Source organism: Skermanella mucosa (assembly GCF_016765655.2).
Classification (GTDB): Bacteria; Pseudomonadota; Alphaproteobacteria; order Azospirillales; family Azospirillaceae; genus Skermanella; species Skermanella mucosa.
Map to the genome: position 1 here is coordinate 228,990 of NZ_CP086108.1, position 48,511 is coordinate 277,500.

Sequence of the window (48,511 nt, forward strand, 5' to 3'; positions counted from 1 at the left end):
TTCCGCCGCTCCAGGTACCGGTAGGTGCCGGTGGCCGGGTCGCGGATGAAGACGTCGTGGGTGCGCAGCCACTCCGCGCCGTCGCCGGCGGGTCGGATGAAGTCGTCGCGCACGAAGCCGGACTCGCCGAGATAGCCCAGCATGGCGGTCGGCGTCTTCACCAGCAGCTCGCCGATCTCCAGCCCGTCGCGGTGCTCGGGTTCGTGCAGCGTGACCTCGATCCCTTCCATCGGCCGGCCGGCCGTGTTCCACAGGGTGCGGTCGTCGCCCAGCAGGTTGGTGAAAACCCGGGGGCCGGCTTCGGACAGGCCGTAGGTCAGGTAGATCTTGCCGTCGTAGACCCGGCGCAGCGCCTCCAGGTCGGCCGGCATCACCCGGTCGCCGCCGATGGTCAGCTTCCTGAGGGACTCCGGGAAGCGCTTCCCGACCGCCAGCAGCTTGCGGAGCTGGAACGGCGTGGTCGCGAACAGGCTGACCTGCTCCTCGTCGCAGACCTTGAACCAGTTGGCCGCCGAGAACGGCTGCTCGGACAGGATGATGTCCTTGTGCGACTGCATCGTCGCGATCACCCCGGCGACCAGGCCGTAGGAGAAATAGGCCGGCAGCGCCAGCAGCATGCGCCCGCCCGGCTCGAACTCGATCGACTCCGCATGGAGCCGCGCGTTCAGGAAGGCGCTCTCGGCGCGGTGGACCACCGCCTTCGGCACGCCGGTCGAGCCGGAGGACAGGATGATCAGGCAGCCCGCCAGCTCCGGCCGGGGACCGAGATAACGGCGGTCGAACAGCAGCGCCGTGTCGTCGCCGAACGGATGCTCGGCCTGCTCCATCTCGGAGAAGTGCCGCGTCCGCGCCGCCGGCGCCACGACCGCGCCGGGCTTCACCAGCTCGCGCACCGCGTTGTAGCTGGCGGTGGGCAGCAGGTTGGAGGTCGGCACCGGCACCGCGCCGATCCGCAGCAGGGCCAGCAGGTGGCGGAGGAAGACCAGGTTGGTGCCGCAGGACAGCATGACCGGCGTCCCTTCGGAAACGCCGAGGGCCAGCCACTTCTCGGCGTCCAGGTCCGCCTGGGCGACCAGGTCGGACAGGCGGTGGATCGTGAACGGCGAGCGGGTCCGGTCCACCACGACGCTGTCGCTGGTCCGGGCCCACCGGAACCAGTCCTCGACCGATGGCGCGGATCGTTCCGGCGCCGTCCTCTCCAGCAGATCTTCAAGCATAGTCAAACACTCCGTCATGCCTGTGTCAGGTCGACGCGCCGGACCGCGGCGGCGTCGGGAAAATCGAACCGCGCCGGGCGCGGGGACGCGCCGTCCTCCAGCGCCGATGCCAGGGCGAAGGGAAGCGCCAGCTCCGGAAGCCGGGCCAGCAGCAGCGCGGCGGCGGAGCCCGGCAGCGGGAGCGGCGCCGGCTCGCTCTCCAGGGCGGCGCCGAGGCGGAGCGCCGGGCGTCCCGCCATCGGCCGGGCGGTCACCGCCAGGAAGGCGCCTGCCCCACCCTTGCCGCTTTCCTCGACCGCGACGGCGCCGATGATCATGGCGTCGGCGTCTCCCCGCATCATGTCGAAGGCGGCGATCCCCAGGGCGTCGCCCAGGTTGGCCGATCTCCCCGCCAGGGCCAGGGAGGGGCCGTTGACGCCGGCAGCCATCGCGGCGACGCCGGCGCAGACATTGTAGCCGGAGCCGGAGAACTGCACCGGCGAGCGGCTGCCGCGGCGGACCTTGCCCGAGAAGCTGTTGAGGATCTGGTAGTTGCCGATCCGGCTCGCGATCACGATGCCGATCCGCAGGTTGGAAACGCCGTCCAGGCAGGGCCGCAGCCGGGCGCAGGCCGCGGCGGACAGGGCGGTCGCCGGATCGATCTCCAGTACCTTCCCCTTCAGCGCGGGCGGGCGCAGGACCGACCGGTCCAGGGCTCCGCCCGCCGCCATGGCGGCCAGCCCGTCCGGGCCGAACCCGTGCAGCGTTCCGGTCAGGGCTCCCGCCACTCCGAGGGTCGCGATCATGCCGCCTCCTCCGCCTTTTCCGGGGTGCCTGCCCGCTGCTCGATGGCCGAGGTGGTGAAATGCCCGGACGCCACCACGGCGCCGTCGGGATCGACCAGCTCGCACCGGACGGAACCGAACTGCCCCCGGCCGCCGACCGTGGCGACCAGCCGATACCGGCGCCCCTCCGGGACCGGCGCCAGGCCGAGGTCGGAGATCTGGGCCGGGACCGTGCGCCGGCCGTCGAACAGGACGGCCGAGCTGGCGCGGCAGGCGTGCTGGGCCATGGCCTCGACCACCAGGTACGGCGCGATGCCGGGGCCGGCGAAGCCGGGATCGTGCAGGACGGCGTAGCTCTCCGGCCGGAACGGCGCGGTGAACACGCCGTCCTCCGCCCGCTGCTCGCCGCACAGGTCCAGGAAGCGCGTCATGCCGCACCCGCCCGGGCGTCGGCCTCGCTCCAGGAGCCCATGATGTTGTAGCCGGCATCGACCCACACGACCGACCCGGTGGTCGAGCGCGACATGTCGCTCAGCAGGAACAGGGCCGAATTGCCGATGTCCTCCAGCGAGACGTTGTAGGGCAGCGGCGACTGGCTGGCCCGCTTCTCCAGCATCTCGCGGAAGTTGGGCAATCCCAGCGCGGCCAGGGTGCGCACCGGTCCGGCCGAGATCACGTTGACCCGGATGCCGTCGGCGCCCAGGTCGGCGGCCAGGTAGCGGGCGGCCGATTCCAGCGCGGCCTTGGCGACGCCCATCAGGTTGTAGCCGACGCAGACCCGCTCCGACCCCAGGTAGGACAGCGACAGCACGCTGGCGCCCGGCTTGAAGTGTGGCCGGGCGTGGCGGCACAGCGAGACCAGCGAATAGGCGCTGACGTCCATGGTCAGCTCGAAGGCGGCCCGGCTGGTGTTGATGAAACCGTTGGCCAGCTCGTCGCCGGGGGCGAAGGCCACGGCGTGGACGATGAAGTCGATCCCGCCATGGCGCTCGGCGAAGGCGTCGCAGGCGGCCTTGACCTGGCCGTCGTCGCGCACGTCGCACGGCGCCAGGAACTCGACGCCCAGGCGCGGCGCCAGTCCCCTCAGCTGCTTCTCGATCTGGGCGTTCGCATAGGTGAGGCCGATCGTGGCCCCCTGGTTCCGCAAGGTCTGAGCGATGCCCCAGGCGATCGACCGCTGGTTCGCGACCCCGACGATCAGCCCGGCCTTGCCGGCCATCATTCCAGTCATTTTCTCGTTCTTTCCTGTATCAAGCCCGTATCTTGAATTCCGTCCCGGATGGTTTGCCTCAGCAGACGATGTGCGCGCCGCCGCCGACCGGCAGGGTGACGCCGATCAGCAGCGGGCGCCGCGCGGCCAGCATCAGAACGGCGTCCGCGACCTCCGCGGCCGTGGTCAGCCGGCGCAGCGGGATGCGCGACAGCAGGTCGCGGCGCGCCGGCCCGTCCAGGAACCCGGCGGTCAGCTCGGTCTCCACGAAGCCCGGCGCCACGGTGTTGACCGCGATGTTCGAGCGGGCGCATTCCACCGCCAGCGACTGGCCGAAGCGCTCGACCGCGGCCTTGGAGGCGCCGTACATCGCGTTGCCCGGACGGACGTTGCCGCTGGCCAGCGAGGATATGTTGACGATGTCGCCGTAGCGGACGCGCCGCATCTGCGGCAGCACCGCCCGGCAGAAATGCACGGTGGCGCACAGGTTGTTGTCGATCACCGAGCTGACCTCGTCGGCGCCGACGCGGTCCACCAGGTTGTCCCGCGTGATGCCGGCATTGTTGACCAGCAGCGACACCGGCCCCTCCGCCTGGACCGAGCCGACGAAGGCCGAGACGGCGGAGGCGTCGGTGCCGTCTACGCCGGAGCCCCGGCAGCGGCCCGGCAGTTCCTCCTCCAGGGAGCGGGCCTCCGCCTCGCTGGTCCGGAAGGTGAAGCGCACGTCGTAGCCGGCCTCGACCAGCGACTTGACGAGCACCCGCCCGATGCCGCGGCTGCCGCCGGTCACGATCGCGAGCCGCGCCGGCATGCTCTCGGGGTTGACGGCCTGCGCGGTCATGGCGCCACCTGCGCCAGCAGGATCGAGCCGTTGCCGAGCGGCGTGCCCTCGCCATCGCCGACGGTGTAGCGGACCTCCGCCGGCGCGCCGGCGGGAACGCCGTCCGGCGCGATGGTCGCCGTGATCGTCAGGATCCGGCCGGGCAGGCTGGGCCGGCGGAAGCTGGCGCGCTTGACGCCCGCCACCCGCCAGGCCGCGGGGCCGCCCTCCATCATCGCCCGGCCGGTCGCGAACACGCTGTTCAGCACCATCGATCCGGGATAAATCGGCATGCCGGGGAAATGCTCGGTGAAGATCGGGTCGCTGAACGACAGGTACTTCTGCGCGACGCATTTCCGGCCCGGCTCGCGCTCGACCACCCGGTCGATCGGCCAGTCGCGCGGAACGACGCCCGGCGCGGTGTCGGCCAGGGGAATGTCAGGATTTGACATAGGCGGTGATCACGGCCTCCAGGCCGCTCCTTTCGAGCTTCGGGAGATCGCCGACCGCCTCCGCCAGCCGGCGCATGTCGAAGCTGTGCCGGGTGCCCATGAAGCGGTTGTTGTCGGCGTTCACCTTGTTGAAGACCTGGTTGAAGCTTTTCTCGCCCGGTCCGTAGGCGATGCGCATGCGTCCGCCGGTGACCTCCTCGAAGGTCCGGAAATGCTCGGCCACGGTCATCAGGCCGGTATCGCAGATGTGGAAGACCTCGCGGTCCCCGGGTGCCGCGCGGCGGCGGAGCCTGGCGCACAGGTCGCCCATGTGGTCGATATGGATCACCGGGAAGGTGCGTTCCGGATCAATGTCCACGTGGAACACCGGCTCGCGGCCGAGGAACCGCTTGAACGCCTGGAGATAGGAGTAATAGCCGTAGCGGGTGTCGTTGACCCAGCCGGTGACGCTGTGCCCGATCACCGAGCCGAGCCGCAGCACGGTCAGCGGGATCCCCGTCTCGGAGGAGACGTGCCACAGCATGTATTCCGCCATGGTCTTCGACACGGTGTAGGGATTGATCGCCTCGAAATCCTCCAGCGGCCGTTCCGGGACCAGGCAGCCCGCGGAATCGCGGTCGCCCGGGCCGGCGACGCCGGTGGTCGAGACGAAATAGAAGCGTCCGATCCGGCCCGTCGCGCGCATCAGCCGCGTCGTGCCGACCGCGTTGAAGGCGAAGGCCTCCGCGATCCGCAGCGGGTCGTAGCTCATGTGGGCCGCGACATGCCACAGCTCGTCGGCCTCGACGCCGGCGAGGATCTCCGAGGCGGCCTCGGCCCGCGTCAAGTCGATCGCGACCGGCTCGATCGCCTCGACAAGGCGGGGGGAGCCGTTGAAGCCGGCCAGCGCTTTGGAAACCGCCTGGCGGACCCGGCTGCCGTCGGGATCGTCGTGGGCCAGCGACAGGATGCGGAGCGGCTCGTCGCCCAGCAGGAAGGAGGAGACCAGCGCGCTTCCGACGAAGCCGCTCGCCCCGGTGACGGCGATGGTCTTGCGCGGGACGGGGCGGGTCATGACGGCGACGCCTCCGGCCGGCGGAACAGCAGCGCCACGTTGGCTCCGCCGAACCCGTAGGTGACGCTCAGGGCCGCCCGGCCGGGCGGCAGCGGCGCCCGGTCGCCCGGCAGCACGACGGCGGCGCGGCGCCAGTCCTCGTGGACGGCGGCGAGGCCGGAGGTCGGCGGCGCCTCGCCGCGTTCCAGAGCCAGGATCGCGATGCCCGCCTCGATCGCGCCGGTGGCGCCCAGCGTGTGGCCGAACGCCGCCTTGGTGGAGGAGATCGCCGGCCGGTGCTTCCCGAACATCCCGGCATAGACCTGCGCCTCCATGGCGTCGTTCACCGGGGTGCCGGAACCATGGGCGTTGACATAGGCGATGTCGGCGGCCGTACCGCCGTCCTGGGCCAGGGCGTTGTCGATCGCCCGCATGGCCCCCGCGCCGGTCAGGTCGGGCGAGGTCAGGGTATTGGTGTCGGTGGTCGAGGCGCGGCCGGTCAGGACCGAGCGCACGCGGGCGCCGCGGCGCGCCGCGTCGGCCGGCGCCTCCAGCACCAGCAGGGCGGCGCCCTCGCCCAGGGCGGTGCCGTCGCCGTCCGCCGAGAACGGCGTGCAGCGGGGCGGCGACAGCGTGCCGAGCGCGGAATGGCCGACCATCTTGTAGATGTCCAGCACGTCGACCCCGCCGCACAGCACGACGTCGAAACCGGCGAAATCGATCAGGTCGGCGCCGGTCGCGATGGCGTCGCTGCCGGACGAGCAGGCCGACGACACGCTGATCACCGGAAGGTCCAGCCCCAGCCCGCCGAGCAGCGGCCTTATATAGTGGTCCAGCTCGACCGGGCCGTTCTCGGTCTGGAAGATGTTGCCGAAGCTCGATCCGACGACCAGGGCCGCCCGGCGGCCCGCCAGGTCGCCGATCGCCAGGTCGGCGTCGGCCAGGGCCGCGCGCAGGGCGCCCTCCAGCAGCGCCGCCATGCGGGCGCCGCCGTCGGACGGCAGCCCGTCCTTGATCTCGCCGCCGGAGCCGTTCAGGCACTGGGCGGTATCGAACGCCTCGATCGGGGCCACGCCGGATTCCCCGGCCATCAGCCGCGACCAGACCGCGTCCTGGTCCCTGCCGAGGCAGGTGACCAGGCCGGCGCCGGTGACGACGGGTTGGCAGGTCATGCCGCCCTCCCCCGCGCCAGCGCCGCGCGCACCTCGTCCGGAACAGGCGTCAGGGCGCCGGTGGCCGACAGGACGAAGGCGATGGTCAGCCGCCCGCGCGACAGGACGCGACCGTTGGCCTGCACGGCGCAGCCCAGGATCATGCTGGACCGGTCGAACTCCACCGACCGGATCGACGCCTCGATCGGGTCGCCCAGCCGGGCCGACGAGACGTAGGCCATCTGGGCGCGGCCGACCCGGATCTCGACGGTGCCGTCGCAGAAGCGGCCCGGCCCCAGGCCGGCCTTCTCGAACAGCTCCATCAGGGCGGCGCTCACCCAGCGCAGGTAGTTCGAGAAATGGACGACGTTGAAGCCGTCCACCTCGGCCGGGCACACCCGGTGGCTGTAGAGCACGTCCGCTACCGCCAGACGGACCCGTGCCGGAGGGGCTGCCTCCGCGATGATTTCCGAGCCGGTCATGGTGGTCAGCCCAGCTTGGACAGGACCAGGGCGACGACGGTGTCGAGGCTGCGGAAATTCTCCGGGACGAATTCGTCCTGGCTGATGCTGACGCCGTACTTGTCCTCCAGGTGGGCCATCAGCTCGGTGAAGCCCAGGCTGTCGACGCCGATCTCGCTGGCCAGCCCCATGTCGGTCCGGATGGTATCGACGGGCATGTCCACGAACAGCTGGTCCACCAGGAACTGCTTCAGCTCCTGCTTCATGACGTCCTGGTCGAGAGCTTCCTTGGTGAGCGACATCGGAGACACCTTTCAAAATGGTCCGGGCCGGTCTTGATGCCGGGCCGGGGGAAGGAATTCAGGGCGAGCGGGAGCGTCGCCCTCCGCGGAGGGCCTTGGAAACAGGCCGGTGTTGTTTCGCTTGGACGGGATCGGCGGCCAGCCGGCGGGAGCCGGTCAGGAGGCGCCGTTCAGGGGATTGCGGTCAGGAAACGGCCGCCAGGGCCGCCTCGGCGACCTTCATGTCGTCGCTGTAGTGGCCGCCGCTGACGCCGATGGCTCCGATGACGGCGTCCCCGGCCTTGATCGGATAGCCGCCGCCGAAGACGACCAGGCCGTCGATGTGCGGGGCGCCCAGGGCCAGCGGCGCGTCGTCTTTGATGAAATCGTGCCAGACATGGGTCGGGATGCCGAAGCCGGCGGCGGTCTTGGCCTTGTTGACGGCGACCTGGATCGCGAGCAGCGGCGCGCCGTCCATGCGGACGAAGGCCTTCTGCACGCCGCTCTCGTCGGCGATGCTGATCGCCATGGGAATGCCCAGCTCGACTGCCTTGGCCTCCGCCGCCGCGATCATCCGCCCGGCCATCGCCGTGCCGATGCTCTTCTTGGTCAGGATGTCGGAACTCATTCGCCAATGTCTCCTTCGGTACAGGGCCCGGTATGCGGAAGGCATCCGGCCGGGAAAAACTCTATCGAACGTCGTACTACGTTCGGCCGATGAGAAAGTTTCTATACTTATCTTAGGAATGAGTCAAACTAGAAAGAGAGCTAAATTTTAGAGAGTTTTATTGCAGTTGCAGGTGGGTGGGCTGGTATCCTAAAAACAAGAAAAAGTTACAGATAATACACCCGTATGGATATTTCTGGGCTGCGACTCGCTGAAACTCCAAGGAAAATGTCGAAACCGACATAATGGCCGCCCCCGGTCCCGGCCGTCGCGGGCAAGCCGCCGGAACAACCGCAAGCTCATCAGATCCGATCGATATCTATCGAAGATAATCCGGTGCCTCCTGAAAAGGCGATTCTGTCGCAGACCGTTCGCTCACCAGATTGTGCGCAACCGCCGCACTTGCCCACTGCGGGAATAATTTGCGATTCATTCGATTTATATGCGATAGAGCCTATCCCGAACGGCCGAGCCGGGAGAGGCCGGCGCGCAGCACCCCGGCCGAGGGACCGGACCCGCAGAAGAGGTGATCGATGGGACAGACTTTGACGGAGAAGATCCTCGCGCGCGGCGCGGGCCGCGCGTCGGTGCGGCCGGGGGAGACGATATGGGTGCAGGCCGACCTGTTCATGACCCATGACGTGTTCGGACCCGAGGTCTTCCGGATCTTCGAGCGCGAGTTCGGCGCCGACGCGGCCGCCTGGGACCGCGACAAGGTCGTCGTCATCCCCGACCACTACATCTTCACGGAAGACCCGCTGGCGCGCCGCAACATCGACGTGCTGGCCGGCTTCGTCGAGAAGCACGGCATCACCCACTTCTTCAAGCCGGGCACCCCGGACTACAAGGGCGTCTGCCACGTCACCCTGGCGTCGGAGGGCTTCAACCGGCCCGGCGGCATCCTGTTCGGCACGGACTCGCACACCTGCACCGCCGGCGCCTTCGGCATGTTCGCGACCGGCATCGGCAACACCGACGGCGCCTTCGTGCTGGGCACCGGCCGGCAGTGGCTGAAGGTGCCGGAGACCATGCGGTTCGACTTCGACGGCTCGCTGCCGCCCTACCTGATGGCCAAGGACCTGATCCTGCGGATCATCGGCGACATCGGCTGCGACGGCGCCGCCTACCGCGCGATGGAGTTCGGCGGCGACGGCATCGCCTCGCTCTCCATGGAGGAGCGGATGACGCTCTGCAACATGGTGATCGAGGCCGGCGGCAAGAACGGCATCGTCGCCGCCGATTCCGTGACCGAGGCCTATATGCGCGGGCGCGGCAAGGCCGTGGGCGAGTTCCTGGAGCCCGATCCCGACGCCGACTATCACAGCCGCCGCCGCTACGTCAGCGCCGACCTCGCCCCCGGCGTCGCCAAGCCCCACAGCCCGGACAATTACGAGGAGGCGCGCAACCTCGGCGACGTCGCGCTCGACCGCTGCTACATCGGCTCCTGCACCGGCGGCAAGATCGAGGATTTCACCGCAGCCGCCCGCATCCTGGCGGGACGCAAGGTCGCGATCGACACCTTCGTGGTGCCAGCCACGACCGACGTCGAGCGCGCGCTGGCGACCGAGGCGGTGGACGGAAGGCCGCTGCTCGACATCTTCGCCGAGGCCGGCTGCCGGGTCGGCCCGCCGTCCTGCGGCGCCTGCCTCGGCGGACCGCTCGACACCTTCGGCCGGGCGCTTGACACGCAGAAGGTGCTCTCCACCACCAACCGCAATTTCCCCGGCCGCATGGGCGCGCGCAGCGCCGAGGTCTTCCTGGCCAGCCCGCTGACGGTCGCCGCCAGCGCCGTGACCGGCCGCATCACCGACCCGCGCGAATTCCTGAAGCACTGAAGAACCGGGAGGATTCCACAATGGGCATGACGCTCACCGAGAAGATCATCGCGCGGCACGCCGGGCTGGACCATGTCAAGCCGGGGCAGATCGTCTCGGCCAAGGTCGACCTGTGCATGGCCAACGACGCGACCATGCGGCTCAACGTCGACATCTTCGAGAACAAGGTCAAGGCGACCCGGGTGTTCGACCCCGACCGGGTGATCCTGATCATGGACCACCAGGTGCCGGCCGACTCGCCCCAGACCGCCGAGGTCCACGACCTGTCCCGCCGGTTCGCCGAGCGCTACGGCCTGACATATTTCTACGAGACCGAGGGCATCTGCCACCAGGTCATGGTCGAGAAGCATGTCGAGCCCGGCATGCTGGTGGTCGGCGCCGACAGCCACACCAATTCCTACGGCGTGATCGGCGCGGTCTCCTGCGGGATGGGCTCGACCGACGTGGTCGCCGTGATGGTCCGGGGCGAGACCTGGCTCCAGGTGCCCCACTCGGTCAAGGTCGAGCTGACCGGCAGCCTCGGCGCCGGGGTCTACAGCAAGGACGTGATCCTCAACTTGGTCAAGCGGACGACGGTCAGCGGCCTGACCTACAAGGCGGTGGAGTTCACCGGCCCAGGCCTGGACGGCATCGCCGTGCCGCAGCGCTTCACGCTGTGCAACATGACGACCGAGACCGGCGCCAAGTCCAGCATGATCGCCCCGGACGCCGCGACCTACGACTATATCCGCGCGGTTCGCGGCTCCGCACCCGAGCCGGACCCGACCCTGTTCTCCGACCCGGACGCCGTTTACGAGCAGACCTACCGGATCGACCTCGGCTCCCTGACGCCCCAGGTGGCCCGCCCCCACTCGGTCGACAATGTCGTCGATGTCGGCGAGACCGCCGGAGTCGCGATCGACCAGGCGTTCCTCGGCGCCTGCACCAACGCCCGGATCGAGGACCTGCGGGAGGCGGCCAAGGTCATGGACGGACGCAAGGTCGCCAAGGGCGTCCGCTTCATGGTCACGCCGGCGTCGCGCTCGGTCTATCTCCAGGGCATGCGCGAAGGGCTGCTGGACACCTTCATGAGCGCCGGCGCGATCGTCAACCATCCCGGCTGCTCGGCCTGCTGGGGCGCCTGCCAGGGCGTGCTGGCGGCCGGCCAGACCATGATCTCCAGCGGAAACCGCAACTTCAAGGGCCGGGCCGGCAGCGCCGACAGCAACATCTACCTGTCCAGCCCCGCCACCGTCGCCGCCTCCGCCATCGCCGGCAAGATCACCGATCCCAGGGAATTCCTCCGATGACCGACAAGACCATTGCGGACCCCATCGCCGGCCGGAGCTGGAAGCTCGGCCACGACATCGACACCGACCAGATCATCCCGTCCCAGTACCTGGTGCTGGGATCGCTGGCCCAGATGGCGACCCACTGCCTGGAGACCCAGCGCGGCGACTTCGCCAAGGAATGCCGTCCGGGCGACATCGTCGTCGCCGGGCGCAACTTCGGCTGCGGCTCCAGCCGCGAGCAGGCGCCCATCGTCCTGAAGACGCTGGGGGTCGGCGCGATCGTGGCGCTGGGCTACGCCCGCATCTTCGCCCGCAACGCGATCAACAACGCGCTGCCGGTGATCGTGCTTCCGGAAGCGGAGCAGATTGCCGACGGCAGCCGGCTGCGGCTCGACCTCGCGGAGGGCGTGCTGGAGGACCTGGACGCCGGCAGGACCTACCGCTTCGAGCCCCTCGCCGGCCTGCCCGGCAGGATCCTGGAGGCCGGCGGCCTGATCAACTACCTGCGCGCGGAGCAGACGGCATGAAGACCCGCATCGAAGGGCTGGCCTACGTGCTCGGTGACGACATCGACACCGACCAGATCATCCCCGCCCACCACCTTGTCTATTCCCTGTCCGACCCGGAGGAGCGCAAGCAGTACGGCCGCTTCGCCCTGTCGGGCGTTCCCGACCACCAGTGCGACGGCCCGTTCGTTCCGGAAGGCTGGCGGAGCCCCTACACGATCATCGTCGCGGGCGACAATTTCGGTAGCGGGTCGAGCCGCGAGCACGCCCCGGCCTGCCTGGAGATCGCCGGTGTCGAGGCGGTGATCGCCAACAGCTACGCCCGCATCTTCTACCGCAACGTCGTCGCCGGCGCCCGGTTCAGCCCGTTGGAGACGGAGGAGGCGCTGAACAAGGCGACCAGGACCGGTGACCGCCTGGCGATCGACCTGGAGAAGCTCGAGGTGGAGAACCTGACCCGCGGCACCCGCCATGCCCTGCTGCCCCTGGGCGAGGTCCAAGGCATCCTGGAAGCCGGCGGCCTCTTCGCCTTCGCCCGCCGGCACGGCCTGATCGCCACGGCGGCGGGCTGAAATTCAATCATCAACCAGGCAGGGCCTTCCCGGTAGAGTGCTAAGCCTTTGTTCGTTATGTCCGGACTTGATCCACGGCTGTCCGGCAGGGTGATTGCCTATCCTGCCAAAGGGTTAATCACAGGCAGTAATACTTCGTTTTCGTCATGGCCGGACTTGATCCGGCCATCGTTCGCGGGAAGCATCGAAGCCTCCGTGCCTTGAGATCCGCGGGTCAAGCCCGCGGATGACGAACCGAAGGAGAAAACGGTCGCCAGGAATGTTCTCAATGGTTGACCGGCAAGTACCGTGCCGGACGAAGCATGGCACGGAATCGAGACAGGCCGTGAAGCCCCCCATCCGTGTCCAGACGGTAGGACGACTTCACGGCATCCGCCGGCGTCAGCGCCCGTAGAGCGCCGTCACCGACGCCTTCGCGATCGTGTTGGCGTTCACGAAGAAACCCACCATCGCGCCCGACGCCTGGCTGTCGAGCGGCAGGCTGTCCACCTTCAGGGCGTGGACCGAGAAGACGTAGCGGTGCGGCTTGTCGCCCGCCGGCGGGCACGCGCCGCCGAAGCCCGGTCCGCCGAAATCGGTGCGCCCCTCGACGGCGCCCGTCGGCAGCAGGCGCTTGGCGGAGTCGCCGGCCCCGGCCGGCAGGCTCGTCACCGACGGCGGCAGGTTGAACACGACCCAGTGCCACCAGCCGCTCCCGGTCGGCGCGTCGGGGTCGTAGACGGTCACGGCGAAGCTGCGGGTGTCGGCGGGCGCTCCCGTCCACGACAGCGCCGGCGAGACGTTGCCCCCGGTGCAGCCGAACCCGTTCAGCACCTGGGCGGCGGCGAGGGTCTTGCCCTCCGCCACGTCGGGGCTGGACAGGCGGAACTCTTCCGCGGCGAGGGCGGGACCGGCCAGCAAGGCGCCGGCGAGAGCCAGCGGCAGCAATGCGGCTTTCATGCGCTTTATCTCCCATATGGATGGATGGCCGGAAAGCTACCCCGATCCGCCCCCGGCTTTCGCGCCGCTGCCGCTCACAGCCTGTCCCGCTTCGCTCACCCTTCCCGGCCCCGTACTTCGGACGGCGGCATGCCGAACCGTTCCCGGAACCGGCTGGAGAACCGGGACGGCGAATCATACCCGCAGGCGAGGGCCACGTCGGCGATGCCGGCCCGCGTGGTCTGAAGAAGCCCCAGCCCGTGGGACAGCCTGCTTTCCGCCAGGATCTCGCGGAAGCAGGTACCCTCCGCCGCCAGCCGCCGCCGCAGGGTGGCCTCCGAGATCCCCAGCAGCCGCGCCGCTTCCGCCGCCGACCAGGGGAACTGCGGACGGGCCGAGATCATCAGCCGCACCTTCTGGATCGGTCCCTCGGCATCGGCCGGCGACCAGCCGACGCCCCGCTCGGCCAGGGCCAGCAGCACTTCCGCAAGCCGGTGCCGGGCAAGGTCTTCCGACAGGGCCGGCGACGCCAGGCCGGCGACGGCGTGGATGAACGACTCGGCGAGCGCCGGATCGTCCGGCAGCACCGCATGGCCCGGCGGGGGCCGGCGCCCCGCCAGGCGCGGCGGCGCCGGCACGGCCAGCGTCTCCCGGTCGAAGACCAGGGCGACGGCGCGGTAGAGGCCGGTCCCGGGATCGGGCAGGTTGGCGATGTTGGGTCTCTCCCCCGCCCGCAGGGCCACGAACCAACCGGCCGGGGCGACGGCGGTCCCGCCCTCCCCGTCATCCCTGATGTGCTTGACGCCGTCGATCACCGCCACCAGGCAGTGCTTGAGCACCGGCACGGCCCGGAGCCGCTGGGGCAGCGTGGCCGAGACGACCGCGACCGACCCGACCTCCGTCCGGCCGACGCCGCCCTCCCGCCCGTCGAGCAGGGACGGCAGCCGGCGCAACGGCGTTTCCGCGCGCTGGAACTGTTCGGCGAAAGCTGGTCCGGTGGCTGCTGTCATGGTCGGCGACGACCATACACCTTGTCGAAGGCCGGCGGCACCCAAGACACGTGAATGCACCCCGAGGGCACCGGCAGGGCCGCCGAACGCCTGGAACGCCTCGTGACGGAAAGGTTCGGGCGCGAACCGTACCCGGAGGAGAATGCCGTCCGAAACCCCGGCCGGGTCAGAAGGTCGCGGCGGCCGTCCGACCCTTGCCGATGGTTGCGAAAGTATGCTGTTGTTCGCGCGACACCCCTCGACCGGCGCCCGCGACCATGCAAGCCTCCGACTCCCTGTACCACCGCCTGTTCTCCGACCCGGTGATGATCGAGCAGCTCGTGCGCGGCTTCCTGCCCGCCGGGATCGCCGCCCTGCTGGACTTCACCCGGCTGGAACGGGTCAACGCCAAGTTCCACGCCGCCTGGGGCGACCGGCGCGAGGGCGACGTGATCTGGCGCGTGCCGACCCTGGCGGGAGAGATGGTCCACATCTACCTGCTGCTGGAGTTCCAGGCGACCCCGGAGCGGTTCATGCCGGTGCGGGTGCAGGTCTATTCCGGCCTGCTCTGGCAGCAGATCATCGACGGGCGCGCCCTGGCGCCGGGCGGCCGGCTGCCGCCGCTGCTGCCGATCGTGCTCTATGCCGGCGAGGCCCGCTGGAACAGCCCCGCCGCCACGACCGACCTCGTGGCCCTGCCGGAGGACTCGCCGCTCTGGCCTTGGCAGCCGCAGGTCCGCTATCATCTGATCGACGAGAAGCGGCTGCGCGCCGAGGACCTCGCCCGGCACGACAGCCTGGTGGCGCTGCTGTTCCGGATCGAGATCTGCGACCGGCCGGAGGACCTGCCCGGCTTGGTCGCCCAGGCGGTGGCCTGGTTCAAGGACCATCCGGGCCACGCGACGCTGCGGCTGGCGTTCGGCGATCTGGTGGCGCACGCGGTCGCGGGTCTGGTCGGCGGCTCACAGGCCACGATGGTGCCGATGGATATCGAGGAGGTTCAGGGCATGCTGGCGGAACGCATCAAGAAGTGGGAAGAGGAACTCATCGCCAAGGGCAAGGCCGAAGGCATCGCCGAGGGCGAGGCCAAAGGCATTGCCCAGGGCGAGGTCAGGGGCGAGGCCAAGGGCAGGGCCGCCCTGCTCAAGCGCCAGTTCACCCGACGCTTCGGTGTCCTGCCGGCGGATGTGGAACGGTTGATCGATACCGCGACGCCGGATCAACACGACGCCTACATGGACCGCCTGATGGACGCCCGCGCACCGGAAGACGCTTTCCCCGACCTCCTCCGCCCCGGAGCCGGCGTTCAACATTAGGTCGGCCTTCGCCCGTCAGGGCGAACGCCGACACCCTGCACCGGCGCTCCGCCACGCTTTCGGCGTGAGCCGGCGCCCGAGGCCGGCATGCGACGACTGCCACCCATCGGCGCCGCACCCGCCTCACCACCAGGGCGCTTGAAAAATTTCCGATCATAGGATAAAAAGCCGTTATCGATCCTATGCAATCGAAGGCGCACCCCGATGACCGCAGCGGCCTCCCCGTCCCCCTCCATGTCCCGCCTCACGCCGCGTCAGGAGGAGTTCTGCCAGGCCATGTCCATCGCCGGCGTCGGCGGGGCGGAGGCGGCGCGGCGTGCCGGTTACTCGCCCAACGGCGCGAAGCAGCGCGGCGCCTTCCTGATGCGCCAGCCGGAAATCCGCCTGCGCATCGACGCCATCCGGGCATCGCGCTGCAAGCTGCACCAGTCCCGGCTCGACGAGGCGGAAGGCCAGATCGCGGCCATCATCGACATGGCGCTGGAATCCAAACGCCCGGCCCTGGCGCTCCGCGCCGTCGAACTGCGCCTCAGGCTGTGCGGCGTGATCCAGGACAAGCGTATCGCCCACCACTATCACGGCTGCCTCGACGGCGCCGCCCACCCCGACGCCGATCTCGAAAGCCTCGCCGCCGACCCGCAGGAGGAGTTGGACTTCCTGCGCACCTTCCCCGCCGCGGTTCCAGCCGCCGGGCCGGCCGCCGCTCCCGCCGGGGCGGATGACGCCGGAATGACCAAGGATGACCTCGACTTTGGCCATCCTAAATGGGACTTTGATCAGGCCCTGATCCAGAAGAAGGGTTCCTCGGCGATGAAGTCGAGGGCGTCATCAAGGGGCATGATGGCGCCGAAGGGACCGGCGGGTCCCCAGGCGTCGCGTCGCCACCAGAGGACCTCGACCTCGTCGTCCTCGCCGGTCGGGCACAGGCGGGCGACCGGCGCGCCGGTGCGGGTGCTGACCAGCGAGTAGCCGTGACCGGCGCGCCGGGCGCGGACGCCACCTTGCGGCCAGGGGTGGGCGTGGATGCGCTGGAGCACGGGGTCGGTCTTGGCGGCCATGGCGATCTCCGCGGGGCGGGACTGTTGGGTCCAACACTCCAACCGCCCGGAGGGGACCATGGACCGCCCTGACCCGCCGCTGCCCGAGGCGTTCTGCCGCTGGCTCGCCCCGGCGCTCGCTGTGTTCTCGCCGACCTGCCGGCCCCAGGCCGCCGCGCTGGCGGTCGGCGCCCTGCTGGCGCTTGGCCCGCGCACCGTGGCCGGCGCGCTACGCGCGCTCGGCCTGGCCGGACGGGCCGATTTCGCCACCTTCCACCGGGTGCTCAGCCGCGACGTGTGGTCCGGGCTGGCGCTGGCCCGGCGGCTCACCCGGGCGCTGGTGCGCGTGTTCGCCCCGCTCGGCCCGGTGGTGGTCGGGCTCGACCACACCCTGGAGCGCCGGCGCGGTCCCCGGGTCCGGCCGGCGGCACACTACTACGACCCGGTGCGCTCCTCGCGCGGGCGCAAGGTCACCAGCCGCGGCCTGCGCTGGGTCTCGGCCATGCTGCTGGCCGAGGTGCCGTTCGCCCGCAAGGTCTGGGCGCTGCCGATGCTCAGCGCGCTGGCGCCGAGCCAAGCCTTCTGCCAGGCCGAGGGCCGGCGATACCGGCCGGTCACGGCGTGGGCGCTCAGCCTGCTGCGCCTGGTGCGGCGCTGGCTGCCGGGGCGCGCCATGGTCGCGGTGATGGACGGCGAGTTCGCCTCGGTCGGCCTGCTGCGCGAGTTGGGCCGCGCAATGACCGTGGTGACCCGGCTCCGCCTGGACGCCCGGCTGTTCGACTTCCCGGCCCCGCGCCCGCCCGGCCGGGGCGGTCGGCCCGCCACCAAGGGCAAGGCCCAAACCAAGCTGGCCAAGCGGCGGCACGACGCGGGCGAGCCCTGGCAGCGCTTCGCCCTGCTGGTCCGCACCGGGCGTCGCCACGCGCGGGAGGCGGAGTTCATCTCCGGCACCGCGCTGTGGCACCACCCGGGGGAGCCGCCGGTCGCGGTCCGCTGGATCCTGGTGCGCTATCCCGGGTCCAAGCGCGACCCCGACGCGTTGGCGTGCACCGACTTGACGGCCGACCCGCTGGTCATCCTCGGCTGGTTCTCCAGGCGCTGGCTGATGGAACTCACCTATGAAGAGGCGCGCGCCCACCTCGGCGTCGAGACCCAGCGCCAGCACGCCGACAAGGCGGTGTTCCGCACCACCCCGGTGCTGTTCGGCCTGTACTCGCTGGTCGCGCTCCATGTCCAGGCCTTCGCCGGCCAACTCGACCTGACCCCGCGCCGGGCGGCCTGGTACCCCAAGACCGCCCCGACCTTCGCCGACGCCCTGGCTGCCGTACGCATCGCCCTGTGGACCGACCTGAATTTCGTCACAGCCCTGGATCCCGGCGAAACCGTCCAAATTCCTCGCACCGTCTACGTCAGGCTCGTCCAGGCCGCCGCTTATGCCCCCTGACCTATCAAAACCAATCCGAAGCCGCTCGTAGTCCCATTTAGGATGGCCAAAGTCGAGATGACCTTTCCGACGAACCGGCGCCGGCCGAAGCCGCTCCCACGCCACCCGCTCCCCGGAAACCCGTGGCCCGCCATCCCGTCCCGGATGACCCCATGATGACCGCCAGTGACCTTCCCGCGGTTTCGCACAGGATGACCTTCCCGCCGACCCGGGCCGCCGCCGGCCCCGCAAGCCCCTGAGTCCGGAGACACCGATGACCCTGGACACTCCGGAACCGCCCCCCGACCCCGACCGCCTGCGCCATCCCCGGCACGAGCTCTTCGCCCTGCATCACGCGCGCGGCGCCGGTCTGGCCGCGGCGGTCCGGCTCGCGGGATATTCGCCCCAAGGCGCCCGCCAGCGCGGCTGCATCCTGATGACCTGCGCCACCATCCGCCGCCGGGTCGAGGAGCACCGCGCCCGATACATGGCGGAGCGCGCCCGCCATGTCGCCCGCGCCCTGGACCGCCTGGACCGCATCGCCGAAATCGCGCTGGAGTCCGGCCGCCCGGCCACCGCCCTCCAGGCGACCCGCCTCCAGCTCAAGCTGGCCGGCGTGGTCCGCGACCGCGACATCATGCTCTACCGGCCGTCGCCCGACGACGACCTCGCCCCCGTCATCTTCGACCCGCGCGAGGACGAGGACCCGCCCTTCCCCGCCGAGGTCAATCCGTCCGGCCGGGCCACCCGCCCCGACGGCCCCGAACACCTCTATGCCGAAGAGATCTGGGCCGGCTTCCAGCCGCCGCCCGCCACCAAGCCCGCCGTACCGCCCGCCACCACGCCCGCCGCGCCGGAAGACCAGGCCGACGCGCCGCCCGCCGCCCCGTCCCGGCCACCGCTGCTGCATTGACCGTCCCGGCCGCCGGTTAATCATATTTTAGAGGTAATGTTCCATTATCCCCTGCCGCCCGCCGGCAGCGTCAGGAAGCAGGGAAGATTCCGGAACAGCCGATGGCCACCAAGAAAAGCCGGCCCGTCAAGATCGACACGATCGCGTCGGGCAAGCTGCGGCATCCGATCCAGGCCGGCAACCTGCTCAATTCGGCGCCGAACGTGATCATGCACGGGCCGGTCTACCTGATGGTGGTCTCGGCCTTCGCGATGCTGGTCTATTCCCTGTTCGCCTCCAAGGACATACTGGTGATGGCACCGCTGACGCTCCAGCGCCAGGCGGTGTCGATCCAGGCGGTCGGCGGCGGCCTGATCGAGGCGCTGGAGGTCGGCCCGAATTCCCCCCTGTCCGCCGGGCGACCCGATCGTCACGATCCAGGAGAAGATCCGCGCCGCCTCCACCCCCGAGCAGGAGGCGATCCAGCGCCAGATCGACGACCTCCAGATCCAGGAGCGGGAATCGCTGAAGGAGTACGAGTTCCGCTCCAACCAGCTGGAGCTGGACCGGCGCAACCTGTCGCAGCGCCGCTCGACCGAGCAGGCGGCGATCGACAACCGCATCCGCCAGATCGAGATCCAGGTCCAGACCGCCCAGCGCACCCGCGCCGGGATCGAGGAGGACCTGAGCAACGCGCGCCACGACCTTTCCGGCAAGCAGGAGCTGTTCGCCAACCGCGACATCCCTCAGATCGATCTCCAGCGCGCCCAGAACCGGGTCAGCGACCTCCAACGCGCCGCCAACAACGCGGAGGCCGAGATCCAGAACGTCCGCCTCGCGCTGGAGACCGCCCGGGGCGAGCGCCGCCAGATCGCCGAGACCTATTCCCAGGAACGGCTCGACAACGAGATCCAGAACGTCCGGCAGGCCCGCGAGCGGGACCAGAAGCTGATCGCCGAGAAGGTGCTGGAACTGAACAACCGGCTGCTCCAGTCGCGCACGCTGGTCCCCGGCGTCCGCTACGAGGGCGACAAGGCCTATTACGCCAGCCTGGAGGACGGGATCGTCACCGCGGTCCATGTCCAGCGCGGCGTGATCGTCAATGCCGGCACGCCGATGATCACCATGGTCCGCAACACGGCCCCGCTGGAAGCCCAGGTGTTCGTCCAGAACCGCGACATCGGCAAGATACGGCGCGGCCAGAAGGTGCAGGTCAAGTATTTCGCCTATCCCTACCAGGAATACGGCATCCAGGACGGCGTGATCGCCGACATCGGGACCCGCCCCGGCGCCGAGCCGGAGAACCGGTCCCGCTACCTCGTCACCGTGGCGCTGGAGCGCGAGACGATCGCCGCCCGCGCCGGCACGCCCAAGGCGCTGGAGATCGGCCTGGAAGGCGTGGCCGAGATCAAGACCGGCGAGAAGCGCTTCATCGAGCTGTTCTTCGCCCCCGCCTCCCGCTTCTTCCAGGGGCAGGAGGAGGAATGAACTCGTCTCCCCCCGCCACCCCGGGACACTGACCCAAGGCACCGAGACCCAAGGCACCGACCCAAGGCACCGACCCAAGGCACCGAAATGGACACGATCGAGACCGTCAGGAACACCGCAGCACTCGAAGCGATCCGCTCCGTGCTCCAGACCCATGTCCTGTTCAACGTGCTGCCGGGCGCCGAGAAGCGCGCGATCGAGCTGCTGCTGGAGGTGCGCCAGATCCCGGCCGGCAAGCGCCTGTTCACCCAGGGCGCCAATGCCGACGGCATGTACGTGATCCACGACGGCACCGCGCGCCTGAAGGAGAATACCGGCACCAAGCTGGTCAGCGTCGGCCTGATCGAGCCGGGCGCCACCATCGGCCAGACCTCCCTGCTGGAGGAGACCAAATGGCCGCACCACGTGATCGCCGAGACGCCGCTGACGCTGGTCTGCCTGCGCGCCGACCGCGCCCGGCTGCTGATCGCCGAGAGCCGGGTGGTGGACGAGCATTTCCGCCGCTATGTCGGCCTGGTGGAGGTCGGCGAGCGGCTCCGCGCCATGCTCGGCAACGCGACCTATTCGGCGGAGGAATTCTCCGACCTGCTGTCCAAGATGGGCGTCAAGCTGATCCGGGCGGACAGCGCGGTCTTCACCCAGGGCGACCACGACCCGCGCCTCTATTTCATCGAGAGCGGCGCCGTCGAGCTGATCCGCGCCCCGATCTCCGGCGACCCGATCTCCCTGTCGCGCTGCGGCCGGGGCACCCTGATCGGCGAGACCGGCGCGCTGCCCCGCCGCTCGCCCAAGGGGGCCGCCAGCGGCATCCAGACCTATACCGCCCGGGCGCTGACCGACGTGACCGTGCTGGTGATCTACCAGCAGACGGTCGAGCGCATCCTGTCGCTCAACCCCGAGCTTCGCCAGCGCCTCTCCGAGCGCGCCCGCGACATCGAGCAGATCGAGGCCGACGAGATCGCGGCGCGCAAGCGGGCGGAGGGCGTGGACCTCCGCATCAAGCTGGCCGAGGGCATGTCGGAGGACGAGTTCCGCGCCTCCGTCAAGGCGAAGGAGGCGACCAAGCTGGCGGTGATCCGCCAGAACACCCAGGCCGACAGCGCCGCCGCCTGCCTCGCCATGGTGATGGGCCATTACGGCCGCAAGTTCACCCTCGGTCAGATGCAGGAGGTCACCGGCCTCAACACGCCGGAGACCAACCCCGACGAGATCATCCGCGGCGCCGAGACGCTGGGCTTCCGCGCCAAGGGCTACTCGCTGACCTATGCCGACCTGAAGGGGCTGAAGCTGCCCGCCATCATCGGCTGGCAGGGCTACCACTGGATCGTGCTGGTCAAGGCCGGAGACCGGGAGGTGGAGGTCGCCGACCCCGCCAAGGGCCTGGCCAGGATCAAGCGGGACGAGTTCATCGCGTCCTGGACGGCGGCCGACGTGGCCGGCGTGCTCGACCGGCGGCCCGACGCCGGCGTGCTGATCGCGCTGGAGCCGACGGTCAAGTTCGAGAAGGAGGAGGAGGCCAAGTCCTCCGTCCGCCACTTCATCAACTACATCATGCCGTACAAGAAATATTACGGCGAGGCGATCCTGGCGGCGGTCGTGATCAACATCCTGGGCCTCGCCTCGCCGCTGTTCGTCCAGACCATCGTGGACAACGTCGTGGTCCACCACGATGTCGGCCTGCTCAACATGATGCTGGGCGGCATGGTGCTGGTGGCGGTGCTGACCACGGCCATGTCGGTGGTCCAGAGCCTGCTGCTGGCCCACACCACCTCCCGGCTCGACATGCGGCTGATGTCGGAGTTCTACCGGCACGTGCTCAGCCTGCCGATGGACTTCTTCCTGACCAAGAACAAGGGCGAGATCCTGGCCCGCTTCGGCGAGAACCAGAAGATCCGCGCGATCCTGACCGGCTCGACCATCACGGTGCTGATGAACACGCTGATGATCGTGCTCTATTTCCTGATGATGTTCGCCTACTCGGTGCCGCTCAGCGTGATCGTGGTGATCTTCATCCCGATCTATATCGGCATCGTCGTGTACTTCACGCCCAAGATCAAGGCGATCGCCCAGGAGATCTTCATCACCAACTCGCAGTCCCAGTCCTACCTGATCGAGAGCCTGAACGGCATCGAGGCGCTGAAGGCGACCAGCAACGAATACTTCGCCCGCGCCCGGTGGGAGAACGCCTTCGTCGAGAACGTCAACCGGAGCTTCCGCCAGCAGAAGCTCAGCCTGATGTCCAACAGCCTGTTCAAGCTCGCCACGCTGGCGTCGAGCATCGCCGTGCTGTGGATCGGCGCCACCCAGGTGATGAGCGGGGAAATGAGTATCGGCGAGCTGATGGGCTTCAACATGCTGATGGGCCTGGTCACCGGCCCGGTCACCCAGATGGTCAACCTGTGGAACGAGCTTCAGGAGGTCCGCATCGCGATCGACCGCGTCGGCGACGTGCTGAACGTGAAGTCGGAGCACGTGACCGTCTCCGCCCCGGACAAGATCCAGACCCAGGTCCGCAACCTGGAGGGCGAGATCAAGTTCGAGCAGGTCAATTTCAGCTACAACACCAACGACCAGAAGCGGTCGGTCATGCACGGCTTCGACCTGACCATCCATCCGGGCGAGCACGTCGCCTTCGTCGGCCCGTCGGGCTGCGGCAAGAGCACGATCGCCAAGATGGTGCTGGGCTTCTACAAGCCGGCCTCCGGCGACCTGATGATCGACGGCAAGGACATCCGGACCATGGACCTCAACTCGCTGCGCCGGAACATCGGCGTGGTGCTCCAGGACACCTTCATCTTCGGCGGCACCGTGGCCGAGAACATCGCGCTCGGCGACCCGGAGCCGGACATGCAGGCGGTGCAGGAGGCGGCGAAGCTGGCGGGGTCCGAGGACTTCATCATCAACTTCCCCCTGGGCTACCAGACCCGGATCGGCGAGAAGGGCATGGGCCTGTCGGGCGGCCAGCGCCAGCGCATCGGCATCGCCCGCGCCCTCTACCGCCGGCCCAAGATCATGATCTTCGACGAGGCGACCAGCGCGCTCGACAACGAGTCCGAGGCCCGCATCACCCAGGAGCTGAAAGGCGTCCTGGTCAACCGCACCTCGATCACCATCGCCCACCGCCTGACCACCGTGATGGACAGCGACCGCATCTGCTTCATCAAGGACGGCAAGGTCCAGGAACAAGGTTCCCACACCCAGCTCACCGATCCCGAATTCCTCAAGGAGAACGGCTACACCGGCCTCTACTACCAGCTCGCCCGGACCCAGTTCGACCTGCCCCCGCTGGAGCTGAAATGAGCCGTATTGTCGGGCCGGTCCGCCGGGGATAAGAATGCCGCTTCACCGTTCGGCAGTACGGAGAGACGGGCGTGTCCAGGCGGACTCCGGCGACGATGGCTCTGGAAAAGGCGAAGAAGCCGTTCGAGCTCCTGCAGTACGACTACGACCCCGAAGCCCCGTCGATCGGCCTCCAGGCCGCCCAGGCGCTCGGGCTGCCGCCCTCGGCGGTGTTCAAGACCCTGATGGTGATGGCGCAGGACGAGCCCTGCATCGGCATCATCCCGTCGGACCAGGAGCTCAGCCTCAAGGCGATCGCCGCCGCGGCGGGCCGCAAGTCCGCCGCCATGATGCGCCCCACGGACGCCGAGCGGATCAGCGGCTACCATGTCGGCGGCATCAGCCCGCTGGGCCAGAAGAAGCGCCTGCGCTGCTTCCTCGACGCCTCGGCGATGGGCCTGCCCTTCCTGGTCGTCAACGGCGGCCAGCGCGGCCTTCAGATCAAGCTCGCCCCCGCCGATCTGGTCGCCGCCACCTCGGCGGTGGTCGCCGCCCTCGCGGCGGGCGGCCAAGGCGCAGTTTCGGATTGAATTCCTAAGCTCGATCCGGTACACGTATCCCCGGCATCAAGCATGGATTCCGCGTCCCTCACGTAGTCCCTCAAGTAGGTCGGCCTTCGCCCGAAGGGCGAACGCCGACAGCAGACTCCAACGTCCCCGTATGGTGTCGGCCCTAATCACGACAATTCACGACATCTGCGGCCCCGGCAGGGGGATGGCGGCGTCGCGCTCGAAGAAGTCGGGGAAGCGTTCGGCCAGTTCGGGCAGCGAGGTCAGGATCTCGCGCAGGTGCAGCCGCATCGCCGCTTCCGCCCGGTCGGCGTCACGGGCGGCGATCCAGTCCACCACGGCCTCGTGCTGCGCGATCAGCCGGTCCACCGGGGTCGCGTGGGGCACGCTGAGATAGCGGACGCGGTCCATCTGGGCCTTCGTCTCCTCGACCACCCGCCAGGCATAGTCGCAGCCGACGCCCATCGCGATGCCGCGGTGGAACGCCTCGTCCAGGTCCATGAAGCGGACCGGGTCGAGGGAATCGGCGGCGTCGCGCTGGGCGTCCAGGATGGAACGCAACGCGGCGATCCCGTCGGCCGGCATCTCGGCGCAGGCCCGGCGGACCACGGCCAGTTCGACGGCTTCCCGTACGAACCGGGCATCGAACACCTGCTTCATGGAGATCTTGACGATGAAGGTTCCCCGCTGCGGCCGGATGGTCACCAGCCCGGCCTCGCTCAGCTTGATGAAGGCCTCGCGCACCGGCTGCCGGCTGACGCCCAGCCGCGTCGCGATCTCCTGCTCCGACAGGGCTTGGCCCGGCTGGAAAGCCATGGTCACGATCGCGTTCCGCACCTCGCGGAACACCCGCCGGGCGACCGGCTCCGCCGAACTCGCCTCGATCCTCTCCAGCATCGCCGCCCCTCCCCGTTCCCGTAGCGCCAGTATCGCCGCCGCCGGGCCGCTTCCTCAATACAAGAAGCTTGCGGCGGATAAACTTGCATACTACCATACCAGTCAAGAACGAAAGAACGGCATTTCCCGGGGGAGGACTTCATGACCCGCCGTCTCGATGGTCGGACGCTGGAAACTCTGGGCGCGGAGGTCGAGCGGCCCCGCCATCCCCGAACCTCACTGCAAACCGGCATCGTCCATATGGGCCTGGGAGCCTTCCACCGCGCCCACCAGGCCGTCTATACCGAGGACGCGCTGAACCGCCGGCCGGGTCCCTGGGGGATCTGCGGCGTGTCCCTGCGCAGTCCGGACACCCGCGACGCCCTGGCTCCCCAGGACAATCTTTATACGGTGGCCGTCCGCGACGCCTCCGGCCAGCGGCTCCGCGTGGTCGGTTCGCTGACCGAGACGCTGGTGGCGCCCGAAAACCCCGCGGCGGTGCTCGACCGCCTGACCCGCCCGGAAGTCCGCATCGTCACGATCACCGTGACCGAGAAGGGCTATTGCCACGACCCGGCGACCGGCGCCTTGAACGAGCGGCACCCCGACATCGTCCACGACCTGGGCAATCCCGACCGGCCGCGCACCCTGGCGGGCTTCCTGGTGGAGGCGCTGGACCGCCGCCGGCGGGCCGGAACCGATCCGTTCACCGTGCTGTCGTGCGACAACCTGCCCGGCAACGGCCACGTGGCCGCCGGCATCCTGCGCCGCTTCGCCGAACTGCGCGATCCCGAGCTGGGCCGCTGGGTGGCCGACCGGGTCGCCTGCCCCAGCAGCATGGTCGACCGCATCGTTCCGGCCACCACCGACGAGGACCGCGCCGGCGTGTCCGCCGCCCTGGGCGCGGAGGATGCCTGGCCGGTCATGGCTGAGCCGTTCAGCCAGTGGGTGATCGAGGACGATTTCCCGACCGGCCGCCCGGCCTGGGAGCTGGAAGGCGCCGAACTGGTCGCCGACGTGCGCCCGTACGAGTTCATGAAGCTCCGTCTGCTCAACGGCAGCCATTCCTGCATCGCCTACCTGGGCTATCTGGCCGGTCACGCCACCGTGTCGGACGCCATGGGAGACCCGCATTTCGCCCGCTTCGTCCGCGAGTTGATGGACGAGGAGGTCACGCCGACCCTCGACGTGCCGCCCGGCGCCGACCTGTCCCGCTACAAGGCGGCCCTGCTGGAACGATTCGCCAACCCGGCCCTCAAGCACCGGACATGGCAGATCGCGATGGACGGCTCGCAGAAGCTGCCCCAGCGGCTGCTCGGCACGATCCGCGCCCGGCTCGCCGCCGGCCAGCCGTTCGACCGGCTGGCGCTCGGCGTCGCCGCCTGGATGCGCTATGTCGGCGGCCGGGACGAGGCCGGGCAGCCGATCGACGTGCGCGACCCGCTGGCCGACCGCCTGGCCGCCACGCCCGCCCCTGCCCTGTTCGGCGTGCGCGAGGTGTTCGGCGACGACCTCGCCGGCAACCCCGCCTTCACCACCGCCGTGACGCGCGCCTACGACCGCTTGGTGGCGGTCGGCGCCCGCGAAGCGATCCAGACAATCCGCTGAATTCCGGGAGAGAACAGACAATGGAACAGACCTGGCGCTGGTTCGGACCGGAGGACGCCATCCGCCTGCCGCATGTCCGGCAGGCCGGCGCCTCCGGGATCGTGACCGCCCTTCACCACATCCCCTACGGCGTCGTCTGGACGGTCGAGGAGATCGAGAAGCGCAAGGCCATGATCGCGGAGGATGCGTCCCTGGGCCTGCGCTGGAGCGTGGTGGAAAGCCTGCCCGTGTCGGAGCCGATCAAGCTGGGCGAAGGCGACCTGGAGCCGCTGTTCGACAATTACCGCCAGTCGCTCCGCAACCTGGCGGCCTGCGGCATCACCACCGTCTGCTACAACTTCATGCCGGTGCTGGACTGGACGCGCACCCAGCTCGCGCATCCCCTGCCCGGGGGCGGACGGGCGCTGCGCTTCAATGCGCACGAGTACGCGGCCTTCGACTGCTTCATCCTGGAGCGGCCGGGCGCCGAGGACGAGCACGCCCCCGACGTGATGGCCCGGGCGCGGGAGTGGTTCGACCGGGCGTCGGAGGACGACAAGCGCCGGCTCCTGGCCAACATCATGGCCGGCCTGCCCGGCGCCTTCGACCGCTACGACGCGCCGGGGCTGCGGCGCATGCTCGACCGCTACAAGGGCATGACCCGCGACGGCCTGCGCGAGACCCTGGCGCGCTTCCTGCGGGAGGTGATCCCGACCGCGGAGGAAGTCGGCATCCGCATGTGCATCCATCCCGACGACCCGCCGCGCCCGCTGCTCGGGCTGCCGCGTGTCGTGGGCAGCGCCGACGACCTCGCCTTCATCGTCGGCGCCGTTCCGTCCGACGCCAACGGCATCACCTTCTGCACCGGCTCGCTCGGCGCCGGGGTGGACAACGACGTGCCGGCCCTGGCCAAGCAGTTCGCCGGGCACATAAAGTTCGCCCACCTGCGCAACGTCGCCAAGGAACCTGACGGGTCGTTCATGGAAGCCGACCATCTCGGCGGCGACGTGGACATGGTGTCGGTCGTGACCACGCTGCTGGAGGAGCAGAAGCGCCGCCTCGATGCCGGCCGGGCCGACTGGCGCATTCCGTTCCGCCCGGACCATGGGCACGAGCTCCTTGACGACATCGGCAAGCCGACCCACCCGGGCTATCCCATGATCGGGCGGCTGCGCGGCCTCGCCGAGATCCGCGGCATCATGACGGCGGTCTCGGCCCTGCGCCAGCTCCCGGTCTGAAGGCGTACTCCCTCGTCGCGCGCTTGACAGGGCAGGCGGATGGCCGGATCATGCGGGTCAATTGGTCAGACCAAATGACCTGACAAGTTCCCGGCCAGCCGGGGCCTCGGGGGAGGGTTCGCCGCATGCCGATCGAGACGATAGAACCGCGCCGGCTCTACCGGCAGGTCGCCGACCACCTGAAGGAACTGATCGACCGGGGCGAGTACAAGGTCGGCGAACGGCTGCCGACAGAGCGCGAACTGTCGGACAAGCTCGGCATCTCGCGGCCGACCGTCCGGGAAGCCCTGATCGCCCTCGAAGTCGAAAAGCGCGTCCGCATCCGGGTCGGCTCGGGCATCTACGTGACCGAGCCGCCCGAGGCGCCGTCCCACCTGCCACCGCTGACCGTCCCCGTGGAGGGTCCGTTCGAGCTGCTGCGCGCCCGCGCCTTCATCGAGGGCGCCATCGCGGCGGAAGCCGCGACCCACGCCGGCAGTTCCGACATCGAGACGATGGACCGCCTGCTGGCGGCGATGGAACGGGCCGGCGGCTCGGACAACGCGGAGATCATCGCGCTGGACCGCCAGTTCCACCAGGCGATCGCGGCCACGGTCGGCAACGCGGTGATCCTGCGCTTCGTCGGGGACCTGTTCGACCAGCGCATCAACCCGTATTTCCAGCGCCTGTCGCGCTATTTCGAAACACCCGATACCTGGCGGGCCGCGATCGACGAGCACCGCGCGATCCGCGACGCCATCGTCGCGCGCGACCCGCACCAGGCCCGCGAGGCGATGCGGCACCATCTCCAGCAGTCGCAAAGCCGCTTCTCCGCGAGCTTCGAGGAGGAGGAGATCCCGTCCGGCGCCTAGCAGCCGGCACGGCGTACAGAGTTCAGCACCCCAGGGGAGGAAAAGAGAAGATGTTGAAGACATACGCCGCCGCTTTCACGGCGGTCATGGCGCTCGCCGTCACGGCGCCGGCCCAAGCCCAGACCAACCTGAAATGGGGCCACGCCTACGAGACGTCCGAGCCGTTCCACACGGAATCGGTCTGGGCGGCGCAGGAGATCGAGAAGCGCACCGACGGGCGCTACAAGATCACCGTGTTCCCGGCCTCGCAGCTCGGCAAGGAAACCGACCTCAACCAGGGCCTGACCCTGGGCAGCGTCGACATGATCGTTTCCGGCTCCAGCTTCGCGGCGCGGGCCTATCCGCCGATCGGCGTCACCTACTACCCCTATGTCTTCCGGGATCCGGAGCACCTGATCGCCTATACCAAGAGCGACGTGTTCAAGGACCTGGCGGCAGGCTACGAGAAGGCTTCCGGCCACCACATCCTGGCCGTGACCTACTACGGCACCCGCCACACCACCGCCAACAAGCCGATCAAGACCTGCGAGGACATGCGCGGCCTTAAGATCCGCGTGCCCGACGTGCCGGCATACTTGGCGATGCCGCGCGCCTGCGGCGCCAACACGGCGCCGATCGCCTTCGCCGAGGTCTACCTGGCGCTCCAGAACGGCACCGTGGACGCCCAGGAGAACCCGCTGACGACCATCGAGGCGAAGAAGTTCTTCGAGGTTCAGAAGCACATCATCCTGACCGGCCACATCACCGACCACGTCAACACGACGATCGCCGGCCGGCGCTGGGCCAAGCTGTCGGACGAGGACAAGAAGATCTTCACCGAGGTCACCCAGGAAGCGGCGGCGCGGGCCACCAAGATCGTGCAGGACCGCGAGGCTGAACTGGTCCAGACCTTCAAGGACCGCGGCCTGACCGTGGAGGAGGTGGACAAGGCCGCCTTCGAAAAGGTCGTGCGCGCCAATGTCCCGCTGGAGGACTTCAAGTACCGCCAGGAAGACTACGACCGCATCCAGGCCGTCAAGTAAGGCATCCCGGCACCGGCGCCGGCGGGGACCCGTTCCCCGGCGGCGCCGGTGCCACCCTTGAATCCCGAGAGGTCGAGTTCCGAAAGGTCATCAGGACGTGTCGCAGCATCCTCCATCCAACGTCGCCGCCACCGCCGACGAGATCGCCCACGCCTTCGAGGAGGAGGTGGAGGTGGTCGACCTGTCCAGCTACTCGGTCGAGGACTGGATCACCCAGGTCATGTTCTGGGCCATGGCGGTAGCGGTCTTCATCCAGTTCTTCACCCGCTACGTCCTCAACGACAGCCTCGCCTGGACCGAGGAGGTCGCGATCAACTTCCTGGTCGGCGTCGTCTTCTTCGGGTCGATCATGTGCGTGCGGCAGTCGCGGCACATCCAGGTGGACGTCCTTTACCATTACATCCCGTCGGGGCTGGCGCGCGTGCTGTCGCTGTTCGTGGACATCGTCCGGATCGCCTTCTTCGGCTACGGGGCCTATCTGGTCTGGAAATACTCCTCCCTGATCAGCGAGGAGCGCATGACCATGATCGACCTGCCGAAATCCATCGTCTTCTACACCGTCATGGCCGGCTTCGCCCTGATGTGCCTGCGCGCCGTCCAGGTGATGATCGAGAACCTGCGCCGCGGATATTCGGTGCTGGAACGTCCCGACGCCTTCATGCCGCCGACGGGGGATTGAGGCCATGACCCTGCTGATCGTCTCCTTTCTCGTCCTCATGATCGTGGGCATCCCCGTCGCCGTCTCCATGGCGGTGGCGTCCCTGCTCTACCTGGTGGTCTACGACGTGGCGCCCGACGTGATCGTGGCCCAGCGCATGATCGCCGGCGTCGAGAGCTTCCCGCTGCTCGCGGTCCCCTTCTTCATCCTGGCCGGCAACCTGATGAACATCGCCGGCGTGACCGGCCGGATCTACAGCTTCGCGGTGGCATTGGTCGGCTGGATGAAGGGCGGCCTGGCCCAGGTCAACATCATCGGCTCGGTGATCTTCTCCGGCATGTCGGGCACCGCGCTGGCCGATGCCGCCGGCATCGGCACCATCGAGATCAAGGCCATGAAGGACCATGGCTATCCGGTGGAGGCCGCGGTCGGCGTCACGGCGGCCTCGGCGACGCTCGGGCCGATCTTCCCGCCGTCCCTGCCCTTCGTGATCTACGGCATGATGGCGAACGTGTCGATCGGCGCGCTGTTCCTGGCGGGGATCGTCCCGGGCGTGGTCATGACGCTGCTGATGATGGTCACCGTGGCGCTGATCGCGCACAAGCGCGGCTGGGGATCCGACACCGGGTTCGAGTGGAACCGGCTGGCGGAGGCCGGGCTCGAGGTTATCATCGTCCTGACCTTCCCGATGGTGGTCTACGGCCTGATCTGGGCCGGGCTGTCAGTCAACGTGGCCCTGATAATCTCCTTCGCGGTCCTGATCGCGCTGGACTGGTATTTCGACTGGTCGGCCGTGATGGCGCTGATGACCCCGATCATCCTGATCGGCGGCATGACCATGGGCTGGTTCACCCCGACCGAGGCGGCGGTCGCTGCGGTGATCTGGTCGCTGTTCCTCGGCTTGGTGCGCTACCGGACCATGACCTTCCGCACCCTGGCGAAGGCCGGCTTCGACACGATCGAGACGACGGCGTCGGTCCTGTTCATCGTGACGGCCGCCTCCATCTTCGCCTGGTTGCTGACCGTGGGCGAGGCGGCCCAGGGCCTGTCCGACCTGATCCTGAGCATCACCGACAACAAGTGGGTCTTCCTGATCCTGGTCAACATCCTGGTGCTGATCGTCGGCTGCTTTCTGGACACCATCGCCGCGATCACCATCCTGGTACCGATCCTGCTGCCGATCGTCCTGAAGTTCGAGATCGACCCGGTCCATTTCGGCGTGATCATGACGCTGAACCTGATGATCGGGCTGCTCCACCCGCCGCTGGGCATGGTGCTGTTCGTGCTGTCCCGCGTCGCCAAGCTGTCGGTCGAGCGGACCACCATGGCCATCCTGCCCTGGCTGGTGCCGCTGTTCATAGCGCTCCTGATGATCACCTTCATGCCGTTCATCACCCTGTGGCTTCCCCAGACGATGGGATTGATCCGATGACCGCATCCGCCTTCGCCGCAACCCTGTACGGCCCCGAGGACCTGAGGATGGTCGAGCGTCCGCTCGACCGCCTGGACCCCGGGATGGTCCGCGTCCGCTTCGGCGCGGGCGGGATCTGCGGTTCCGACATGCATTATTACCGCCACGCGCGGACCGGCGACTTCGTCGTGACCTCCCCCCTGGTGCTGGGGCACGAGGTCGCGGGCGAGATCGTCGAGGTCGGCGCGGGCGTGGCCGGGCTGGCCGTGGGCGACCATGTCGCGGTCAACCCGTCGCGCTGGTGCGGCACCTGCGTCCGCTGCCGGGAAGGCCGCGAGAACCTGTGCGAGAACATCTACTTCATGGGCTCCGCGTCCAAGACGCCGCACATGCAGGGCGGCTTCGCCAGCCTGTTCGACGCGACGGCCGCCCAGTGCGTCAAGGTCCCGAAGGAGCTGCCCTTCGCCGCTGCGGCCCTGGCGGAGCCGCTGGCCGTCTGCCTGCACGCGGTCGCCCGCGCGGGGGAGATGGACGGCCGCCGGGCGATCCTGTTCGGTGCCGGACCGATCGGCCTGCTGACCATGCTGTGCGCCAAGCTGGCGGGCGCCTCGGAAGTGGCGGTAGTCGATGTCGCCGCGGCCCCCCTCGCCTTCGCCGAGCGGCTCGGCGCCGACCATGTGGTCGATGTCTCCGGCGGCGACGAGGGCCTGCGCGACCTGTCGGCGCGGCGTTCCTTCGATGTCGCCTTCGAGGTGTCGGGAACCCCTGCGGGCCTAGCCTCCGCGATCGCCAGCGTGCGGCGGGGCGGCACGGTGGTCCAGATCGGCAACCTCGCCGGCGGCATGCTGCCGGTCCCGGCGAATGCCGTCATGTCGAAGGAGCTGGACTTGAAGGGGTCGTTCCGGTTCGGCGCCGAATACGTGCGGGCGGTCTCGCTGATCGTTTCGGGCGGCGTGGACGTGATGAAGCTGGTGACGGCGGAGCGGCCGCTGGCCGATGCGCCCGAAGCCTTTCTCCTGGCGCTCGACCGCTCCCGGAGCGTCAAGGTCGTGCTGACCGCCTCCTGACGAACAGGAGGGCCGGGGCGGCTGGCGCGAGGTGCCGCCGTCCCGGCCGTGGCCTCAGGCCGCCAGGACGCCCTTGCTCTTGGCGGTGTGGGTCGCGATCAGGTCCATCAGCGGCGGCGACAGGCAGTCATAGGGCTCCAGCTTCAGTTCGCGGAGCCGGCCGCGGACACCCGCCATCTGTTCCGGCTTGGCACCGGCCTCGATGATGGAGGAGACGAAGGCCGCGAACTCCGGCGCGCTCCAGCCCTTCTGGTCGGACAGCTCCGTATGGATGAAGTCCAGGCCGTAGAAGGGATGGGCCGTGTTCTCGATCCTTCCATACATGTGGACGCCGCATTCCTTGCAGGCATGGCGCTGGATCGCGGCCGAGGAATCCACGACCTGAAGCTTGTCGGCGTTCGCCGTGACCTTCAGGTTGTCGCGCGGCACCACGGCCACCATGGAGAACAGGGCGCCGGCCGGCTTCCAGCACTTGGTGCAGCCGCAGACATGGTTGTGCGCCGAATTGCCCTTGATCTGGATCTCGACGGGGTTGCGCGCGCATTTGCAATGCAGCGTTCCACCGGCGAAATTGGGGGAACCGGCGACCACGCCGTTGTCGACGGAGGGGTGGATCTTCACCGAGCTGTAGCTGACGGTGTTAGTGGGAGCGCTGTTGCTTGCGGTGGTATTATTGTTGCTTTTTCGCCAAAACATATGTTTCCTCCCGTTCGTCTAGCCCGCAGTGTTTTCGGCCAGCGTTCATTTGCAGGGGAATCTCACCACTTCGGTGCATCCCGATAGTCCCGGAAGGCCGTCTACAACCTTCCGAACTTCATCTTGTCATAATCTATTGTCTCCCGCCATGAGCCGGATGCATTAGTCCAAATTACAGAGACATAGCGCACAGTATTGATTCAGGTCACCGTCAAGCGCTCCGGCTCCTCACAGGACGGCCAGCAGGAGGAGGGGCATCGCCAGGAACGCCAGGACGGTCGACCCCAGCACCATGGCCGCGACCTCCTCCGGCGAGTTGTTGTAGCGCACCGCCCAGAGATAGTTGAATACCGCCACCGGCATGGAGCTTTGCAGGACGACCACCCCCCGCGTCATGCCTTCGAGTTCCATCGCCCAGGACACGCCGAAGCCGGCCGCGGCGCCCAGCAGGATGCGCAACGCGGAGAGCAGCAGGGCGCGGGCGGTTCCGCCGAACCTCAGCCGGGCCAGCGCCACGCCCAGCGAGAACAGCATCAGCGGCACCGCGCAGTCGCCCAGCAGGCCGGTGGTGTTGGCGATCCATTTCGGGACCGCCGTCTCCGTCAGCTGCAGCGTCAACGCCAGGGCCACGCTGTAGAGCACCGGCGTCGTGGCCAACTGCTTCAGGTTGATCCGTCCGGAGGCCAGGGCCGGGCCGAGGGTGAACTGGCCGACCGCCATGGCGGCGAAGAACATTACGGCCAGGCTCAGCCCCTGCTCCCCGAACGCGAACAGGCAGATCGGCAGGCCCAGGTTGCCGCAGTTGGGGAAGCTGAGCGCCGGGACATAGACGCGCCAGGGGATGCGGGCCGCCAGCAGCATCGGCAGGGCGACCAGCCCGGGCAGGAGGATGCAGGCGACCGCCGCGACGGTCATGGTCCAGACCTGCTCCCCGCCCAGCGGCAGCCGGGTCAACGCCGAGAAGACCAGGCAAGGCGTCGAGACATTGATGGCGAAGGTCGTGATGAACGCGCTGTCGTAGGGCAGCTTGGCACGGGCCCACCCGAACCCGAGCGCCGCGACCACCAGCACGGGTGCTATGACGGCGACCATACCGGACAGGAGGGCTTGCAGGTCCATGATGCTCGAAGATTCTTTCGTGAAAGTCAGGTGCCGCCCGCCGTCACCAGCGCCGGTAGACGCCGTGGAACAGATCGCCCAGCGACCGCCTCATCTTGATGGTAAGGGCGAACTGCCGGCGATGCCACGGCCGGTCCGAGTCCAGGTGGCACCATTGGCACCAGGCCGCGAGGTTGGAGGGATGGTTGTTTTCCGGATTGCAGTCCCTGTGGCAGCAGGACAGGACGACCCGGCTCAGCTTGGACCCGGCGATCTCGACGATGTCCGGCCAGGGGCACTGGTGGCCGTTCCGGTCGCGCCAGGTATCGCCCACGGCGCAGTCCATCCAGCGGCCGTCGGGCAAGACCCGGATCCGTGCCAAGTGGCGCCGGCCGCACTTCTCGCAACGCCCGCCGGCGCGCTTGAAACGAACGGCCAGGGACAACTGGCGCCAGTCGATGGGATAGTAGAAGCGGTCTTCGGGGCGGATCGGCATGATTTCCGATGGACACGGTGGACCGATGTCATCGCCTCCGCCACGGCTGTTGTCAATCAGCCTATGCGACCAAGCTGTGCGGCGCGGTGCAGGCTGCAGCACCGGTCGCCAAGACGAACGGCTTACCGAGCATCAAAAGCGTGTCCGCAAGCGGAATCGCCCATATCCGGGCGTTCGAAGCCATGCGCCCCTTGTCGGAAGCGCGATCAAGCGGCGACCGCGGATGCGGCGCTGGCGCATGCTTGCGGCTTTCCTTATCGTTCCCGCCTGGAACTGCAACGATGTTGCCGGTGAAAGCGATGCGGATCGGAGTCGATGTCGGCGGTACGAAGATCGAGGCAGTCGCCCTCGATGCCGACGACGTTGCCGTGGTGCGCCTGCGGGTGCCGACGCCTCGCGGTGACTATCCCGCCACGGTCGAAGCGGTCGTCGGGATCGTCCGCGCGGTCGAGCGGGAGGCCGGGCGGCGGGGCAGCGTCGGGGTCGGCATGCCGGGATCAATCAGCCCAGCCACCGGCAGGATCAAAGGCAGCAACTCCGTCTGGATGACCGGCCAGCCGTTCCGCGACGACCTGGAGGCGGCGCTCGGCCGGCCGGTCCGCTGCGCCAACGACGCCAACTGCCTCGCGGCGTCGGAGTCCTTCGACGGTGCCGCGGCCGGGGCGGGTGTCGTGTTCGCCGCCGTGCTGGGGACCGGGTGCGGCGGCGGGTTCGCGTTCGGCGGCCAGGTCCACGAGGGCGGCAACAGGGCGGCCGGCGAGTGGGGGCATCTGGAACTGCCCCAGCGGCGGGGCGCCGAGCTGGGCCGGAAGCCGTGTTTCTGCGGGCGGACCGGCTGCATCGAGACCTTCCTGGCGGGGCCGGAGTTCGAGGCCGACTACCGCGACGCCTCGGGCGTCTTCCGGCCGGCCGCCGAGATCGCCGCGCGTGCCGATGCGGGCGACGGGATCGCCGACGCCGTACTGCGGACCTACGAGGACCGGCTGGCCCGGGCGCTGGGGCAGGTCGTCACCCTGATGGATCCCGACGTGATCGTGCTGGGCGGCGGCATCTCCAACATCGCCCGCCTCTACCGGACGGTGCCGGCCCTGCTCGCCCGGCACACCTTCGGCGGCGAGTGCCGGACGCCGGTGCTCCGGGCGGCGCACGGTGATTCAAGCGGCGTCCGGGGCGCCGCCCGGCTGTGGCCGGGTTAGCGCGACACCTCGCGGACAAGGCCGGGCAATTCCTCCATGCGGTCGAACACCAGCGCGGCGCCCGCCTGCTTCAGCCGCCAGGCATGACGCACGCGCCGGGCGGGGTCGCAGGAAATGTGGCTGCCGCCGGTGAAGCCCAGCACCTTCATCCCGGCCGCCTGACCCGCGCGCACGCCATGGATGCTGTCCTCGACCACGATGCAGCCTGCAGGCGCCGCCCCCAGCCGCTTGGCGGCAAGCAGGAACAGGTCGGGCGCCGGCTTGCCGTGGACGACCATGGTGGCGCTGAAGATCGCGGGTTCGAACAGCGGCAGCAGGCCGGTCAGGCGCAGCGAGTGTCGGATCCGCTCCGGGATGCTGCTGGAGGCGACGCAGAAGGGCCGGTCCAGGCGGGCCGCCGCCTCGGCGACGCCGGGGATCGCCGTCAGTTCAAGGTCGAAGGCCGCCAGGATTTCCCGGCGGAGGTCGTCCAGGGCCTCGGGCGCCAGCGGGCGGCCGAGGCTTTCCTCCACGGCCGCCACCATGGAGGCGGTGCTGGCGCCGAGAAAACGGTCGAACACGCCGTCCTCGTCGATCCGGTAGCCGAACCGGTTCAGCGCCGCCGCCGTGCAGCGGATGCTGATCGGTTCGCTGTCCACCAGCACGCCGTCGCAGTCGAAGATGACCAGGCCTCCTCCCATGGAGCACGTCATGGGATCGGGGCGTCGGACCGGATCAGGTCCGACTTCCGCAGGTCGCGCCAGAATTCCGGCGGGATCGCCTCGGTCATCAGGGCGACGTTGCGCTCCGCCTCCGCCCGGGACTTCGAGCCGGGGATGACCGTCGTCACCGCAGGGTGGAACAGCGGGAACTGGAGGGCCGCCGCAGGCAGGCTGACGCCATGGCGCCGGCAGACCTCCTCGATCGCAGCGACCCGCCGCTTCACCTCCGGCGGGGCCGGAAGGTAGTTGTAGCGGGCATTCTCGGTCGCCCCGGTCGCCAGAATGCCGGAGTTGAAGGGGGCGCCCAGGATGATCGAGACCTGCTCGGCCGCGCAGCGCGGCAGGAACCGGTCCAGCCCGCCCTGCTCCAGCAGGGTGTAGCGCCCGGCCAGGAGGAAGCAGTCGAACCGGCCGATATCCATCAGCCGCTCGCAGGCCTCCGCCTGGTTGACGCCGGCGCCGAAGGCGCGGATCACGCCCTCCTCCTTCAGGCGGCGGAGGGCCGGCAGGGCGCCGGTGCGGACATCCTCCAGCCGGGCCTCATAGGCGTCGCCGTGGGTCCACATGTCGGCGTCGTGGATCAGCACCATGTCGATCCGGTTCATGCCCAGGCGCTGGAGGCTGTCCTCGACCGAGCGGATCGTGCCCTCGTAGGTGTAGTCGAACACCGGCTGGAAAGGCAGCTCGCCGGTGAAGATGCCGCCCTGGGACGGATCAAGCCTCGGCGGCGGCACCTTGCCGTGGGGCTTCAGCAGCCGCCCGACCTTGGACGACAGCACGAACCCGTCGCGCGGGTAGCGCCGCAGGGCGGTGCCGATCCGGTGCTCGCTGAGGCCATGGCCGTAGAGCGGCGCCGTGTCGAACAGACGGACGCCGCTCTCGTAGGCCGCGGCCACGGTGTCCAGCGCGGCATCCTCCTCGACCGTGTCGTAGAGGTTGCCTAGGACGTTGCCGCCGAAGCCGAGGGGACTGACGGCGACATCCGTGGTGCCGATGCGGCGCAGCTCGTCGAGCCTGATCATGCCTCGCCCTCACCAGCAGGTGTAGCCGCCGTCAGCCAGCACGATGCTGCCGGTCATCAGGCTGGACGCGTCCGAGGCCAGGAACAGGACGACGGAGGCGATCTCGTCCGGCTGGCCGACCCGGCGCATGGGCGTGTTCTCCAGCCATACCGGGTACATGCGCTCGTCCTCCATGCCGAACTTGGTCAGCGAGGTCTCGATGTAGGTCGGCGCCACCGCGTTCACCCGGACGCCGCGCTCCCCCCACTCCGCCGCCAAGGACTTGGTCAGGTGGTGCACACCCGCCTTGGAGGCGTTGTAGTAGGACTGGGGCTGCGGCTTGTTGACGATGAAGCCGGACATGGAACCGACATTGACGATCGCTCCCGTGCCCTTCGCCAGCATATGGCGGCCGGCGGCCCGGCAGGACCAGAAGACGCCGTTGAGGTTGACGTCGATGACGTTCAGCCAGTGCTCGTCGGCGACCTCCTCCGCCGGCACGTCGCTGCGCGCGATGCCGGCGTTGCAGACCAGGATGTCGAGGCCGCCATGGGTCCGGGCGATGCCGTCTACGACGGAGGTCACCTGGGTCGGGTCGGTGACGTCGAGCACGACGGCCTCGGCCTCGTGGCCGGCCTTGACGAGCTGCTCGCGGCCGGAGAAGGCCAAGTCCTCCGAGATGTCGGCGATGACCACCTTGGCCCCGGCTTCCGCCAGCGCCTGGGAGCAGGCGAGGCCGATGTTGCGGCTTCCGCCGGTGACGAGGGCGGTCCGGCCGGAAAGGTCGTATTTTTGCAGATACATGGTCTTCGGTTCCTCGATGAGGGTCAGGCGGAGCGCCGGCCGGCGGGGCCGGGCTCGATCAGGTGGTGGCGGGCCATGTGCTCGACCGCCATGCCGTCGCGGCCGAACAGATGGCAGCCCCGCGGGTTGACGGTCAGCTTGACGTTGTCATGGATCGAGGCCGCCTCGTCGCCGTCGGCCTGGACGATCATGACCATGTCTCCGGGCACCTGGATATGCAGGAAGGTCAGGCCGCCCAGCCGCTCGGTCACCAGCACGGTGCCGGCGATCTCGCCGTCGGAGGTCAGGCGCAGATGCTCCGGCCGGATGCCGACCGTCACCTCGTCGCCGACGGCCGCGCGATCCGCCTTGACCGGCACGGACAGCGGGATGCCGTTCGCCAGCTCGACGGTGATGCCGGACTCGGCCCGGCCGATCACCCGGCCGGGCATCAGGTTCATCTTGGGCGACCCGATGAAGCCGGCGACGAACAGGTTGCGCGGGTGGTGGTAAAGCTCCAGCGGACTGCCGACCTGCTCGACCACGCCGCCTTGCAGCACCACGATCTTGTCGGCCATGGTCATGGCCTCGATCTGGTCGTGGGTCACGTAGATCATGGTCGCCGCCAGCTTCTCGTGCAGCTTGGCGAGCTCGATGCGCATCTGGACGCGGAGCGCCGCGTCAAGGTTGGACAAGGGCTCGTCGAACAGGAAGACCTTGGGCTGGCGGACGATGGCCCGGCCGATCGCGACGCGTTGGCGCTGGCCGCCGGACAGCTCCTTCGGCCGCCGCTCCAGCAGCGGGCCGAGATGGAGGACGTTGGCGGCCTCGGTCACCTTCCGCATGCGCTCCTCCTTGGAGACGCCGGCGAGGCGCAGGCTGAAGGCCATGTTGTCGGCCACCGTCATGTGGGGGTAGAGCGCGTAGGACTGGAACACCATCGCGAGGCCCCGGTCCGCCGGGCCGATGTCGTTGGCCCGGACGCCGTCGATCATCAGGTCGCCGTCGGTGATGCCCTCCAGCCCGGCGATCATGCGCAGCAGGGTGGACTTGCCGCAGCCGGACGGTCCGACGAAGACGACGAACTCGCGGTCGGCGACGTCCAGGTCCACTCCCTTGATGACTTCGACTTCGCCGTACTTCTTGCGGATGTTCCGCAGGGTCACGGTTGCCATGGAGTGTTTCCTCTTTGAAAACGTTTCTTACTTCACCGCGCCGAAGGTCAGGCCGCGAACGAGCTGGCGCTGGCTCATCCAGCCGAACACGAGGATGGGGGCGATCGCGAGCGTCGAGGCCGCCGACAGCTTGGCCCAGAACAGGCCTTCCGGGCTGGAGAAGCTGGCGATGAAGGCGGTCAGCGGGGCGGCGTTGTGGGCGCTGAGGTTGAGGCTCCAGAAAGCCTCGTTCCAGCACAGGATGATCGACAGCAGCGCGGTGGACGCGATGCCCGGCAGGGCGAGCGGCAGCAGCAGCAGCGTCACCTCCTGCTTGGCGCGGGCGCCGTCCATGCGGCCCGCCTCCAGGATCTCGTGCGGCACCTCCTTGAAGAAGGTGTAGAGCATCCAGATCACGATCGGCAGGTTCATCAGCGTGTAGACGATGATCAGGCCGGTCAGGGTGTCCAGCAGGCCGAAGTCGCGGAACAGCAGGTACATCGGGACCAGCACGCCGACCGGGGGCATCATCTTGGTGGACAGCATCCACAGCAGCGTGCCGCGGGTCCGCTTGGTCGGGAAGAAGGCCATGGCATAGGCCGCAGGCACCGCGATCAGGATCGCCAGCGCCGTTGCCACCAGGGAGACGATGATGCTGTTGAGCGCGAAGCTGAGATAGTCGGCGCGCTGGAACACCGCCTCGTAGTTCTCCAGCGTCGGCGAGAAGAACAGCGCCGGCGGGGTGGCGATGGCCTCGACCTCGGTCTTGAAGCCGGTCAGCAGCATCCAGAGGATCGGGAAGAACAGGACCAGTGCCGCGCCCCAGCCGAGGACGGTGACCAGGGCCTGCGAACGGAGGGAATGGTTCACGGCGGTTCCTCCTCAGGCTTCCAGGTTGCGGGCGATGGTCCGCACCACGAAGAAGGCCACGATGTTGGCCAGGACGATGGCGATCACGCCGCCGGCCGACGCGCCGCCCACGTCGTATTCCAGCAGGGCCCGGACATAGATCAGGAAGGCCAGGTTGGTGGTGGCGAGGCCGGGGCCGCCGGAGGTGGTCACGAAGATCTCGGCGAAGACCGTCAGCAGGAAGATCGTCTCGATCATCACCACGACCGAGATGGCGCGGCCCAGGTGGGGCAGGATGATGAAGAAGAACATCGAGAAGGGGCCGGCCCCGTCCATGCGCGCCGCCTCCTTCTGCTCGTTGTCGAGCGACTGGATGGCGGTCAGCAGGATCAGCAGGGCGAACGGGATCCATTGCCAGGACACGATCATGATGACGGCGGTCATGGGGAATTGGGCGAACCAGTCCACCGGCTCCAGCCCGACCGAGCGGGACAGGAACCCGAAGATGCCGTTGATCGGGTGCATCAGCAGGTTCTTCCAGATCAGCGCGCTGACCGTCGGCATCACGAAGAAGGGCGCTATGGCGAACAGGCGGGCGATGCCGCGGCCGGGGAACTCCTGGTCGAACAGGACGGCCAGCAGCGTGCCGGACACCACGGTGATCGCCAGCACCGAGCCGACCAGGACCAGCGTGTTCCACATCGCGGTCCACAGGCTGGGGTCTTCCAGCAGGTATTGGTAATTGCCGAAACCGGTGAATTCGACGACCGGATTCAGCAGGTTGTAGCGCATGACCGAGAAATAGAGGGTCATCGCCAGGGGCACGATCATCCAGACCAGCAGGATGAGCACCGACGGCGCGATGAAGGGCAGCGTCCTTACCTTCTGCCTGGATCCACGCGCCGGCGAGGCCGGCTTGACGTCCCCGGAAGCTGTGATGGCTGACATGGGGCGGTTTCCAGTGTGCTGGGACAGGGTTCCCCTGCCCGCGGCCGGCTCGATGGCCGCGGGAGGGAACGCGACGGTGACGAGCGCCTACTTCGCGTAGCCGGCTTGCCGGACCGCCCGCTGGGCGGCGGATTGGGCCGTCTTCAGCGCCTGGTCGAGCTTCATCTGGCCGGTCAGGGCCGCCGCCATGGTCTGGCCGGTCTGGGTGCCGATCGCCTGGAACTCGGGAATGCCGACGAACTGCACGCCGACATAGGGCTTGGGCTCCTGGGTCGTGTTGATCGGGTCGGTGGACTCGATCGCCTTCAGGACGAACCTGGCGAAGGGCGCCGCCTCGACATATTGCTTGGTCTCATAGGTCGAGGTGCGGGTGCCCGGCGGCACGGAGACCCAGCCTTCCGTCTCGCCGACCAGCTGGATGTATTCCTTGGACGTGGCCCAGGTGACGAACTTCTTCGCGGCTTCCTCCTTCTGGGAGGATTCCGGGACGGCAAGCGCCCAGGACCACAGCCAGTTGGAGCCCTTCGGCCAGGAGGCGACGGGGGCCTGGGCGAAACCGAGCTTGTCCGAGACCTTGGACGTCTGCGGATTGAACAGCATGCCGGCGGCGACCGTGGCGTCGATCCAGATGCCGCATTGCCCGTTGGAGAACATCGCCAGGTTCTCGTTGAAGCCGTTGCTGCTGGCGCCCGGCGGGCCGTAATTCTTCAGCAGGTCGATGTAGAAGCCTACCGCCTGGGTCCATTCCGGACTGTCGATCATGGGCTTCCAGTCCATGTCGAACCAGCGTCCGCCGAAGGTGTTCACCATGGTGCTGATCAGCGCCATGTTCTCGCCCCAGCCCGGCTTGCCGCGCAGGCAGATGCCGTAGACCTGGTTGGCCGGGTCGTGGATCTTGGCGGCGATCTCCTTGATCTGGTCGTAGGTCGGCTGCTCCGGCATGGTCATGCCGGCCTTCTCGACCAGGTCGGTCCGGAAATAGGTCATCGAGCTCTCGCCGTAGAACGGCAGGGCGTAGAGGGTATTCTCGTGGGACAGGCCCTCCCGCACCGGCTTCAGCACATCCTCGGTGTCGTAGCCGGCGGGCAGGTCGTCGAATTTCTTTAGCCAGCCCTGCTTCGCCCAGATCGGCACCTCGTAGGTTCCGATGGTCAGCACGTCGTACTGGCCGCCCTTGGTCGCGATGTCGGTGGTGACGCGCTGGCGCAGCACGTTCTCCTCCAGCACCACCCAATCCAGCTTGATGTCGGGATTCTGCTGCTCGAAGCGGCTGGACAGCTTCTGCATCACGATCATGTCGCCGTTGTTGACGGTCGCGATCGTCAGCCGGGTCTGCGCATGGACGGTGGTGGTTCCCGCAAGCATGGTCGCCGCGAGAAGCCCGAGAAACCGGGTCCTGCTGATCATCCTGTTCTCCTCCCTATGATCGCCCTGGCGCAACTGCCTGCCGGTAGCGGGTTTGAGCATTTGCCCGAGCGTTGAGCGAAGTTTTCATAACGAGATTTGGTCGTCAAGGGCCTTGGAAGGATTAATGCGTGCACAGCGGCGCAACATGGGATTTGTTGCTGCATTTGCGACAATCAGAGTCGGGGTTTGTGAGCAAATGTCCTGCTTTGGGCTCTTGCTCAGGTGAATCCTGCAGGTCTGCTTTTGTCGGCCTGGATCAGTCCAGGGCGAGGACCTGTGCCGCCGTCGTCTCGTCCGTGATCAGGCCATTGGCAAGGCGGCCGCGGAGGGCGGCCCGGATCGCGGGGACCTTGGCGGAACCCGCCCCCATGATGATGGTCGGGGCGGCGGCCGGAACCACCAGCGGCGGAGCGGTCAGGCGCTCGTTGAAGGTGGTCGTCAACAACTCGCCGTTCTGGTCGAACGCCCAGCCCAGCATTTCGCCCACGGCATGGGCGCTGACCAGGTCGGCCAACTCCCGGTCGGTGATGAAGCCGTCCACATGCAGGGGCGAGCCCCAGCCGATCTCGCCGATCCCCATGAAGGACGCCTTCACCTGACGAACCAGCGAACTGACCGTCTTGTACCAGCGCTGGGATTGCAGCAGCTTCCGCTCCTCGACATCGTCGGCAACCACCGGGGTCGGCAGGGGATAGCATTGCGCCCCGGTTTTGTCGCACAGCCTCATGGCGACGTCGTAGGGGCTGGCCCGCCCGTCGCGCGTCAGGTTGCCCACCAGGGAGACGATCTTGTGCTGCGGCCTTTCCATGGCGGAGACCTGCGCAATCGCCGCCCGCAGGGTGCGTCCGGTGCCGAGCGCCAGCACGGCGGGAGCCTTGCTCGACAGGTAGCTCTCGATCCGCTCGGCGGCGCTGATCGCGATCCCGGCAAGCGACGTTTCCTCGCGCCGTTCACCCGGCACGATGTCGCAGAACACCAGCTCGAAACGGTCGCGCAGGCGCTCGGCCATCTCGACACATTCGGTGATCGGGTAATCCATGCGGAACTTGATCAGCCCCTCGGCGGTGGCCAGCGCCACCAGCCGCTGGGCGTTCTGGCGCGACACGTTCAATTCGGCGGCGATCTCGTCCTGGGTGCGGCCGCGGATATAGTAGAGCCAGGCTGCCCGCGCGGCCAGATCCAGCTTTCGGTTGGTGCTGTTGCCGTCCCGTGCCGCCACCCTGCCAGTCCCTCCGCGTGCCGCCGTCTCTCGGGGCGGGAGTAGATCATAGACCTTGCCGGACGCGCATCCTTTTCCGCGCCCCGGACGTTCAACGGTCTGTCGCGTGGAAAGGAGCATGGCATGTCTGGCACCGACGGACGGAGCGAGAAGGAAAAGATGCTTGCGGGTGATCTTTACCGCGCGGTCGGCCCGGAGCTTGCGGCCGACAATCTGCGGGCGGACCGGCTGATGCGCGCCTACAATGCCACCGGTGCCGACGAGACCGAGCGGCGCAGCGCGATCCTGACCGACCTTCTCGGCCACAAGGGCGACGATGTCGTCGTGCGCCCGCCTTTCTACTGCGACTACGGCTACAATATCCGGCTCGGTCGCGGGACCTTCATCAATTTCGGGGCCGTGCTGCTCGACGTGGTCGGCATCGAGATCGGCGAGAACTGTCAGATCGGCACTTTCGTGCAGATCGTCACGGCCGACCATCCGCGCGATCCCGAACTGCGGCGGCAGGGCTACGAGAGCGGCGTGCCGATCAGGATCGGGCGGAACGTCTGGATCGGCAGCGGCGCCATCATCCTGCCGGGCGTCTCCATCGGCGACGATGCCGTCGTCGGCGCCGGCAGCGTGGTCACGCGGGACGTGCCGGCGGGAGCCACCGTCGTCGGCAATCCTGCCAAGCCCCCCGCCCGCAAGGTATGATGCCTCAGCGCTCGGAGGCTCCGCCACTCGGGAGGACGGAGAGCGCCGTCGCGACGAAACCGGCCAGCTTGATGCCCGCGACGGCCATGTGCCCGGTTTCCCACCGGTCGCGGATCGCTGTGAAGTCCTCCGGAACGGGGCCGGGCTGCCATGTCGCCAGGACGGCGTTGGCCGGTGCCACCCAGGCGAACCAGGTAGCGAGACCGGCGGCGAACAGGGCGGAGCCGGCGAGCGCGTAACGGAAGCTCGGGCGGTCGTGGCGGAGAGTATATGCCAGCACCGCCGTGACGAGGATCGCGCCGATATCCAACGGACCGCCGACGATGGCGAAAAGCTGGAACTGCCCGTTGAACACCGTCGCCTCGCGCCACAGTTCCGGCGGCCACCGCGTGAGCCGGGGCGGCGCCTCCAGGACATGGGCGAAGGAGGGACCCAGGCTGAGCGCGGTAATCACGAGGGCCGCAAGGCTCCAGCCGAAACGCGCCATGTCCGTCACCTCCCTCATTGCCGACCGGTTCCTCTCCGCATCAACAGCCCCGTGCGCGGCGTGATCGCGGAACCGGAGTCAGGATAAGCCCGCCGCCGGGAAACGGGGCGTGATGTGCTGGAGGCAGTTCCAGTCGAAGCCTTCCAGCGACACCAGCGCCAGGCACTCGACACGCGCGCGGTAGGTGCCGACACTGAGGGCTTCGGCGAGATCGGGGCAGTCGGCCGGGGCATGGTCCCGCCCGCGTCCGGGAGTGGCGGTGCGCGGCATGTCGCCATCAAGCCGCGGCTGGTCGTCAACGGGGTGGAGGCGGCCGTCGCCTCGGCGGTCGAAAGGCGTGGCGTGACGCGGGTGCTGTCATACCAGACGGCCGACGCGGTCCGGACCGGGAAGCTGGTAGCCCCGCTGTCCGGGGCCGAGCCCCCTCCCCTGCCCGTCCACCTGATCACACCGGAGGGCAGGCTGGTCGTTCCGAAGGTCCGAGCCTTCGTGGATTTTGCCGTGCCCCGGCTGAGGACCGAGTTCCTGCGGCTCGGCGTGCCGGACCGGATTCCAAACGACAAAGGGCGGGAAGCCTGAAGCTTCCCGCCCTTTGTCGTATGGATCGTATCGTATCGGATCTTATCGTGTTGCCCGGGACTGTCTGCGTCTGGCGGACCTGGCGGCGACCTACTCTCCCACGTCTTGAGACGCAGTACCATTGGCGCGGAGGGTTTTCACGGCCGAGTTCGGGATGGGATCGGGTGCGGGCCCCTCGCTATGACCACCAGGTCGGCCAGGCGCAGGGGCGCCCGGATATCGACGATGAGTTCTGTCGAGGATGAGTTCAAGTGACCTTGGACGGAAGTGATGCATTGTTTCTCGTGGACCGCCGCTTGCGGCCTTGCCGCTGCGCATGGCGTCCGGAGGGGGCTCGAGGGATCAAGCCGATCGAGCGATTAGTAAGGCTTAGCTTCACGCGTTGCCGCGCTTCCACACGCCTCCTATCGACGGGATGGTCTATCCCGGCTCTCGGGGAGTGCTTGTTTTGAGGGGGGTTTCCCGCTTAGATGCTTTCAGCGGTTATCCCGTCCGCACTTAGCTACCCGGCGATGCGGCTGGCGCCACAACCGGTACACCAGAGGTGCGTCCATCCCGGTCCTCTCGTACTAGGGACAGCGCCTCTCAGCACTCCGACACCCACGGCAGATAGGGACCGAACTGTCTCACGACGTTCTAAACCCAGCTCACGTACCACTTTAATCGGCGAACAGCCGAACCCTTGGGACCTGCTCCAGCCCCAGGATGTGATGAGCCGACATCGAGGTGCCAAACCTCCCCGTCGATGTGGACTCTTGGGGGAGATCAGCCTGTTATCCCCGGCGTACCTTTTATCCGTTGAGCGATGGCCCTTCCACGCGGGACCACCGGATCACTATGGCCGACTTTCGTCTCTGCTCGACTTGTCGGTCTCGCAGTCAGGCTGGCTTATGCCATTGCACTCGTCGAGCGATTTCCGACCGCTCTGAGCCAACCTTCGCGCGCCTCCGTTACTCTTTGGGAGGCGACCGCCCCAGTCAAACTCCCCGCCATGCAGGGTCCCGGCTCCCGGTTCAGGGAGCGCGGTTAGATGCCAGAGATCCCAAGGGTGGTATTTCAAGGATGGCTCCACCGGAGCTGGCGCCCTGGCTTCAAAGCCTCCCACCTATCCTACACATGGGAACCCTGGCACCACTGCAAAGCTGGAGTAAAGGTGCACGGGGTCTTTCCGTCTGACCGCGGGTACTCCGCATCTTCACGGAGAATTCAATTTCGCTGAGTTGGTGTTGGAGACAGCGGGGAAGTCGTTACGCCATTCGTGCAGGTCGGAACTTACCCGACAAGGAATTTCGCTACCTTAGGACCGTTATAGTTACGGCCGCCGTTTACCGGGGCTTCAGTTCGGAGCTTGCACCCCTCCCTTTAACCTTCCGGCACCGGGCAGGCGTCAGACCCTATACGTCGTCATGCGAGACTTCGCAGAGCCCTGTGTTTTTAGTAAACAGTCGCCACCCCCTGGTCTGTGCCCCCCGCCCCTGCTTGCGCAGGAACGGGGCCCTCTTCTCCCGAAGTTACGAGGGTAATTTGCCGAGTTCCTTCAACACCATTCTCTCAAGCGCCTGGGTATACTCTACCTGTCCACCTGTGTCGGTTTCGGGTACGGTCTTGTCGGCAGGGCTGTTTCCAGGAACCCCTCCAGCGCACGGCCAATCCGATAAGGCCGTACGCACTTCGGGATTCGTCACCTCTGCCAGGCCCTGGAATATTAACCAGGTTCCCATCGACTACGCCTTTCGGCCTCGCCTTAGGGGCCGGCTCACCCTGCGCGGATTAACCGTGCGCAGGAACCCTTGGACTTCCGGCGAGAGTGTTTCTCACACTCTTTGTCGCTACTCATGTCAGCATTCTCACTTGCCATACCTCCAGGCAACCTCACGGGTGCCCTTCATCGGCCTAGGCAACGCTCCGCTACCGCGCACTTGCGTGCACCCGCAGCTTCGGTGGGTGGCTTGAGCCCCGGTACATTTTCGGCGCAGGCCGGCTTGTCTAGACCAGTGAGCTATTACGCTTTCTTTAAAGGATGGCTGCTTCTAAGCCAACCTCCTGGTTGTCATGGCCTTCCCACATCCTTTCCCACTTAGCCACCACTTGGGGACCTTAGCTGGCGGTCTGGGCTGTTTCCCTCTTGACGATCGACCTTAGCACCGACCGTCTGTCTGCCGGACTGTGCTCCACGGTATTCGGAGTTTGGTTAGGTTTGGTAAGCGGTGAGGCCCCCTAGCCCATCCAGTGCTCTACCCCCGTGGGCAATCATCCGACGCGCTACCTAAATAGCTTTCGCGGAGAACCAGCTATTTCCTGATTTGATTGGCCTTTCACCCCTAGCCACAGGTCATCTCC

The 48,511-nt window shown here is 68.2% G+C and carries 47 protein-coding genes, 2 rRNA genes and 1 pseudogene (2 of these 50 only partly in view); 21 read left to right on the forward strand and 29 right to left on the reverse strand.

The features are described from left to right. From JL100_RS33995 to JL100_RS34045, 11 genes are all read right to left on the reverse strand, one after another. On the reverse strand, positions 1–1,217 hold the 5' portion of the coding sequence (locus tag JL100_RS33995) for a class I adenylate-forming enzyme family protein (protein ID WP_202683053.1). Its footprint begins 268 nt before the window's first position; only the first 1,217 of its 1,485 coding nucleotides appear in the window; its start codon is at positions 1,215–1,217; the stop codon falls past the left edge of the window. Positions 1,218–1,231: 14 nt separating this feature from the next. Then, on the reverse strand, positions 1,232–2,002 hold the full coding sequence (locus JL100_RS34000) for a beta-ketoacyl synthase N-terminal-like domain-containing protein (RefSeq protein WP_202683054.1): 771 nt from the start codon (positions 2,000–2,002) through the stop codon (positions 1,232–1,234). Continuing rightward, entirely contained in the window at positions 1,999–2,412 is a 414-nt protein-coding gene (locus JL100_RS34005; RefSeq protein ID WP_202683055.1) for a hypothetical protein, read from the reverse strand. The genes JL100_RS34000 and JL100_RS34005 overlap by 4 nt, the downstream gene beginning before the upstream one ends. Continuing rightward, positions 2,409–3,212, reverse strand: a complete 804-nt coding sequence (locus JL100_RS34010; RefSeq protein WP_228421702.1) for an enoyl-ACP reductase FabI — start codon at positions 3,210–3,212, stop codon at positions 2,409–2,411. Before JL100_RS34010 ends, JL100_RS34005 begins: the two co-directional genes overlap by 4 nt. A gap of 58 nt (positions 3,213–3,270) precedes the next feature. Next, on the reverse strand, positions 3,271–4,032 hold the full coding sequence (locus JL100_RS34015) for an SDR family NAD(P)-dependent oxidoreductase (RefSeq protein WP_202683056.1): 762 nt from the start codon (positions 4,030–4,032) through the stop codon (positions 3,271–3,273). Further along, the gene (locus tag JL100_RS34020) at positions 4,029–4,463 is read right to left on the reverse strand and encodes a hotdog family protein (protein ID WP_202683057.1); all 435 of its coding nucleotides are present in this window, start codon (positions 4,461–4,463) and stop codon (positions 4,029–4,031) included. The genes JL100_RS34015 and JL100_RS34020 overlap by 4 nt, the downstream gene beginning before the upstream one ends. After that, on the reverse strand, positions 4,450–5,517 hold the full coding sequence (locus JL100_RS34025) for an NAD-dependent epimerase/dehydratase family protein (RefSeq protein WP_202683058.1): 1,068 nt from the start codon (positions 5,515–5,517) through the stop codon (positions 4,450–4,452). Before JL100_RS34025 ends, JL100_RS34020 begins: the two co-directional genes overlap by 14 nt. After that, positions 5,514–6,668, reverse strand: a complete 1,155-nt coding sequence (locus tag JL100_RS34030; RefSeq protein WP_202683059.1) for a beta-ketoacyl synthase N-terminal-like domain-containing protein — start codon at positions 6,666–6,668, stop codon at positions 5,514–5,516. The genes JL100_RS34025 and JL100_RS34030 overlap by 4 nt, the downstream gene beginning before the upstream one ends. Continuing rightward, on the reverse strand, positions 6,665–7,129 hold the full coding sequence (locus JL100_RS34035) for an acyl-CoA thioesterase (RefSeq protein WP_201083049.1): 465 nt from the start codon (positions 7,127–7,129) through the stop codon (positions 6,665–6,667). Before JL100_RS34035 ends, JL100_RS34030 begins: the two co-directional genes overlap by 4 nt. A 5-nt stretch (positions 7,130–7,134) precedes the next feature. Continuing rightward, positions 7,135–7,410, reverse strand: coding sequence for an acyl carrier protein (locus JL100_RS34040; protein WP_202683060.1), 276 nt, complete (start codon positions 7,408–7,410; stop codon positions 7,135–7,137). A 184-nt stretch (positions 7,411–7,594) separates the two neighbouring features. Then, positions 7,595–8,017 carry a GlcG/HbpS family heme-binding protein gene (locus JL100_RS34045; protein WP_202683061.1) on the reverse strand — a complete coding sequence of 141 codons (423 nt, stop codon included), beginning with the start codon at positions 8,015–8,017 and terminating at the stop codon, positions 7,595–7,597. 572 nt (positions 8,018–8,589) lie between these two features. Here JL100_RS34045 and JL100_RS34050 point away from each other — a divergent pair. From JL100_RS34050 to JL100_RS34065, 4 genes are read left to right on the forward strand one after another with little or no spacing between them, the layout of a single operon-like run. Beyond that, entirely contained in the window at positions 8,590–9,891 is a 1,302-nt protein-coding gene (locus tag JL100_RS34050; RefSeq protein WP_202683062.1) for a 3-isopropylmalate dehydratase large subunit, read from the forward strand. 20 nt (positions 9,892–9,911) lie between these two features. Next, positions 9,912–11,180 carry a 3-isopropylmalate dehydratase large subunit gene (locus JL100_RS34055; RefSeq protein WP_202683063.1) on the forward strand — a complete coding sequence of 423 codons (1,269 nt, stop codon included), beginning with the start codon at positions 9,912–9,914 and terminating at the stop codon, positions 11,178–11,180. Continuing rightward, a complete protein-coding gene (locus JL100_RS34060) occupies positions 11,177–11,689 on the forward strand; it encodes a LeuD/DmdB family oxidoreductase small subunit (RefSeq protein WP_202683064.1) in 513 nt (170 codons plus the stop codon). Before JL100_RS34055 ends, JL100_RS34060 begins: the two co-directional genes overlap by 4 nt. Continuing rightward, the gene (locus JL100_RS34065; RefSeq protein ID WP_202683065.1) at positions 11,686–12,240 is read left to right on the forward strand and encodes a hypothetical protein; all 555 of its coding nucleotides are present in this window, start codon (positions 11,686–11,688) and stop codon (positions 12,238–12,240) included. The genes JL100_RS34060 and JL100_RS34065 overlap by 4 nt, the downstream gene beginning before the upstream one ends. A gap of 381 nt (positions 12,241–12,621) precedes the next feature. Here the strand turns inward: JL100_RS34065 and JL100_RS34070 are convergent, their stop codons facing one another. Beyond that, complete coding sequence (locus JL100_RS34070; RefSeq protein WP_202683066.1) at positions 12,622–13,179, reverse strand: YbhB/YbcL family Raf kinase inhibitor-like protein; 558 nt, start codon at positions 13,177–13,179, stop codon at positions 12,622–12,624. Positions 13,180–13,274: 95 nt separating this feature from the next. Beyond that, positions 13,275–14,168 carry a helix-turn-helix transcriptional regulator gene (locus JL100_RS34075; RefSeq protein WP_202683067.1) on the reverse strand — a complete coding sequence of 298 codons (894 nt, stop codon included), beginning with the start codon at positions 14,166–14,168 and terminating at the stop codon, positions 13,275–13,277. Positions 14,169–14,425: 257 nt separating this feature from the next. Between JL100_RS34075 and JL100_RS34080 the strand changes: the two genes are divergently transcribed. The 4 genes from JL100_RS34080 (at position 14,426) to JL100_RS34095 (ending at position 18,836) form a co-directional block, all read left to right on the forward strand. Continuing rightward, positions 14,426–15,463, forward strand: coding sequence for an Rpn family recombination-promoting nuclease/putative transposase (locus tag JL100_RS34080; RefSeq protein ID WP_202683068.1), 1,038 nt, complete (start codon positions 14,426–14,428; stop codon positions 15,461–15,463). 204 nt (positions 15,464–15,667) lie between these two features. Next, positions 15,668–16,432 (forward strand): terminase small subunit, encoded by a 765-nt coding sequence (locus tag JL100_RS34085; protein WP_228421704.1) that lies wholly within the window; start codon positions 15,668–15,670, stop codon positions 16,430–16,432. A 147-nt stretch (positions 16,433–16,579) separates the two neighbouring features. After that, positions 16,580–17,944: an IS701 family transposase gene (locus JL100_RS34090; protein WP_228420846.1), complete on the forward strand. Its 1,365-nt coding sequence runs from the start codon at positions 16,580–16,582 to the stop codon at positions 17,942–17,944. 253 nt (positions 17,945–18,197) lie between these two features. Beyond that, positions 18,198–18,836 carry a hypothetical protein gene (locus JL100_RS34095; protein ID WP_202685371.1) on the forward strand — a complete coding sequence of 213 codons (639 nt, stop codon included), beginning with the start codon at positions 18,198–18,200 and terminating at the stop codon, positions 18,834–18,836. A gap of 44 nt (positions 18,837–18,880) precedes the next feature. Here JL100_RS34095 and JL100_RS34100 read toward each other — a convergent pair whose 3' ends face one another. After that, a complete protein-coding gene (locus JL100_RS34100; protein WP_228421705.1) occupies positions 18,881–19,549 on the reverse strand; it encodes a hypothetical protein in 669 nt (222 codons plus the stop codon). A gap of 229 nt (positions 19,550–19,778) precedes the next feature. On the opposite strand from JL100_RS34100, the gene JL100_RS34105 reads away from it, so the two are divergent. From JL100_RS34105 to ybaK, 3 genes are all read left to right on the forward strand, one after another. Further along, on the forward strand, positions 19,779–20,303 hold the full coding sequence (locus tag JL100_RS34105; protein ID WP_202685370.1) for an HlyD family efflux transporter periplasmic adaptor subunit: 525 nt from the start codon (positions 19,779–19,781) through the stop codon (positions 20,301–20,303). A gap of 87 nt (positions 20,304–20,390) precedes the next feature. Then, positions 20,391–23,603, forward strand: a complete 3,213-nt coding sequence (locus JL100_RS34110) for a peptidase domain-containing ABC transporter (RefSeq protein WP_202685369.1) — start codon at positions 20,391–20,393, stop codon at positions 23,601–23,603. Between the two features lie 71 nt (positions 23,604–23,674). After that, positions 23,675–24,172, forward strand: coding sequence for a Cys-tRNA(Pro) deacylase (ybaK, locus tag JL100_RS34115; RefSeq protein ID WP_202685368.1), 498 nt, complete (start codon positions 23,675–23,677; stop codon positions 24,170–24,172). A gap of 156 nt (positions 24,173–24,328) precedes the next feature. On the opposite strand, the gene JL100_RS34120 is transcribed toward ybaK, so the two are convergent. Next, entirely contained in the window at positions 24,329–25,048 is a 720-nt protein-coding gene (locus JL100_RS34120; protein ID WP_202685367.1) for a GntR family transcriptional regulator, read from the reverse strand. Between the two features lie 141 nt (positions 25,049–25,189). On the opposite strand from JL100_RS34120, the gene JL100_RS34125 reads away from it, so the two are divergent. From JL100_RS34125 to JL100_RS34155, 7 genes are all read left to right on the forward strand, one after another. Continuing rightward, on the forward strand, positions 25,190–26,635 hold the full coding sequence (locus JL100_RS34125; protein WP_202685366.1) for a mannitol dehydrogenase family protein: 1,446 nt from the start codon (positions 25,190–25,192) through the stop codon (positions 26,633–26,635). A gap of 20 nt (positions 26,636–26,655) precedes the next feature. Continuing rightward, positions 26,656–27,852, forward strand: a complete 1,197-nt coding sequence (gene uxuA, locus JL100_RS34130; protein WP_202685365.1) for a mannonate dehydratase — start codon at positions 26,656–26,658, stop codon at positions 27,850–27,852. A gap of 125 nt (positions 27,853–27,977) precedes the next feature. Then, on the forward strand, positions 27,978–28,703 hold the full coding sequence (locus tag JL100_RS34135) for a FadR/GntR family transcriptional regulator (RefSeq protein WP_202685364.1): 726 nt from the start codon (positions 27,978–27,980) through the stop codon (positions 28,701–28,703). Positions 28,704–28,753: 50 nt separating this feature from the next. Continuing rightward, positions 28,754–29,725, forward strand: coding sequence for a sialic acid TRAP transporter substrate-binding protein SiaP (locus JL100_RS34140; protein ID WP_202685363.1), 972 nt, complete (start codon positions 28,754–28,756; stop codon positions 29,723–29,725). 97 nt (positions 29,726–29,822) lie between these two features. Then, positions 29,823–30,404: a TRAP transporter small permease gene (locus JL100_RS34145; RefSeq protein ID WP_202685362.1), complete on the forward strand. Its 582-nt coding sequence runs from the start codon at positions 29,823–29,825 to the stop codon at positions 30,402–30,404. 4 nt (positions 30,405–30,408) lie between these two features. Beyond that, entirely contained in the window at positions 30,409–31,815 is a 1,407-nt protein-coding gene (locus JL100_RS34150) for a TRAP transporter large permease (RefSeq protein WP_202685361.1), read from the forward strand. Further along, positions 31,812–32,861: an L-idonate 5-dehydrogenase gene (locus tag JL100_RS34155; RefSeq protein WP_202685360.1), complete on the forward strand. Its 1,050-nt coding sequence runs from the start codon at positions 31,812–31,814 to the stop codon at positions 32,859–32,861. The genes JL100_RS34150 and JL100_RS34155 overlap by 4 nt, the downstream gene beginning before the upstream one ends. 54 nt (positions 32,862–32,915) lie before the next feature. Here JL100_RS34155 and gfa read toward each other — a convergent pair whose 3' ends face one another. The 3 genes from gfa to JL100_RS34170 all read right to left on the reverse strand — a co-directional run bounded on the left by gfa (position 32,916) and on the right by JL100_RS34170 (position 35,151). Continuing rightward, the gene (gene gfa, locus JL100_RS34160) at positions 32,916–33,557 is read right to left on the reverse strand and encodes an S-(hydroxymethyl)glutathione synthase (RefSeq protein ID WP_202685359.1); all 642 of its coding nucleotides are present in this window, start codon (positions 33,555–33,557) and stop codon (positions 32,916–32,918) included. A gap of 228 nt (positions 33,558–33,785) precedes the next feature. After that, positions 33,786–34,676: an AEC family transporter gene (locus JL100_RS34165; protein WP_202685358.1), complete on the reverse strand. Its 891-nt coding sequence runs from the start codon at positions 34,674–34,676 to the stop codon at positions 33,786–33,788. Positions 34,677–34,719: 43 nt separating this feature from the next. Beyond that, positions 34,720–35,151: a hypothetical protein gene (locus tag JL100_RS34170; protein ID WP_202685357.1), complete on the reverse strand. Its 432-nt coding sequence runs from the start codon at positions 35,149–35,151 to the stop codon at positions 34,720–34,722. Positions 35,152–35,450: 299 nt separating this feature from the next. On the opposite strand from JL100_RS34170, the gene JL100_RS34175 reads away from it, so the two are divergent. Further along, the gene (locus tag JL100_RS34175) at positions 35,451–36,347 is read left to right on the forward strand and encodes an ROK family protein (protein ID WP_202685374.1); all 897 of its coding nucleotides are present in this window, start codon (positions 35,451–35,453) and stop codon (positions 36,345–36,347) included. On the opposite strand, the gene JL100_RS34180 is transcribed toward JL100_RS34175, so the two are convergent. The 8 genes from JL100_RS34180 to JL100_RS34215 all read right to left on the reverse strand — a co-directional run bounded on the left by JL100_RS34180 (position 36,344) and on the right by JL100_RS34215 (position 44,409). After that, positions 36,344–37,027: an HAD family hydrolase gene (locus tag JL100_RS34180; RefSeq protein WP_202685356.1), complete on the reverse strand. Its 684-nt coding sequence runs from the start codon at positions 37,025–37,027 to the stop codon at positions 36,344–36,346. The genes JL100_RS34175 and JL100_RS34180 overlap by 4 nt on opposite strands. 8 nt (positions 37,028–37,035) lie before the next feature. Continuing rightward, entirely contained in the window at positions 37,036–38,070 is a 1,035-nt protein-coding gene (locus tag JL100_RS34185; RefSeq protein WP_202685355.1) for an aldo/keto reductase, read from the reverse strand. 9 nt (positions 38,071–38,079) lie between these two features. Further along, a complete protein-coding gene (locus JL100_RS34190) occupies positions 38,080–38,853 on the reverse strand; it encodes an SDR family NAD(P)-dependent oxidoreductase (protein WP_202685354.1) in 774 nt (257 codons plus the stop codon). 23 nt (positions 38,854–38,876) lie between these two features. Further along, entirely contained in the window at positions 38,877–40,007 is a 1,131-nt protein-coding gene (locus tag JL100_RS34195) for an ABC transporter ATP-binding protein (RefSeq protein ID WP_202685353.1), read from the reverse strand. A gap of 27 nt (positions 40,008–40,034) precedes the next feature. Continuing rightward, entirely contained in the window at positions 40,035–40,856 is an 822-nt protein-coding gene (locus JL100_RS34200; protein WP_228421706.1) for a carbohydrate ABC transporter permease, read from the reverse strand. Between the two features lie 12 nt (positions 40,857–40,868). After that, the gene (locus JL100_RS34205; RefSeq protein ID WP_202685352.1) at positions 40,869–41,783 is read right to left on the reverse strand and encodes a carbohydrate ABC transporter permease; all 915 of its coding nucleotides are present in this window, start codon (positions 41,781–41,783) and stop codon (positions 40,869–40,871) included. Between the two features lie 87 nt (positions 41,784–41,870). Beyond that, entirely contained in the window at positions 41,871–43,190 is a 1,320-nt protein-coding gene (locus tag JL100_RS34210; RefSeq protein WP_202685351.1) for an ABC transporter substrate-binding protein, read from the reverse strand. Between the two features lie 256 nt (positions 43,191–43,446). Then, positions 43,447–44,409, reverse strand: coding sequence for a sugar-binding transcriptional regulator (locus JL100_RS34215; RefSeq protein WP_202685350.1), 963 nt, complete (start codon positions 44,407–44,409; stop codon positions 43,447–43,449). A 123-nt stretch (positions 44,410–44,532) separates the two neighbouring features. Here JL100_RS34215 and JL100_RS34220 point away from each other — a divergent pair, with 123 nt between their 5' ends. Continuing rightward, complete coding sequence (locus JL100_RS34220) at positions 44,533–45,105, forward strand: sugar O-acetyltransferase (protein ID WP_228421707.1); 573 nt, start codon at positions 44,533–44,535, stop codon at positions 45,103–45,105. Positions 45,106–45,109: 4 nt separating this feature from the next. On the opposite strand, the gene JL100_RS34225 is transcribed toward JL100_RS34220, so the two are convergent. Next, entirely contained in the window at positions 45,110–45,592 is a 483-nt protein-coding gene (locus JL100_RS34225) for a hypothetical protein (protein ID WP_228421708.1), read from the reverse strand. Between the two features lie 237 nt (positions 45,593–45,829). Here JL100_RS34225 and JL100_RS34230 point away from each other — a divergent pair. Next, a pseudogene (locus JL100_RS34230) lies at positions 45,830–46,171 on the forward strand (LysR substrate-binding domain-containing protein); the annotation flags it as partial. Between the two features lie 77 nt (positions 46,172–46,248). Here the strand turns inward: JL100_RS34230 and rrf are convergent. After that, positions 46,249–46,363 (reverse strand): 5S ribosomal RNA (gene rrf, locus JL100_RS34235). A 146-nt stretch (positions 46,364–46,509) separates the two neighbouring features. Next, a 23S ribosomal RNA gene (locus JL100_RS34240) occupies positions 46,510–48,511 on the reverse strand (it continues 741 nt past the right edge of the window).

Coding starts and splice junctions, on each gene's coding strand:
- JL100_RS34000 (WP_202683054.1), bottom strand. CDS start 2,002: ATGATCGCGACCCTCGGAGTGGCGGGAGCCCTGACCGGAACGCTGCAC.
- JL100_RS34005 (WP_202683055.1), bottom strand. CDS start 2,412: ATGACGCGCTTCCTGGACCTGTGCGGCGAGCAGCGGGCGGAGGACGGC.
- JL100_RS34010 (WP_228421702.1), bottom strand. CDS start 3,212: ATGACTGGAATGATGGCCGGCAAGGCCGGGCTGATCGTCGGGGTCGCG.
- JL100_RS34015 (WP_202683056.1), bottom strand. CDS start 4,032: ATGACCGCGCAGGCCGTCAACCCCGAGAGCATGCCGGCGCGGCTCGCG.
- JL100_RS34020 (WP_202683057.1), bottom strand. CDS start 4,463: ATGTCAAATCCTGACATTCCCCTGGCCGACACCGCGCCGGGCGTCGTT.
- JL100_RS34025 (WP_202683058.1), bottom strand. CDS start 5,517: ATGACCCGCCCCGTCCCGCGCAAGACCATCGCCGTCACCGGGGCGAGC.
- JL100_RS34030 (WP_202683059.1), bottom strand. CDS start 6,668: ATGACCTGCCAACCCGTCGTCACCGGCGCCGGCCTGGTCACCTGCCTC.
- JL100_RS34035 (WP_201083049.1), bottom strand. CDS start 7,129: ATGACCGGCTCGGAAATCATCGCGGAGGCAGCCCCTCCGGCACGGGTC.
- JL100_RS34040 (WP_202683060.1), bottom strand. CDS start 7,410: ATGTCGCTCACCAAGGAAGCTCTCGACCAGGACGTCATGAAGCAGGAG.
- JL100_RS34045 (WP_202683061.1), bottom strand. CDS start 8,017: ATGAGTTCCGACATCCTGACCAAGAAGAGCATCGGCACGGCGATGGCC.
- JL100_RS34050 (WP_202683062.1), top strand. CDS start 8,590: ATGGGACAGACTTTGACGGAGAAGATCCTCGCGCGCGGCGCGGGCCGC.
- JL100_RS34055 (WP_202683063.1), top strand. CDS start 9,912: ATGGGCATGACGCTCACCGAGAAGATCATCGCGCGGCACGCCGGGCTG.
- JL100_RS34060 (WP_202683064.1), top strand. CDS start 11,177: ATGACCGACAAGACCATTGCGGACCCCATCGCCGGCCGGAGCTGGAAG.
- JL100_RS34065 (WP_202683065.1), top strand. CDS start 11,686: ATGAAGACCCGCATCGAAGGGCTGGCCTACGTGCTCGGTGACGACATC.
- JL100_RS34070 (WP_202683066.1), bottom strand. CDS start 13,179: ATGAAAGCCGCATTGCTGCCGCTGGCTCTCGCCGGCGCCTTGCTGGCC.
- JL100_RS34075 (WP_202683067.1), bottom strand. CDS start 14,168: ATGACAGCAGCCACCGGACCAGCTTTCGCCGAACAGTTCCAGCGCGCG.
- JL100_RS34080 (WP_202683068.1), top strand. CDS start 14,426: ATGCAAGCCTCCGACTCCCTGTACCACCGCCTGTTCTCCGACCCGGTG.
- JL100_RS34085 (WP_228421704.1), top strand. CDS start 15,668: ATGACCGCAGCGGCCTCCCCGTCCCCCTCCATGTCCCGCCTCACGCCG.
- JL100_RS34090 (WP_228420846.1), top strand. CDS start 16,580: ATGGACCGCCCTGACCCGCCGCTGCCCGAGGCGTTCTGCCGCTGGCTC.
- JL100_RS34095 (WP_202685371.1), top strand. CDS start 18,198: ATGACCCTGGACACTCCGGAACCGCCCCCCGACCCCGACCGCCTGCGC.
- JL100_RS34110 (WP_202685369.1), top strand. CDS start 20,391: ATGGACACGATCGAGACCGTCAGGAACACCGCAGCACTCGAAGCGATC.
- JL100_RS34120 (WP_202685367.1), bottom strand. CDS start 25,048: ATGCTGGAGAGGATCGAGGCGAGTTCGGCGGAGCCGGTCGCCCGGCGG.
- JL100_RS34125 (WP_202685366.1), top strand. CDS start 25,190: ATGACCCGCCGTCTCGATGGTCGGACGCTGGAAACTCTGGGCGCGGAG.
- uxuA (WP_202685365.1), top strand. CDS start 26,656: ATGGAACAGACCTGGCGCTGGTTCGGACCGGAGGACGCCATCCGCCTG.
- JL100_RS34135 (WP_202685364.1), top strand. CDS start 27,978: ATGCCGATCGAGACGATAGAACCGCGCCGGCTCTACCGGCAGGTCGCC.
- JL100_RS34140 (WP_202685363.1), top strand. CDS start 28,754: ATGTTGAAGACATACGCCGCCGCTTTCACGGCGGTCATGGCGCTCGCC.
- JL100_RS34150 (WP_202685361.1), top strand. CDS start 30,409: ATGACCCTGCTGATCGTCTCCTTTCTCGTCCTCATGATCGTGGGCATC.
- JL100_RS34155 (WP_202685360.1), top strand. CDS start 31,812: ATGACCGCATCCGCCTTCGCCGCAACCCTGTACGGCCCCGAGGACCTG.
- gfa (WP_202685359.1), bottom strand. CDS start 33,557: ATGTTTTGGCGAAAAAGCAACAATAATACCACCGCAAGCAACAGCGCT.
- JL100_RS34165 (WP_202685358.1), bottom strand. CDS start 34,676: ATGGACCTGCAAGCCCTCCTGTCCGGTATGGTCGCCGTCATAGCACCC.
- JL100_RS34170 (WP_202685357.1), bottom strand. CDS start 35,151: ATGCCGATCCGCCCCGAAGACCGCTTCTACTATCCCATCGACTGGCGC.
- JL100_RS34175 (WP_202685374.1), top strand. CDS start 35,451: ATGCGGATCGGAGTCGATGTCGGCGGTACGAAGATCGAGGCAGTCGCC.
- JL100_RS34180 (WP_202685356.1), bottom strand. CDS start 37,027: ATGGGAGGAGGCCTGGTCATCTTCGACTGCGACGGCGTGCTGGTGGAC.
- JL100_RS34185 (WP_202685355.1), bottom strand. CDS start 38,070: ATGATCAGGCTCGACGAGCTGCGCCGCATCGGCACCACGGATGTCGCC.
- JL100_RS34190 (WP_202685354.1), bottom strand. CDS start 38,853: ATGTATCTGCAAAAATACGACCTTTCCGGCCGGACCGCCCTCGTCACC.
- JL100_RS34195 (WP_202685353.1), bottom strand. CDS start 40,007: ATGGCAACCGTGACCCTGCGGAACATCCGCAAGAAGTACGGCGAAGTC.
- JL100_RS34205 (WP_202685352.1), bottom strand. CDS start 41,783: ATGTCAGCCATCACAGCTTCCGGGGACGTCAAGCCGGCCTCGCCGGCG.
- JL100_RS34210 (WP_202685351.1), bottom strand. CDS start 43,190: ATGATCAGCAGGACCCGGTTTCTCGGGCTTCTCGCGGCGACCATGCTT.
- JL100_RS34220 (WP_228421707.1), top strand. CDS start 44,533: ATGTCTGGCACCGACGGACGGAGCGAGAAGGAAAAGATGCTTGCGGGT.
- JL100_RS34225 (WP_228421708.1), bottom strand. CDS start 45,592: ATGGCGCGTTTCGGCTGGAGCCTTGCGGCCCTCGTGATTACCGCGCTC.